Annotated in this window: 54 protein-coding genes (2 of these 54 only partly in view); 21 read left to right on the plus strand and 33 right to left on the minus strand. The window is 63.2% G+C overall.

The window, feature by feature from the left end:
- Positions 1-107 carry the final stretch of a Nudix family hydrolase gene (locus ACN0X6_RS17190; RefSeq protein ID WP_417705763.1) on the plus strand. 832 nt of this gene lie to the left of the window's left edge, so only the last 107 of its 939 coding nucleotides appear in the window; the start codon falls outside the window, past its left edge; its stop codon occupies positions 105-107.
- A 195-nt stretch (positions 108-302) separates the two neighbouring features.
- On the opposite strand, the gene ACN0X6_RS17195 is transcribed toward ACN0X6_RS17190, so the two are convergent.
- The 4 genes from ACN0X6_RS17195 to ACN0X6_RS17210 all read right to left on the minus strand — a co-directional run bounded on the left by ACN0X6_RS17195 (position 303) and on the right by ACN0X6_RS17210 (position 4895).
- Positions 303-878 (minus strand): cob(I)yrinic acid a,c-diamide adenosyltransferase, encoded by a 576-nt coding sequence (locus ACN0X6_RS17195; protein WP_280066202.1) that lies wholly within the window; start codon positions 876-878, stop codon positions 303-305.
- A gap of 3 nt (positions 879-881) precedes the next feature.
- Positions 882-2900: an ATP-binding protein gene (locus ACN0X6_RS17200; RefSeq protein ID WP_417705765.1), complete on the minus strand. Its 2019-nt coding sequence runs from the start codon at positions 2898-2900 to the stop codon at positions 882-884.
- 124 nt (positions 2901-3024) lie between these two features.
- Entirely contained in the window at positions 3025-3936 is a 912-nt protein-coding gene (locus ACN0X6_RS17205; protein ID WP_417705766.1) for a putative 2-dehydropantoate 2-reductase, read from the minus strand.
- Positions 3933-4895, minus strand: a complete 963-nt coding sequence (locus ACN0X6_RS17210) for a response regulator (protein WP_280066208.1) — start codon at positions 4893-4895, stop codon at positions 3933-3935. The genes ACN0X6_RS17205 and ACN0X6_RS17210 overlap by 4 nt, the downstream gene beginning before the upstream one ends.
- 138 nt (positions 4896-5033) lie before the next feature.
- Between ACN0X6_RS17210 and ACN0X6_RS17215 the strand changes: the two genes are divergently transcribed.
- Positions 5034-5513 (plus strand): YajQ family cyclic di-GMP-binding protein, encoded by a 480-nt coding sequence (locus ACN0X6_RS17215; protein ID WP_125836020.1) that lies wholly within the window; start codon positions 5034-5036, stop codon positions 5511-5513.
- Positions 5514-5617: 104 nt separating this feature from the next.
- Positions 5618-6445 (plus strand): mechanosensitive ion channel family protein, encoded by an 828-nt coding sequence (locus tag ACN0X6_RS17220; RefSeq protein ID WP_417705769.1) that lies wholly within the window; start codon positions 5618-5620, stop codon positions 6443-6445.
- 51 nt (positions 6446-6496) lie between these two features.
- Here the strand turns inward: ACN0X6_RS17220 and ACN0X6_RS17225 are convergent, their stop codons facing one another.
- Together ACN0X6_RS17225 and ACN0X6_RS17230 are read right to left on the minus strand one after the other, a co-directional pair.
- A complete protein-coding gene (locus tag ACN0X6_RS17225) occupies positions 6497-8293 on the minus strand; it encodes an AmpG family muropeptide MFS transporter (RefSeq protein ID WP_417705771.1) in 1797 nt (598 codons plus the stop codon).
- 39 nt (positions 8294-8332) lie between these two features.
- Positions 8333-8707, minus strand: a complete 375-nt coding sequence (locus tag ACN0X6_RS17230) for an MGMT family protein (RefSeq protein ID WP_417705773.1) — start codon at positions 8705-8707, stop codon at positions 8333-8335.
- 16 nt (positions 8708-8723) lie between these two features.
- Here ACN0X6_RS17230 and ACN0X6_RS17235 point away from each other — a divergent pair, with 16 nt between their 5' ends.
- Together ACN0X6_RS17235 and ACN0X6_RS17240 are read left to right on the plus strand one after the other, a co-directional pair.
- Positions 8724-9716: a DUF481 domain-containing protein gene (locus tag ACN0X6_RS17235; RefSeq protein ID WP_417705775.1), complete on the plus strand. Its 993-nt coding sequence runs from the start codon at positions 8724-8726 to the stop codon at positions 9714-9716.
- Between the two features lie 159 nt (positions 9717-9875).
- Positions 9876-10889 carry a DUF481 domain-containing protein gene (locus ACN0X6_RS17240; protein WP_417705777.1) on the plus strand — a complete coding sequence of 338 codons (1014 nt, stop codon included), beginning with the start codon at positions 9876-9878 and terminating at the stop codon, positions 10887-10889.
- 62 nt (positions 10890-10951) lie between these two features.
- Here the strand turns inward: ACN0X6_RS17240 and ACN0X6_RS17245 are convergent, their stop codons facing one another.
- Positions 10952-12214 (minus strand): uracil-xanthine permease family protein, encoded by a 1263-nt coding sequence (locus tag ACN0X6_RS17245; protein WP_417705779.1) that lies wholly within the window; start codon positions 12212-12214, stop codon positions 10952-10954.
- A 1-nt stretch (position 12215) separates the two neighbouring features.
- The gene (upp, locus tag ACN0X6_RS17250; RefSeq protein ID WP_417705781.1) at positions 12216-12854 is read right to left on the minus strand and encodes a uracil phosphoribosyltransferase; all 639 of its coding nucleotides are present in this window, start codon (positions 12852-12854) and stop codon (positions 12216-12218) included.
- A gap of 239 nt (positions 12855-13093) precedes the next feature.
- Here upp and ACN0X6_RS17255 point away from each other — a divergent pair, with 239 nt between their 5' ends.
- The gene (locus ACN0X6_RS17255; protein ID WP_417705783.1) at positions 13094-13651 is read left to right on the plus strand and encodes a hypoxanthine-guanine phosphoribosyltransferase; all 558 of its coding nucleotides are present in this window, start codon (positions 13094-13096) and stop codon (positions 13649-13651) included.
- Positions 13652-13748: 97 nt separating this feature from the next.
- On the opposite strand, the gene dauA is transcribed toward ACN0X6_RS17255, so the two are convergent.
- A complete protein-coding gene (gene dauA / locus ACN0X6_RS17260; protein WP_417705785.1) occupies positions 13749-15488 on the minus strand; it encodes a C4-dicarboxylic acid transporter DauA in 1740 nt (579 codons plus the stop codon).
- A gap of 172 nt (positions 15489-15660) precedes the next feature.
- On the opposite strand from dauA, the gene ACN0X6_RS17265 reads away from it, so the two are divergent.
- Entirely contained in the window at positions 15661-15948 is a 288-nt protein-coding gene (locus ACN0X6_RS17265) for a PA4642 family protein (RefSeq protein ID WP_417705787.1), read from the plus strand.
- A 128-nt stretch (positions 15949-16076) separates the two neighbouring features.
- Here the strand turns inward: ACN0X6_RS17265 and rpsT are convergent, their stop codons facing one another.
- A complete protein-coding gene (gene rpsT / locus ACN0X6_RS17270; protein ID WP_003243036.1) occupies positions 16077-16355 on the minus strand; it encodes a 30S ribosomal protein S20 in 279 nt (92 codons plus the stop codon).
- A gap of 191 nt (positions 16356-16546) precedes the next feature.
- On the opposite strand from rpsT, the gene murJ reads away from it, so the two are divergent.
- From murJ to ispH, 8 genes are all read left to right on the plus strand, one after another.
- On the plus strand, positions 16547-18088 hold the full coding sequence (gene murJ / locus ACN0X6_RS17275; RefSeq protein WP_417705789.1) for a murein biosynthesis integral membrane protein MurJ: 1542 nt from the start codon (positions 16547-16549) through the stop codon (positions 18086-18088).
- A gap of 144 nt (positions 18089-18232) precedes the next feature.
- Complete coding sequence (gene ribF, locus ACN0X6_RS17280; RefSeq protein WP_417705791.1) at positions 18233-19183, plus strand: bifunctional riboflavin kinase/FAD synthetase; 951 nt, start codon at positions 18233-18235, stop codon at positions 19181-19183.
- Entirely contained in the window at positions 19180-22014 is a 2835-nt protein-coding gene (gene ileS / locus ACN0X6_RS17285; RefSeq protein ID WP_417705793.1) for an isoleucine--tRNA ligase, read from the plus strand. The genes ribF and ileS overlap by 4 nt, the downstream gene beginning before the upstream one ends.
- The gene (gene lspA / locus ACN0X6_RS17290; RefSeq protein ID WP_059390538.1) at positions 22007-22516 is read left to right on the plus strand and encodes a signal peptidase II; all 510 of its coding nucleotides are present in this window, start codon (positions 22007-22009) and stop codon (positions 22514-22516) included. The genes ileS and lspA overlap by 8 nt, the downstream gene beginning before the upstream one ends.
- The gene (locus ACN0X6_RS17295) at positions 22513-22959 is read left to right on the plus strand and encodes an FKBP-type peptidyl-prolyl cis-trans isomerase (protein WP_417705796.1); all 447 of its coding nucleotides are present in this window, start codon (positions 22513-22515) and stop codon (positions 22957-22959) included. The genes lspA and ACN0X6_RS17295 overlap by 4 nt, the downstream gene beginning before the upstream one ends.
- A gap of 29 nt (positions 22960-22988) precedes the next feature.
- Positions 22989-23183, plus strand: a complete 195-nt coding sequence (locus tag ACN0X6_RS17300) for a stability determinant (RefSeq protein WP_417705798.1) — start codon at positions 22989-22991, stop codon at positions 23181-23183.
- On the plus strand, positions 23183-23458 hold the full coding sequence (locus tag ACN0X6_RS17305; RefSeq protein ID WP_417705800.1) for a type II toxin-antitoxin system RelE/ParE family toxin: 276 nt from the start codon (positions 23183-23185) through the stop codon (positions 23456-23458). The genes ACN0X6_RS17300 and ACN0X6_RS17305 overlap by 1 nt, the downstream gene beginning before the upstream one ends.
- Positions 23459-23509: 51 nt before the next feature.
- Entirely contained in the window at positions 23510-24454 is a 945-nt protein-coding gene (gene ispH / locus ACN0X6_RS17310; protein ID WP_417705802.1) for a 4-hydroxy-3-methylbut-2-enyl diphosphate reductase, read from the plus strand.
- 93 nt (positions 24455-24547) lie between these two features.
- Here the strand turns inward: ispH and ACN0X6_RS17315 are convergent, their stop codons facing one another.
- From ACN0X6_RS17315 to ACN0X6_RS17345, 7 genes are all read right to left on the minus strand, one after another.
- The gene (locus ACN0X6_RS17315) at positions 24548-24973 is read right to left on the minus strand and encodes a type IV pilin protein (RefSeq protein WP_417705804.1); all 426 of its coding nucleotides are present in this window, start codon (positions 24971-24973) and stop codon (positions 24548-24550) included.
- A gap of 2 nt (positions 24974-24975) precedes the next feature.
- Entirely contained in the window at positions 24976-28554 is a 3579-nt protein-coding gene (locus ACN0X6_RS17320; protein ID WP_417705806.1) for a pilus assembly protein, read from the minus strand.
- 146 nt (positions 28555-28700) lie between these two features.
- Positions 28701-29348, minus strand: coding sequence for a PilX N-terminal domain-containing pilus assembly protein (locus ACN0X6_RS17325; RefSeq protein WP_417705808.1), 648 nt, complete (start codon positions 29346-29348; stop codon positions 28701-28703).
- Positions 29345-30193, minus strand: a complete 849-nt coding sequence (locus ACN0X6_RS17330) for a PilW family protein (protein WP_417705809.1) — start codon at positions 30191-30193, stop codon at positions 29345-29347. The genes ACN0X6_RS17325 and ACN0X6_RS17330 overlap by 4 nt, the downstream gene beginning before the upstream one ends.
- Positions 30190-30750: a type IV pilus modification protein PilV gene (gene pilV, locus ACN0X6_RS17335; protein WP_417705811.1), complete on the minus strand. Its 561-nt coding sequence runs from the start codon at positions 30748-30750 to the stop codon at positions 30190-30192. The genes ACN0X6_RS17330 and pilV overlap by 4 nt, the downstream gene beginning before the upstream one ends.
- Positions 30751-30758: 8 nt before the next feature.
- Positions 30759-31247 carry a GspH/FimT family pseudopilin gene (locus tag ACN0X6_RS17340; RefSeq protein ID WP_417705813.1) on the minus strand — a complete coding sequence of 163 codons (489 nt, stop codon included), beginning with the start codon at positions 31245-31247 and terminating at the stop codon, positions 30759-30761.
- Positions 31248-31388: 141 nt separating this feature from the next.
- Complete coding sequence (locus ACN0X6_RS17345; protein ID WP_417705815.1) at positions 31389-31898, minus strand: GspH/FimT family protein; 510 nt, start codon at positions 31896-31898, stop codon at positions 31389-31391.
- 89 nt (positions 31899-31987) lie between these two features.
- On the opposite strand from ACN0X6_RS17345, the gene thiO reads away from it, so the two are divergent.
- The gene (thiO, locus tag ACN0X6_RS17350; RefSeq protein WP_417705817.1) at positions 31988-33082 is read left to right on the plus strand and encodes a glycine oxidase ThiO; all 1095 of its coding nucleotides are present in this window, start codon (positions 31988-31990) and stop codon (positions 33080-33082) included.
- Between the two features lie 93 nt (positions 33083-33175).
- Here the strand turns inward: thiO and ACN0X6_RS17355 are convergent, their stop codons facing one another.
- From ACN0X6_RS17355 to ACN0X6_RS17370, 4 genes are all read right to left on the minus strand, one after another.
- The gene (locus ACN0X6_RS17355; protein ID WP_417705819.1) at positions 33176-34516 is read right to left on the minus strand and encodes a sigma-54-dependent transcriptional regulator; all 1341 of its coding nucleotides are present in this window, start codon (positions 34514-34516) and stop codon (positions 33176-33178) included.
- 2 nt (positions 34517-34518) lie between these two features.
- The gene (locus tag ACN0X6_RS17360; protein ID WP_417705821.1) at positions 34519-36111 is read right to left on the minus strand and encodes a sensor histidine kinase; all 1593 of its coding nucleotides are present in this window, start codon (positions 36109-36111) and stop codon (positions 34519-34521) included.
- Entirely contained in the window at positions 36101-36337 is a 237-nt protein-coding gene (locus ACN0X6_RS17365) for a PP0621 family protein (RefSeq protein ID WP_417705823.1), read from the minus strand. Before ACN0X6_RS17365 ends, ACN0X6_RS17360 begins: the two co-directional genes overlap by 11 nt.
- Positions 36338-36528: 191 nt before the next feature.
- Positions 36529-37521 carry an outer membrane protein assembly factor BamD gene (locus ACN0X6_RS17370; RefSeq protein ID WP_417705825.1) on the minus strand — a complete coding sequence of 331 codons (993 nt, stop codon included), beginning with the start codon at positions 37519-37521 and terminating at the stop codon, positions 36529-36531.
- 138 nt (positions 37522-37659) lie between these two features.
- On the opposite strand from ACN0X6_RS17370, the gene rluD reads away from it, so the two are divergent.
- From rluD to ACN0X6_RS17390, 4 genes are all read left to right on the plus strand, one after another.
- Positions 37660-38634, plus strand: coding sequence for a 23S rRNA pseudouridine(1911/1915/1917) synthase RluD (rluD, locus tag ACN0X6_RS17375; protein WP_417705827.1), 975 nt, complete (start codon positions 37660-37662; stop codon positions 38632-38634).
- Positions 38631-39362, plus strand: a complete 732-nt coding sequence (pgeF, locus tag ACN0X6_RS17380) for a peptidoglycan editing factor PgeF (protein WP_417705829.1) — start codon at positions 38631-38633, stop codon at positions 39360-39362. Before rluD ends, pgeF begins: the two co-directional genes overlap by 4 nt.
- A 303-nt stretch (positions 39363-39665) precedes the next feature.
- Entirely contained in the window at positions 39666-40268 is a 603-nt protein-coding gene (locus ACN0X6_RS17385; protein WP_417705831.1) for a TetR/AcrR family transcriptional regulator, read from the plus strand.
- A gap of 27 nt (positions 40269-40295) precedes the next feature.
- Positions 40296-41405, plus strand: coding sequence for an NADH:flavin oxidoreductase (locus tag ACN0X6_RS17390; protein ID WP_417705832.1), 1110 nt, complete (start codon positions 40296-40298; stop codon positions 41403-41405).
- 116 nt (positions 41406-41521) lie between these two features.
- Here ACN0X6_RS17390 and ACN0X6_RS17395 read toward each other — a convergent pair whose 3' ends face one another.
- Positions 41522-42721, minus strand: a complete 1200-nt coding sequence (locus ACN0X6_RS17395; RefSeq protein WP_417705834.1) for a glycosyltransferase family 4 protein — start codon at positions 42719-42721, stop codon at positions 41522-41524.
- Positions 42722-42785: 64 nt separating this feature from the next.
- A complete protein-coding gene (gene cysZ, locus ACN0X6_RS17400; RefSeq protein WP_417705836.1) occupies positions 42786-43517 on the minus strand; it encodes a sulfate transporter CysZ in 732 nt (243 codons plus the stop codon).
- A 400-nt stretch (positions 43518-43917) separates the two neighbouring features.
- Here cysZ and trxB point away from each other — a divergent pair, with 400 nt between their 5' ends.
- A complete protein-coding gene (gene trxB, locus ACN0X6_RS17405; RefSeq protein ID WP_417705838.1) occupies positions 43918-44865 on the plus strand; it encodes a thioredoxin-disulfide reductase in 948 nt (315 codons plus the stop codon).
- Positions 44866-45066: 201 nt separating this feature from the next.
- Here trxB and ACN0X6_RS17410 read toward each other — a convergent pair whose 3' ends face one another.
- The 10 genes from ACN0X6_RS17410 to ACN0X6_RS17455 form a co-directional block, all read right to left on the minus strand.
- On the minus strand, positions 45067-46227 hold the full coding sequence (locus ACN0X6_RS17410; RefSeq protein WP_417705840.1) for an AAA family ATPase: 1161 nt from the start codon (positions 46225-46227) through the stop codon (positions 45067-45069).
- 24 nt (positions 46228-46251) lie between these two features.
- Positions 46252-46620 carry a hypothetical protein gene (locus ACN0X6_RS17415; protein ID WP_417705841.1) on the minus strand — a complete coding sequence of 123 codons (369 nt, stop codon included), beginning with the start codon at positions 46618-46620 and terminating at the stop codon, positions 46252-46254.
- Positions 46617-47447, minus strand: coding sequence for an SDR family oxidoreductase (locus tag ACN0X6_RS17420; RefSeq protein ID WP_417705843.1), 831 nt, complete (start codon positions 47445-47447; stop codon positions 46617-46619). The genes ACN0X6_RS17415 and ACN0X6_RS17420 overlap by 4 nt, the downstream gene beginning before the upstream one ends.
- A gap of 186 nt (positions 47448-47633) precedes the next feature.
- The gene (locus ACN0X6_RS17425) at positions 47634-48098 is read right to left on the minus strand and encodes a multidrug transporter (RefSeq protein WP_417705844.1); all 465 of its coding nucleotides are present in this window, start codon (positions 48096-48098) and stop codon (positions 47634-47636) included.
- Positions 48099-48379: 281 nt separating this feature from the next.
- On the minus strand, positions 48380-49816 hold the full coding sequence (locus ACN0X6_RS17430) for a mannose-1-phosphate guanylyltransferase/mannose-6-phosphate isomerase (RefSeq protein ID WP_417705845.1): 1437 nt from the start codon (positions 49814-49816) through the stop codon (positions 48380-48382).
- Between the two features lie 97 nt (positions 49817-49913).
- Positions 49914-50567 carry an alginate O-acetyltransferase AlgF gene (locus ACN0X6_RS17435; RefSeq protein ID WP_417705846.1) on the minus strand — a complete coding sequence of 218 codons (654 nt, stop codon included), beginning with the start codon at positions 50565-50567 and terminating at the stop codon, positions 49914-49916.
- Between the two features lie 26 nt (positions 50568-50593).
- A complete protein-coding gene (locus ACN0X6_RS17440) occupies positions 50594-51727 on the minus strand; it encodes an alginate O-acetyltransferase (protein WP_417705848.1) in 1134 nt (377 codons plus the stop codon).
- A 13-nt stretch (positions 51728-51740) separates the two neighbouring features.
- Positions 51741-53192: an MBOAT family O-acyltransferase gene (locus tag ACN0X6_RS17445; protein ID WP_417705849.1), complete on the minus strand. Its 1452-nt coding sequence runs from the start codon at positions 53190-53192 to the stop codon at positions 51741-51743.
- Between the two features lie 153 nt (positions 53193-53345).
- Positions 53346-54422: a mannuronate-specific alginate lyase gene (locus tag ACN0X6_RS17450; RefSeq protein ID WP_417705851.1), complete on the minus strand. Its 1077-nt coding sequence runs from the start codon at positions 54420-54422 to the stop codon at positions 53346-53348.
- A 10-nt stretch (positions 54423-54432) separates the two neighbouring features.
- A protein-coding gene (locus tag ACN0X6_RS17455) for an alginate O-acetyltransferase (RefSeq protein ID WP_417705852.1) crosses the window boundary here: on the minus strand, positions 54433-55844 show its 3' portion. 19 nt of this gene lie beyond the right edge of the window; the window shows 1412 of its 1431 coding nt (coding positions 20-1431); its start codon lies off the right edge, out of view — the gene reads right to left on this strand; its stop codon occupies positions 54433-54435.

The following is a 55844-nucleotide window of genomic DNA, read 5'->3' on the forward strand; positions in this document are numbered from 1 at the left end:
TCAATCTGCCGGCTTATCTGCTGGGCGGTGTAGGTCCGGCCGATATCGAGCGCGCCTGGCAGGCTGGCGCCCAGGGTGTGGCCGGTATCCGCGCGTTCTGGCCGTAGGGCGGACTCAGGAGCATAGGCGAACAGTCCGCAGGTTCGTACCTGGCCTGGCTCCGCAACCCATCATCGTACCCAAGAATGGCGTACTGCTCCGCGAGTACGCCCTACTACCCTGTATGCACGGTCGGTAGGAGCGGATGGCACCGAGGCTGCTATGATCGCGAATGAATTCGCTCCTACAGGTCTGGCGTACTTCTACGGCTTGTCTGCCGCCTTCCACAGCACTTCAGCGATGCCCTGGCGCTTGGCGATCAGGCGGGCAGCGACGAACAGCAGGTCGGAGAGGCGGTTGACATAGGCCAGACCTGCACCGCGCAATGGCTCGACGGCATTGAGGTGCTGACAGCGACGTTCGCTGCTGCGCGCGAAGCTGCGGCAGACATGGGCCTGGGCGATCAGCCTGGAGCCGCCGGGCAGAATGAAGTTTTCCAGTGGCCCGACCTCTTCGTTCCAACGGTCGATGGCCGCCTCCAGACGCTGCACTTCCACCTCTTGCAAGGCCTGATACTCGGGCATCGCCAGTTCGCCACCCAGGTCGAACAGGCGGTGCTGGCAGGGGCTCAGTACCTCGCTGATCTCCTTGAGTGCGGGCCAGGTCGTGGCGGCCTCGTCGAGCTCGGCCAGTAGCAGGCCGAGCTGGCTGTTGAGCGTGTCCAGCTCGCCGATGGCCTCGATACGTGGGTGGTCCTTGCCGACCCGGCGGCCGTCGGCCAGGCCGGTTTCCCCCTTGTCGCCGGTGCGGGTATAGATCTTCGAGAGGCGAAAGCCCATGGCTCAGAGTCCTGTGTGCTCGGGCAGGGAGGCCAGCGGCAGGCGCAGGGTGAAACAGGTGCCCTGGCCTGGCGTCGAGTGCACCTCCATCTGCCCTTTGTGATTGTTGGTGATGATGAAGTAGGAGACCGCCAGGCCGAGTCCGGTGCCCTGGCCGACCTCCTTGGTGGTGAAGAAGGGCTCGAAGATGCGTTTGCGCACCACCTCGCTCATGCCGGTGCCGTTGTCCTCCACCTGGACTTCCGCCCAACCGCCGGCCTGCCGAGTGCGCAGGATGATGCGGCCGGGCTCGGTGTCCTGGTCGCGTTGGTGAATGGCCTGGGCGGCGTTCTTCAGCAGGTTGAGCAGCACCTGCTCCAGTTCGTTGGCGGTGCCGGCCACCGGGCCCAGCAGCGGATCGAACTGGCGCACGATCTCCAGGGCCTTGAAGTCGAAACTGTCGGTCAGATCGAAGTCGTTGCCGGCGATCTCCAGGGCCTGGTCGATCAGCGCCGGCAGATCGCAGGGCGATAGCTGGCGGTCGCTACGCCGGCTGAAACTGAGCATGTGGCTGACGATCTTGGCGGCGCGCTGGCCGGCCTGCTGGATGCCGTCGAGCAGGCGCGGTACCTCGCGTGCCTCCATGTAATGCTCAATGGCAGGCAGGCTGACGCCGGCCTGCTCGGCCTGTTCGACGTTCTTTTCCAGGCCGGGCGACAGGCGCCGGCGGATGTTCTGCACGTTGTGCAGGATGGCGCCGAGCGGGTTGTTGATTTCATGTGCCATGCCTGCCGCCAGGCCTCCGACCGAGAGCATCTTCTCCGACTGCACCATCATTTCTTCCAGAGCCAGGCGCTGGGTGATGTCGTCGATGCGGATCACCACGCCCCGGCCGGCGCTGCCCATCAGCGGGTAGAAGGTCAGGGCGTAGTGGTGGGGTTCTTCGTCCTTGTGCCAGGTGACGCGCTCGATCTTCTCCACCCGATGCTGCTCGGCGGTGCGCTTGAGCTGCGCGAGAAAGGGTTTGAGTGGCGGGAAAGCAAGAAATACTGGCTGATTCAGCGCCTCTTCCAGGCGCGTGCCGGACAGGGCGCTGGCCTCCTGGTTCCACTGCGTGACGTAGAGCTGTTCGTCGAGGGCGATCAGCGCCGAGGGCATGGAGTCGATGATGCTGTTGAGGTAGTTCTGAAAACCGGTGAGTTTTTTCTCGATCTTGCTGCGCACCTGCACTTCCAGCTCCAGCTTGCGGTTGGAGTGGCGGGTTTCCTCGGCCAGGCTCTGCGCCTGATCGAAGGCCTGCTGGGCGTCGTCGCGGGCGCGCTTGAGCTGCTGTTCGCGGGCTTCCATGCGCATCAGCATGGTGTTGAACGCATCGGCCAGGCTGCCGATCTCGTCCTGATTGCCGCGATTGGCGCGCAGCGCATAGTTCTCTTCGCGGGTGACCTGACGTGAAAGCTCCTCCAGGCGGCGAATGGGCTTGGTCACCAGGCGTTTGATCTGCCTGGCCACCAGCATCCACAGCAGCACGCTGAACGCCAGAATGACCAGGCTTGCGGTCAGGGTTCCGGTATAGAAAGCGCCAGGCAATTCGCTGGAAGCCACCAGCAGCAAGGCGCCGGGACGACCACTGGGATGCGGCAGGTCGACCAGCAGGTTGGTGCGAAAGGCCGTTTCGCGCCAGTTCTGCAGCTGGCTGAGCTGCTGCGGCAGCTGCAATTTTTCCCCTCGCTGCAGTTGTGCCAGGCTGTTGCCATTGCTGTCGTAGATGACCGCTGCACGCAGGGGCGCGTAATCATCCAGGCGCTTGAGCACGGCCTCGGCCGAGGCTGAGGAATGCAAGGCCTCCTTGCTCAGCGTCGGGCTGGCGATCAGGCGACCAAGGGTGTGCAGGGCCTGCGGTGCCATGCTCTCCTGGGTGATCCAGTAGGCAGCGCTGATGAAAGCCAGGTTGGCCACCAGCATTACAGCGGCGAGCAACACCAGCAGCGCGGCGAGCAGCTTGCGGCCCACTGGCAGATTTTCGAGGCGCTGACGCAGTCTCATGAGGGTATCGTTGTGGCGAGTGAAGACGGCAGGTTAGCGCAGCTGTCAGGCCATTGCCTACTGCCTGTGCAGGCGGGTGCAACCCGCCAGGCTGCGAGTGATGGGTTACACCCGCCCAGCGTACTCAATCGAGAGGCAAACCCCGTTCACGCAGGTGGCTCAGCAGGCGCTGCTGCAGATGCCCCAGATGCGGCACATGCAGTTGATGACGCTGCGCCGAGGCGCAGGCGTAGCCAAGCAGATAGCTGATCTCGGTGCGACGTCCCTGTGCAACGTCCTGATGCATGGAGGAGTAGTTCGCCGCAGTGGCGCTTATCACGCGCTGTACCTCTTCATGCAGATTCTCTGCGGCTGCGGGCTGACCGCAGCGCTGCAGCAGCTCGCCGAGTTCTGCGCACAGCGTGGCGACCTCGGCCGGGTGCTCGGCCAGGCCACCATTGCGGCAGTCGTGCAATACGGTGAGCGGGTTGATCGCGCAGTTCAGCGCCAGCTTGCGCCAAAGACGCGCGAGGATATCCGGACTCCACTGGTGAGCGATGCCCGCGCGCTGCAGTTCGCCCAGCCAGGCTGGCGGCCGGGGATCGTGCGGGTCGCCCAGCCAGTTGTGACCGTGGCCGGCGAACACCACCTGAAAGTCGCTGGGGCGAAAAGCGCCTTCGGTGCTGGAGACGAACAGGCAGCGCTGCCTGGGCAGGCGTTGGGCGACTTCATCCTGGCTGCCCAGGCCATTTTGCAACAGCAGCAGCTCGGCACCCGGGGCCAGGCGTCCGGCGATGGTCGCCACCGCGCCTTGTGCGTCATAGGCCTTGCAGGCGAGCAGCAGGCGATGGATGGGCGTATCCGCTTGCGGCAACTCTGCGGCAATGGCGTATTGCTGAGGCTGGCCGGCCTCGACCAGCGTTATCCCACCGGCCTGTCGATAGGCTTCGAGGCGTTGCGGGTTGCGCAGGATCAGCCTGACTGGCAGGCCGGCACGGGCCAGGCGCGCAGCCCAGAGGCTGCCGAGGCTGCCGGCGCCGAGGATGTGCCAGGTCACGGCAGAGGCAGGCGCATGGCTGCGACCCGGCCGCTGGCGTAAGACTCTGGCAGCAGATTCTGCGCATGCTGAATCAGTTGTTCGGTATCGGTGGGTAGCGCCTTGGCATCCAGACCGACCAGGCTGATGCCGGCTTTCAGCGTAATGAAACCTTCGCTGGTCTTGAACGCCTTGAAGTTGAGGCCTTCGTGCAGGCGCTTGAAGCTGCTCGGCGAGCACTCGTGCAGGTCTTCGAGCAGGGTGATAAGGCCGAAGTGGTTGTCATCCAGGCGCGTCAGCACGTCCAGTGGCCTGACAAGCTGCTGCAGACGTCGCGCGACGCCATGCAGCAGTTCGTTGAAGAAGCGGTCACCGTACTGGTTGCGCAGTTGACCGGCGTCCTGCAGGCCGATCAGCAGGTAGCACACGGCGCCGCCGCGCGATTCGATCTGGCGCAGGCTGTCGGTGAGCTTCTGGCGCAGATAGCGCGGGTTGCCCAGGCCGGTGAGTGGATCGACCAGATTGCGCCGTTCCAGGCTGGCGATGTTCTGCGTCAGCATGCGGTTTTCGTGAAGCAGGCGTTGCAGGGTGTTGCACAGGCGATCAGCGGCGTACACGCGTGGCACCAGCTGTTCGTTCATCGCCGCCTTGCTGATGAAGTCATCGACGCCGCGGTCGAAGGCTTCGCCCAGGACGTTTTCGCCTTCCTTGCCGGTCAGCAGGATGATGTAGGTGTAATGGTCGGCGGTCTCATCCAGCTGGCGTACCCGTGCGGTCAGTTCCAGGCCGTCGATCTCGGGCATCAGCCAGTCGGCCAGAAGCACGCTGGCGGGACGCTGTTCGAGCAGCTGCAGCGCTTCGCTGGCGCTGCTGGCGAAGCGCACGTCCTGATAGCCGGCCTGGCTCAGTGCGCGACCGATCATGGCGCTGGAGAACTTGGCGTCGTCCACCACCAGGATGCTGAGATGGGGGTTGGGCATGGGGCAGACTCGCAGGCAGAGAGGAAGGACGCCAAACGGCGCGTATCAGTCTGGATATAATGGGCCCGCCATAGTTATCGTCAAGTCAGGCGCGTTCACTCCGTGAAGAGGATCGCGCCGTCCATCAGGAGCCCGCTCATGCCTTCGTTCGACATCGTGTCTGAACTGGACAAACACGAACTGACCAATGCGGTCGACAACGCCATCAAGGAGCTCGACCGCCGTTTCGACCTGCGTGGCAAATGCAGCATCGAGAGCAAGGACAAGGCGCTGACCTTGACCGCCGAAGCCGAGTTCATGCTCGAGCAGATGCTCGACATCGTGCGCAGCAGCCTGGTCAAGCGCAAGATCGACTGCCAGTGCCTGGAAACCAAGGAGCCCTATGCCTCGGGCAAGGTGATGAAGCAGGAAGTCACTTTCCGTGAAGGTATCGACAAGGAGCTGGCGAAGAAGATCGTCGCCCATATCAAGGATGCCAAGCTCAAGGTGCAGGCCGCCATCCAGGGTGAGCAGGTGCGTGTCACCGGCAAGAAGCGTGACGACCTGCAGGAAGCCATCGCGCTGCTGCGTGGTCACGAATTCGGCATGCCGCTGCAGTACAACAACTTTCGCGATTGAACCTTTGTGGCGCTGAGGCGTCGCAGGCTAGGTTGATAGCATTTTGACCGCCATGGCATGCCATGGCGGTTTCGTTTCATGCACAGGAAAACGGGAGTACCCCTATGGAGATGAACGTCGACGAACTGGTCAAGCTGTCCGAGGCCTGGCTGCCTGTGGTGCTTGAGTACAGCGGCAAGCTGACCCTGGCACTGATCACGCTGCTGATCGGTTGGTGGCTGATCAGCAGGCTCACCTCCAGCGTCGGGCGCATGCTCGAGGCGCGCAAGGTCGATCGCGCGCTGAGCAGTTTTATCAGCAGCCTGGTCAGCATCGTGCTGCGCATTCTGCTGCTGATCAGCGTGGCGTCGATGATCGGTGTGGAGACCACTTCGTTCATTGCCATGATCGGTGCGGCGGGTCTGGCCATCGGCCTGGCGCTGCAGGGCAGCCTGGCCAACTTCGCGGGTGGCGTGCTGATCATGCTGTTTCGCCCGTTCCGCTCGGGCGACTGGATCGAGGGGCAGGGCGTCTCCGGTAGCGTCGACAGCATCCAGATCTTCCACACCACGCTGAAAACGGCGGATAACAAGGTGGTGATCGTGCCCAATGGCGCGCTGTCCAACGGCCATATCACCAACTACTCGCGTGAGTCCCGTCGGCGCGCCGACATCAATATCGGCATCGACTACTCCAGCGATATCAAGCGTGCCCGTGAAGTGCTGCTTGATATCGCCAAGGACCCGCGTGTGCAGCTCGACCCCGCGCCCGTGGTATTCGTGACCGGGCTGGGTGAAAGCGCCGTGAACATCTCGCTGCGCGTATGGGTGGCGACCGGTGATTTCTGGCCGGTGACCTTCGAGTTCACCGAGCTGGCCAAGGAGCGTCTGACCGAGGCGGGTATTGGCATTCCGTTCCCGCAGCGGGTGGTGCATCTGGCCAAGGCCGATTGACACTCACCACAAAAAAGCCCCGGTCGATCCGGGGCTTTTTTGTGCCTGTGATCAGGCATTTTCGACTGCAGGTGGCGTCGTCTCAGGCACCGCTTGGCGTTTGTCGCGACGCCACTGGATAGCGATGAGCAGCAGTGTCGGTATACCCATCAGCGCCGTGGCGAGGAAGAAGTGGGCGTAGCCGAGGCTTTCCACCATCACGCCGGAATAGCCGCCGATCAGGCGCGGCAGCAACAGCATGATGGAACTGAGCAGGGCGTACTGGGTGGCCGAGAATTTCAGGTTGGTCAGGCTCGACAGGTAGGCCACGAAGGCCGAGGTGGCCAGGCCGGCGCTGAAGTTGTCGCAACTGATGGTGACGATCAGCATGTTCAGGTGTGGGCCCATGCCCACCAGCAGCATGAACATCAGGTTGGTGGCCGCCGATGCGGTCGCGCCGATCAGCAGAATCGGCATGATGCCGAAGCGCACGATCAACAGGCCGCCGACCCCGGCGCCGAGCAAGGTCATCACCAGACCGAAGACCTTGCTGACACTGGCGATCTGTTCTTTGGTGAAGCCCTGGTCGATGTAGAAGACGTTGGCCATCACCCCCATCACGGTATCCGACAGACGATAGGTAGCGATCAGGCTCAGCAGCAGCAGGGCCTGCCAGCGGTAGCGCACGATGAAGTCGTTGATCGGCGTGAGCACCGGTGCCATGCCGCCCCAGAACAGGCTGGAGATCGACAGGCTGGTGAGCAGGGTATAGAGCAGTGCACGCAGGAAGGCGCGGTCGTAGTAGAGCAACTCCTGCAGGCTTATCTGGCCCTGGAACAGCAGCATCAGGTCACTTTCGTAGAACTGGGTGACCATGGCCGGGATGGCGATCAGTAGGATGATCAGCAGCAGCACGGACAGCAGCTGGTGGAAGAATCCGTACCTCGCCGCAGCCGTTTTCAGGACCGGTGCCAGCCCGCCCCAGAACAGCCCGGATGCACAGAGGCAGGCCAGGGTGCTGTAAAGCATGGCGCGCAGGAAGGCACGGTCGTTGTAGAGCAGCTCCTGCATGCTGATGTCGCCGAGCAGCATCGGTACCAGATCGCTCTGGTAGAACTGGATGAACATGGTTGGCACGGCGATGATCAGCATGATGACCGCGCTGATCGCCAGTAACTGGTGGAAGAAACCGTGCTTGGGTGGCGCGACATTGATGTGCGGCGGTGCCGGTGGCTCGCGCATCCAGATGGAGGTGAGCAGGCCCGGCAGCATCAGCAGGGCGAAGAGCATGTAGGTACCGGTCCAGGCGCCGAACTGGTAGTCCTTGGCGGTCGAGCCGAAGCCTTCGGCGAAATACAGCGCGCCAGCGGTGGCCAGCAGCGCGGCAACCCGGTAGCCGGTCATGTAGGCGGCAGCCAGCGCAGCCTGATGCTCGTCGCCGAGAATTTCCAGGCGGTAGGCATCGACGGCGATGTCCTGAGTGGCCGAGGCGAAGGCCACCAGCACGGCGAGGGCGATCAAGGAGGACAGGTGCGTCTGCGGGTCGTAATTGGCCATGCCGATCAGGCCGATGGCAACCAGACCCTGCGACAGCACCAGCCAGGAGCGGCGCCGACCAAGCTTGCCCAGCAGTGGCAGGCGCCACTGGTCGAGCATGGGTGCCCACACCCATTTGAAGGCGTAGGCCAGGCCGATGAGGCTGGCGAAGCCGATGGTCTCGCGCGCCACACCGGCTTCGCGCAGCCATACCGACAGGGTCGAGAACACCAGCATGTAGGGCAGGCCGGCAGCGAAGCCCAGAAGTAACAAAGCTAGTGTGGCGGGGTTGGCGTAGGTCGCGAGGGCTTCTCGCCAGGATTTGCGTGGCATCAGGCTCGAATCTGGGGTGGAAAATGAATAGCGCGCACTCTAACTGCTGTACTCCATCGGGCGCCAGCCGTGACGACGCATATCCACACGTTCATTCAGGATACTGATGCCTTCCGCACGCAGGCGCGCCCGTTGTTCATCGCCGGAGGGACTGCCGGCAATCAGACTGAGGCGCCCGCCGGCGGCGATGACGCGGTGCCAGGGCAGCGTGGTGCCATCTGGCAACTGGCTCAGCGTACGCCCGACCCAGCGCGCGGCGCGGCCAAGACCGGCCAACTGCGCCAGTTCGCCATAGCTGACGACCTTGCCTGCCGGCACCTGAGCCAGTACCAGGTACAGCGCTTCGCGGCGCGCCTGCGCGCTTGCCGGTGGTGGTGCCGGCCATGCAGACTCTGACGGTTTCGTCTTGCCCATAGGGTTCGTCCTTATCATGCGCGTACTGATCGCCTTATTCCTTTTTACCCTGGCAGCCCCGCTCTATGCCGATACCGTTTGGCTGGACAACGGCGATCGCCTCAGCGGTGAGATCATCCTGCTCGACGGCGGCAAGCTGGCGCTCAAGACCCAATATGCCGGCCAGGTGCTGATCGACTGGAAGGATATCGATACCCTCAGTTCGGACAAGCCCCTGTTGGTGCGCCGTAGCGGCTTCGACAGCGAACGCAGCGAAAGGTTGTCGGCTGCTGGTAGCGGCATGGTACGGGTGCAAGGCGAGCGCGAATACACCCTGCCGCTGGCGCAGATCAAACGCCTGGTGCCGCCGCGGCCGCTGCTGGAGGATCGTCTCTGGGAAGGCAACCTCGATGCCAAGCTGGACATGAAGCGCAACCAGAACGATGTCGACGAATGGAAGCTCAAGGGCAATACCCGTTTCGAGCACGGGCGCTGGCGGCATGTGCTCAGTGGCGAGCTGGAGCGTGAAACCAAGAACGACAGAAAGGTCGAGGACAACTGGGAACTGGAGTACGACCTCGATCGCTTTCTCACCGAACACTGGTTCTGGCGAGTCGGTGTGGAGCAGGCCGAGGATGAGTTCGAAACCGTCGACCGTCAGCGCATCGTTGGCACCGGCCCCGGTTATCGCTTCTGGGATGACGAGCTGGGGCGTTTCGACCTGATCGGCCAGTTCAATCGCGTGCGACTGGAGTCTGGCGTTGCCGACCTGGCGTTCAACACCACGTCACTGGAGATGGATTACAAGCGCCTGCTGTGGGGCACGCGGCTGGAGTTCTATGCCAACGCCCAGTTGCAGATCCCGCATATCGACGAGATCGACTACGTGCTCGATAGCGAATTCGGCCTGCGCTACCGCCTCAATCAGTGGGCGCGCTTGTCGCTCCTGTACGAGCTGGATCAGCTGCGTGCCCCGGGGCAGACGGTTTCGGATCGGCATTATCTGATCGGTGTCGGCGTGGGCTGGTGATGCCGTCGGGCGGAGTGCGGCCCCGCAGCACGCCGCCCGACGGAACGCCGCCCGACGGAAAAAGCTGAACTCTGCGCAGTCGGCCCGGTCAGCTGTTGCTCTGGCGCCGGGGTTGCGGATAATGCCCGGCTTTCGCCCACCAACGCCATTACCCAACTTATGTCGCGCCCTATATCGCTGTCCCTGCTTGGCCTGAGCATCGCTCTGTGCAGTTGCGCCACCTTCGCCGATACCGTCTGGTTGAAGAACGGTGATCGTCTCTCCGGCACCATCCGCTTCTTCGACGGTAGCAAACTGCTGCTGGAAACCGACTACGGCGGCTCCATCCCGCTGGACTGGAAGAAAATCGCCACCCTGGAAAGTGACCACGAGCTGCTGGTCAAGCTCGGGCCGGTAGATGGCGAGCGTGCCAAGTCGCTGCTGGCCGCTGAGCCGGGCAAGGTCACGCTGGCCAATGGCGAGTCGCCGAAGACCATCGAACTGGCGCAGATCGAACAGATCATGAAGCCCAAGCCCCTGGTGGAAGACTTCACCTGGAAGGGCAACATCGACCTCGGTCTGGACTACAAGCGCGGTGAGCGCGACTCCGACGACTACGATGTCGGCATCAAGACCCAGGCCCGCCACGGTCTCTGGCGGCACAATGCGCTCGCCGACTACAACCGCGAGCTGAAAGACGACGTCGTCAGCACCGACAACTGGAGCGCCGAGTACGCGCTCGACCGCTTCCTCACGGAAAAATGGTTCTGGCAGGGGCGCTTCGAGTACAAGCGCGACCGTATCGAGGAGGTGGAGCGTCAGCGCACTCTCGGTACCGGTCCTGGTTACCAGTTCTGGGATGACGAGCTGGGCGCGTTCTCCATCGCTACCCTGGCCAACCGCAGCGATTACCGCTACAGCAACGGTGAGCAGGATCGCTTCTACGCCATGAGCGTGAAGTGGGACTACAACCGCTATCTGGTCGGCAAGACTGTCGAGCTGTTCAGTGTCGGAGAGCTAGGTCGTCCGCTGAGTGGGGCGGCGGATTACAGCCTGGATGCCGAGGTCGGGCTGCGCTACAAGGTCACCGACTGGGCGTCGCTGAACATGAAGGCCGAGAAGGATATGGTCAGTGGTGCCGAGGGCGATCTGGACGAAACCCGTTATACCCTTGGCTTCGGAGTCGGCTGGTAAGTCCCGGCATCGCAAACGAAAAGCCCGCGATCTGCTCGCGGGCTTTTTATTGGGCGCCGGAATCAGGCTTGTTCCTGTTCCCGTTGTTTCCAGCCGGCGCCACCTGGCAGCACCAGATTGAGGAGCAGGGCAGTGATCGCGCACAGGGAGATCCCTGACAGGGCGAATTCCTTGCCGCCGATGACCATGCCGCCGATGCCGAACACCAGGGTCACCGAAACGATGATCAGGTTGCGTGCTTCGGACAGGTCGACCTGGTGGCGGATCAGGGTGTTGAGGCCGACCACGGCGATGGAACCGAACAGCAGGCAGAGAATGCCGCCCATCACCGGTACCGGAATGCTCTGCAGGGCCACGCCGAACTTGCCGATGAAGGCCAGGGCGATGGCGAAAACCGCTGCCCAGGTCATGATCTTCGGGTTGTAGCTCTTGGTCAGCATCACTGCGCCGGTGACTTCGGCGTAGGTCGTGTTGGGTGGGCCCCCGAACAGGCCGGCTGCCGAGGTGGCGAGGCCGTCACCGAGCAGGGTGCGGTGCAGGCCCGGCTTCTTGACGAAGTTCTTGCCGGTGACGTTGCCGATCGCCACCACACCGCCGATGTGCTCGATGGCTGGCGCCAGTGCCACTGGCACCATGTACAGAATGGCGCCCCAGTGCAGTTCCGGTGTGATGAAGTTGGGCACGGCGAGCCAGGCCGCTTGATCGACGGCACTGGTATCGATCACGCCGAGCCCTGCAGCGATGGCGCAGCCAACGGCGATACCGGAGAGGATCGGCACCAGGCGGAAGATGCCACGACCCAGCACGGCCACCAGCAAGGTGGTGATCAGCGCTGGCATCGAGATCATCATCGCCGTGCTGTACGGCACCAGTTCGACGCTGCCATCACCGGCCTTGCCCATGGCCATGTTCACCGCCACCGGCGACAGCGCCAGGCCGATGGAGATGATCACCGGGGCGATCACCACCGGCGGCAGCAGGCGGTCGATGAAGCTGGGGCCGCGCAGTTTCACCAGCGCCGAAAGCAGGATGTAGACCACGCCGGCAGCGATCACGCCGCCCATCACCGCAGGCAGGCCGAACTCGCCCTTGGCCGCCAGAATCGGTGCGATGAAGGCGAAGCTGGAGGCCAGGAACACCGGGATCTGGCGCTTGGTCACCAGTTGGAACAGCAGGGTCCCGATACCGGCGGTGAACAGCGCGACGTTGGGGTCCATGCCGGTGATCAGCGGCATCAGCACCAGGGCGCCGAAGGCCACGAACAGCATCTGCGCGCCGGAAATGCCCTGGCGCCACAGCGGGTCGTTGAATTCCGTCTGCGACATGTCAGGCGTCCTTCTGCTTGGTGCCGAAGATCTTGTCACCGGCATCGCCCAGGCCCGGGATGATGTAGCCATGCTCGTTCAGGCGCTGATCGATGGAGGCGGTGAAGATGGTCACGTCCGGGTGAGCCTGCTCGACCGCCTTGATGCCTTCCGGAGCAGCGACCAGGACCATGGCGCGAATGTCCTTGCAGCCGGCCTTCTTCAGCAGGTCGATGGTGGCGACCATCGAGCCGCCGGTGGCCAGCATCGGGTCGATGATCAGCGCCAGGCGCTCGTCGATTTCCGGCGCGAGCTTTTCCAGGTAGGTGTGCGCTTCCAGGGTTTCCTCGTTGCGCGCCACGCCCACGGCGCTGACCTTGGCACCGGGGATCAGGCTGAGCACGCCATCGAGCATGCCGATGCCGGCACGCAGAATGGGCACCACGGTGATTTTCTTGCCGGCGATCTTCTCGACCTGCACGGTGCCCGCCCAGCCTTCGATCTCGTAGGCTTCCAGCGGCAGGTCGTTGGTGGCTTCATAAGTCAGCAGGGCGCCCACTTCCTGGGCCAGCTCACGGAAATTCTTGGTGCTGATATCGGCGCGGCGCATCAGGCCGATCTTGTGACGGATCAGCGGGTGACGGATCTCGCGAGTGGGCATGGGCTGGGATCTCCAACGGGGCTCTGGGAAAAAATCGCGTTAGATTAAAGCATTGCTCATGCCAAGTGGTGGGTGACTGACGAGTCATGATGCGCCATGCCCTGTATCGACTACGCTGGTCAGTCGATACTTGGCAAGCGTTGCCCGGGTCTGTACCTTTGCCCGCTTTTATTTGACGGCTCGATCAGCTTTCAGGCTGTCTGCCGCCATTCATCAGCCCGATCAAGAGAGAACACACCATGTCCGCCGATCTCGCGCACATTCGCCAAATCATGGCGGAAGCCGACTGCCTGTTCACCGAAGCCGAGGTGGAAGCGGCCATCGACAAGGTCGCCAGTCAGATCAACGCCGAGCTGGCCGAGTGCAATCCGGTGGTGTTCTGCGTGATGAACGGCGGGCTGATTTTCTCTGGCAAGCTGATGACCAAGCTGAACTTCCCACTGGAGGCGTCCTACCTGCATGCCACGCGCTATCGCAACGAAACCAGTGGTGGCGAGCTGTTCTGGAAGGCCAAGCCGGAAGTTTCGTTCATCGACCGCGATGTGCTGATCATCGACGACATCCTCGATGAGGGGCACACCCTGGGCGCGATCATCGATTTCTGTCGCCACGCCGGTGCGCGCGCGGTGCATACCGCCGTGTTGATCGACAAGGAGCACGAGCGCAAGGCGCGTCCGGACCTGAAGGCCAACTACGTGGGCCTGCACTGCATCGATCGTTACATCTTCGGTTACGGCATGGACTACAAGGGTTACTGGCGCAACGCTGCCGGCATTTTTGCGGTCAAGGGGCTGTAAGTCCCTTTATCCATACGTAGCGTTAGCACCGCTCGGACAATGGCCAGGTAGTGCGCACCGGCTTTCCGGTCGCTGTCCCCGGTGCGCATGGCGCACCCTACTCGGGCGGCGCCTTTTTCGGTGTGCCATCCAGCCAGCGCAGCGCCTTTTCCCGTGCTTGTGGCAGGTTGCGCGTATACGCCAGCTCGCCTTCGCGGCGATGCACTCCGGCGCGCCGCAGCTGCAAGCGTACCTGCGCCGTCGGCCCGCTCAGAATCAGCGCCACGTTCTGCTGACGATAGTCGCGCAGCACGTTGTCCAGCGCCGCCAGGGCGGTCATGTCCAGCAGCGGCACTGCGCTGATATCGACGATCACCACGCGCACTCCCGGGGTAAAGCGGCGCAGCACGCTCAGCGCCTTTTCCGCCGCGCCGAAAAACAGCGGGCCGCGAATGGCGTAAGCCAGCACGTGCTCGGGCAGATCCTGCAGGGCCTGACGCTGCTGCCGGCTCAGCGCAGCGGTATCGGTCAGCTCGCTCATGCGCTTGATGAACAGCCCGGCCGCCAACAGCAGGCCGACGCCAACGGCCAGTACCATGTCGAACAGCACCGTCAGTACCAGGCAGGTCAGCAGCACCAGCACGTCGCTGCGCGGTGCGATGCGCAGGGTATGGGCGACATGCTGGGGCTCGCTCATGTTCCACGCCACTATCAGCAGCAGCGCCGCCAGAGCGGCCATGGGTAGATAACTGAACAGCGGCGCGAGCAGCAGAATCGCTGCCAGCACCACGCCTGCATGCACCAGTGCCGCCATCGGCGAAAAGGCGCCTGCACGCACGTTGGCGGCCGTACGGGCGATGGCGGCAGTGGCGGTGATGCCACCAAAGAACGGCGCGGCCAGATTACCCAGGCCCTGGCCGATCAGTTCGGCGTTGGGGTCATGCTTGCTGCCGGTCATGCCGTCGGCGACCACGGCGCACAGCAATGACTCGATGGCACCGAGCATGGCGATGGCAAATGCAGGTGCCAGCAGTTGGCGAATCAGTTCGAACGACAGCACCAGCGGCTGGCCGTCAGCGCCCGGCAGGTTCCAGGGCAGCGCCAGGTCCGGCAGGAAAGGCGGGATGCCGGGATGTTCGATGCCATCGAGTGAATAGCTGAAGCGCTCGCCCAGGGTCGCCACCGGCAGCCCCAGGCGTTCCAGTGCAAGCGCGAGCAGCGCGCCAACCGCGAGGGCGACCAGGTGCGCAGGAATCTTCGGCACCAGGCGTGGCCAGATCAGCAGTGTCGCCAGGCATGCGGCGCCCACCAGGCTGTCGCCGGGCTGCAGGCTGGGAAGGGCGCGGACCAGCAGAGTGACCTGTTCCAGCAGATGTTGAGGCGCTGCGGCCAGATGCAGGCCAAGCAGGTCCTTGATCTGCAGGACGGCGATGACGATGCCGATGCCGGCGGTAAAGCCCAGCGTCACCGGATAGGGCACGAACTCGATCAGGCGTCCGGCGCGCAGCAGGCCCAGGCTAATCAGAATCACGCCAGCCATCAGCGTGCACAGCAGCAAGCCGCCGAGGCCGTACTGCTGGGTGATCGGCAGCAGAATCACCACGAACGCGGCGGTGGGGCCGGAAATATTGAAGCGCGAGCCGCCACACAGGGCGATCAGTGGCGCGGCGATCAGCACGGTGTAGAGCCCGTGCTGCGGCGCCACACCCACGGCGATGGCCAGTGCCATGGCCAACGGAATGGCAATGATGCCCACCGTCAGGCCGGCGCTCAGATCTCCGCGCAGGGCCTTCCAGGAATAGCCCGCGCGCAGCGTCTGGCGCCAGGCGGCGAACAGCGGTAACGATGGACGTGACATGCTGGCTCCCTAATGGCTGGGCGCATTATAGGAGCCAGTTCGCTGGGCGCGGCATGACCTAGGTCGGCTGTCGTGTCGATTGTGCGCGTGTTAGCCTGCCCGGCTGCGCGTTGAGCCGCGCGCGGCTCGGCGGTACACTGCCGGCCCTCTGTAATGCTGGCGGGAGCGGGCGATGCGTAAAGACAAGAAGCAGGTGATTGGCGAAGAAATCAGCGATGACTCGATCAAGCTGTTCCTTGCGGTGGAGCCGGCGGACGCCACACCGCCTTCGCTGCACAAGCTGGTCAAGGCTTATCGCGGCCTGCGTGTCGATGACTTCGAGCGCTTCGTGGGTTTCTTCGTTGCCGAAGGCTACGACCTCTCGGCCACCGATGCGCAGGGCCATGATTTCATCGCACTGATTCAGGATCAGCGCAATGCCGAGCCCTATATCGACGTGATCAAGGCCGCTCGCGGCTGATTTTCGTCTGCTGGACAAGAATGCCCGCGTTCCATTGAGAAGGCGGGCATTTTTCATGAGCTGCGGATCTTGATCGCGGGCAATAAAAAACCGGCCGCTGGGGCCGGTTTTTCAAGAACCTGTCGCGATTAAGCGGCAGCAGCTTCGCCCAGCGCCTTGATGTGCGCGTTCAGGCGGCTCTTGTGACGAGCGGCTTTGTTCTTGTGGATGATGCCTTTGTCAGCCATGCGGTCGATGACCGGAACAGCTGCGGTGTAAGCGGTTTTGGCAAGCTCGAGATCTTTGGCAGCAATAGCCTTGACCACGTTCTTGATGTAGGTACGAACCATCGAGCGCAGGCTGGCGTTATGGCTACGGCGCTTCTCAGCCTGTTTGGCGCGTTTTTTGGCAGAAGGTGAGTTGGCCACCGTCAAGCTCCTCGAAAACTGGGGGGTTACGACAAATAAGGCCGCGAATCATGCCGATCCATCTGCCTGCTGTCAAGTCTGATGACGCTTTCCTGTGCTGGCCTGACCAGTGGTGGCTCGCTACACTCGACGCCTTCGTTGAGCGGCGGATTGTCCGCTACTGCACCTCTTTATGGAAGCCGAAACACCCCATGAATCTGCTCAAGTCCCTGGCTGCCGTCAGTTCACTGACCATGGTTTCGCGTGTGCTGGGGTTCGTTCGCGACACCATCATCGCCCGTACCTTCGGTGCCGGGGTGGCGTCGGATGCCTTCGTGGTGGCCTTCAAGCTGCCCAACCTGCTGCGCCGTATTTTTGCCGAAGGGGCGTTCTCGCAGGCCTTCGTGCCGATTCTGGCGGAGTACAAGATGCAGCAGGGCGAGGAGGCCACGCGCACCTTCGTGGCCTATGTCTCTGGTTTGCTGACCCTGGTGCTGGCGCTGGTCACGGCCATCGGCGTGCTCGCTGCACCCTGGATCGTCTGGGCCACGGCGCCGGGTTTTGCCGATGAGGCCGAGCGTTTCGAGCTGACCGTCGATCTGCTGCGGGTGACCTTTCCTTATATATTGCTGATCTCCCTGTCATCGCTGGCCGGGGCCGTGCTCAATACCTGGAACCGTTTTTCGGTACCGGCGTTCGTGCCGACCCTGCTCAACGTCAGCATGATCGTCTTCTCGCTGTTTCTGACGCCCTATTTCGACCCGCCGATCATGGCGCTGGGCTGGGCGGTACTGGTCGGGGGGCTGGCGCAACTGCTCTGGCAACTGCCGCATCTGAAGAAGATCGGCATGCTGGTGCTACCGCGCCTGAGTTTCGGTGATCTCGGTGTCTGGCGCGTGCTCAAGCAGATGGGGCCGGCTATCTTCGGCGTCTCGGTGAGCCAGATTTCGCTGATCATCAACACCATTTTCGCTTCCTTTCTGGTGGCTGGCTCGGTGTCCTGGATGTACTACGCCGACCGCCTGATGGAGCTGCCCTCGGGTGTGCTGGGTGTGGCGCTGGGGACCATCCTGCTGCCGGCACTCTCCAAGACCTATGCGAGCAAGAACCGCGACGAATACCGGCGTCTGCTCGATTGGGGGCTGCGTCTGTGTTTTCTGCTGGTGCTGCCCTGCACCCTGGCGCTGGCGATTCTCGCCGAGCCACTGGTGGTGTCGCTGTTCCAGTACGGCAAGTTCGGCGCAGAAGACGCGCTGATGACCCAGCGGGCGCTGGTGGCTTATTCGGTCGGTCTGCTTGCCTTGATTCTGATCAAGATCCTCGCGCCTGGCTTCTATGCCCAGCAGAACATCAAGACGCCGGTGCGCATTGCCATCGTCAGCCTGCTGGCGACCCAGGCGATGAACGCGCTGTTCGTGTTCGGCCTGGAGATGGCGCATGTCGGCCTGGCGCTGGCGATCAGCCTGGCGGCCTGCCTGAACGCCAGCCTGCTGTACTGGCAGCTGCGCCGCGCCGATATCTTCCAGCCGCTGCCGGGCTGGGGCCTGTTCCTGCTCAAGCTGGTGGTCGCGGTGGCGGTGATGGTCGCGGTGTTACTGGGGCTGCTGCAGGTCATGCCAGCCTGGGCAGAAGGGGAGATGCTGGTGCGCCTGTTGCGGTTAGGCGCGCTGGTGTTTGCCGGTCTGATCGCCTACTTCGGCATGTTGCTGGTCCTGGGTTTTCGCCTGCGCGATTTCGCCCGGCGGTCGCTGTAGCCATTGCAGGGTGCGCCGTGCGCACCGTCGGGCCGGCGCAGGAGTGGTGCGCATGGCGCACCCTGCGATTCAAGGCGTCGCGATGCCTGTTGTGCATGGCCTGCTGTGCGTATAATCGGCCACTTTGTGAACAAGAAGCGTGCTATGCAGCTGGTTCGAGGTCTTCATAACCTGCAGCCCCAGGCGCGGGGCTGTGTGGTTACCATCGGTAATTTCGACGGCGTTCATCGTGGGCACCAGGCCATCCTGGGGCGCCTGCGTGAGCGTGCCGCAGAATTGGCCGTGCCCAGTTGCGTGGTGATCTTCGAGCCGCAGCCGCGTGAATTCTTCGGCCCGGATACCGCGCCGGCACGCCTGACCCGCCTGCGTGACAAGCTCGCGTTGCTGGCTGCCGAAGGCGTCGACATGGTGCTGTGCCTGGCCTTCAATCGCCGCCTGCGCGAACTGTCGGCAGCCGAGTTCGTCCAGCGCGTGCTGGTCGATGGGCTCAAGGTGAAGGATCTGGAGATCGGTGACGATTTCCGCTTCGGTTGCGACCGCGCCGGGGATTTCGAATTTCTCAAGGCCGCCGGCCTGCGCCACGGCTTCAGCGTCGATGCCTCGACCACCGTCGAAGTGCTGGGTGGCCGGGTCAGCAGTACGCGTGTGCGCCAGGCACTGGCCGATGGCGATTTCGAACTGGCCGAAGCCTTGCTCGGTCGACCGTTCCGTATCGCCGGGCGCGTCTTGCACGGACAGAAGCTCGGCCGCCAGCTCGATGCGCCCACCGCCAACGTCCAGCTCAAGCGGCGCAAGGTGCCGCTGACCGGCGTCTATCTGGTGAGCTGCGAAGTCGATGGCGTGATTCAACCGGGCGTCGCCAATATTGGCGTGCGACCCAGCGTTGCCGGTGACGGCAGCGCCCATCTGGAAGTTCACCTTCTGGATTTTGCCGGCGATCTGTATGGCCGGCGTCTCTCGGTGGCTTTCCACCACAAGCTGCGTGATGAGCAGCGTTTCGCCTCGCTGGAGGCCTTGAAGGCGGCGATTGCCGCCGATATCGCCGCTGCCCGTGATTATTGGCAGAGCCACCCGCTGATGAAGAGCCCGAAATGACCGACTACAAAGCTACGCTGAACCTGCCCGATACCCAGTTCCCGATGAAGGCCGGCCTGCCGCAACGCGAGCCGCAGACCCTGCAGCGCTGGAACGAGATTGGTCTGTATAGCAAGCTGCGCAAGATTGGCGAAGATCGGCCGAAGTTCGTCCTGCACGACGGCCCGCCCTATGCCAACGGCAGCATCCACATCGGTCATGCGCTGAACAAGATCCTCAAGGACATCATCACCCGTTCCAAGACCATGGCCGGCTTCGATGCGCCCTATGTGCCGGGCTGGGACTGCCATGGCCTGCCGATCGAGCACAAGGTCGAAACCACCTTCGGCAAGAACCAGCCGGCGGACCTGACCCGTGAGCGCTGCCGCACCTATGCGGCCGAGCAGGTCGAAGAGCAGAAAGCCAACTTCATCCGTCTTGGTGTGCTGGGTGACTGGGACAACCCGTACCTGACCATGAACTTCGCCAACGAGGCCGGCGAGATCCGCGCGCTGGCGGAGATGGTCAAGAACGGCTTCGTGTTCAAGGGGCTCAAGCCGGTCAACTTCTGCTTCGACTGTGGCTCGGCGCTGGCTGAGGCCGAAGTCGAGTATCAGGACAAGAAATCCGAAGCCATCGACGTCGCCTTCCCGGTCGAAGATGCCGACAAGCTGGCCGCTGCCTTCGGCTTGAGCGAGTTGAGCAAACCGACCGCCATCGTCATCTGGACCACCACGCCCTGGACCATCCCGGCCAACCAGGCGCTCAACGCACACCCGGAATTTACTTACGCCCTGGTCGACACCGGCGAGCGCATCCTGCTGCTGGCCGAGGAAATGGTTGCAAGCTGCCTGCAGCGCTACGACCTGCAAGGCACGGTGATCGCCACTGCACCCGGTTCGGCGCTGGAACTGATCAACTTCCGCCACCCGTTCTATGATCGTCTGTCGCCGCTGTACCTGGCCGAGTACGTCGAGCTGGGTGCCGGTACGGGTATCGTCCACTCGGCGCCGGCCTACGGTGAGGACGACTTCCGCACCTGCAAAGCCTACGGCATGAGTAACGACGAGATCCTCAATCCGGTGCAGAGCAACGGTGTCTACGTCGACTCGCTGCCGTTCTTCGGCGGCCAGTTCATCTGGAAGGCCAACCCGGCCATCGTCGAGAAACTCGCCGAAGTCGGTGCGTTGCTCAAGCACGCCACCATCAGCCACAGCTACATGCACTGCTGGCGCCACAAGACGCCGCTGATCTACCGCGCCACCGCGCAGTGGTTCGTCGGCATGGATACCAAGCCGAAAGACGGCGCCACCTTGCGTGAGCGTTCGCTGGCCGCCATCGAAGATACCAAGTTCGTCCCGGCCTGGGGACAGGCGCGTCTGCACAGCATGATCGCCGGCCGCCCGGACTGGTGCATCTCGCGTCAGCGCAACTGGGGCGTGCCGATCCCGTTCTTCACCCATAAGGAAAGCGGCGAGCTGCATCCGCGCACCGTCGAGCTGATGGAAGAGGTCGCCAAGCGTGTCGAGCAGGAAGGCATCGAGGCCTGGTTCAAACTGGACGCCACCGAGCTGCTGGGCGCCGAGGCCGACCAGTACGACAAGAGCCGCGACACCCTGGACGTGTGGTTCGACTCCGGCACCACCCACTGGCACGTACTGCGCGGCTCCCACGCCGAGCTGGCGCATGCCGATGGTCCGGCTGCCGACCTCTATCTGGAGGGCTCCGACCAGCACCGTGGCTGGTTCCATTCATCCTTGCTGACCGGTTGCGCCATCGATGGCCATGCCCCCTACAAGGAGCTGCTGACACACGGTTTCACCGTCGACGAGCAGGGCCGCAAGCAGTCCAAGTCGCTCGGCAATGTGGTCGCACCGCAGAAGGTGATCGACAGCATGGGTGCCGACATCCTGCGCCTGTGGGTCGCCTCCACCGACTACTCCGGTGAAATGGCCGTCTCCGACCAGATCCTGCAGCGCAGCGCCGATGCCTACCGGCGTATCCGTAACACTGCGCGCTTCATGCTGGCCAACCTCAACGGCTTCGACCCGGCCAGGGACCTGCTGCAACCCGAGCAGATGCTCGACCTCGACCGTTGGGCCGTCGACGCCGCCCTGCGCCTGCAGGAAGAGATCATCGAGGCCTACGCCGACTACCGTTTCTGGAACGTCTACTCCAAGGTGCACAACTTCTGCGTGCAGGAGCTGGGCGGTTTCTACCTGGACATCATCAAGGATCGCCAGTACACCACCGCTGCTGACAGCGTGGCGCGTCGCTCCTGCCAGAGCGCGCTGTTCCATATCAGCGAGGCGCTGGTGCGCTGGATCGCGCCGATCCTGGCCTTCACCGCCGAGGAAATCTGGCAGTTCCTGCCGGGCGAGCGCAACGAATCGGTGATGCTCAATACCTGGTACGCCGGCCTTGAGCGCCTGCCGGAAGGTTTCGCTCTGGATCGTGCCTATTGGGACCGCGTCATGCAGGTCAAGGCTGCGGTCAACAAGGAACTGGAGAACCTGCGCACGGCCAAGGCCATCGGTGCCAGCCTGCAGGCGGAAGTGACCCTGTTCTGCGACGAGGCCAAGCAGGCCGACCTGGCCAAGCTCGGTGACGAGCTGCGTTTCGCCCTGATCACCTCGGCGGCGCAGACCGCGCCGCTGGCCGATGCGCCGAGTGATGCGGTGGTGACCGAGGTCGAAGGCCTGAAGCTGAAGATCCTCAAGTCCGCCCATGCCAAGTGCGGTCGTTGCTGGCACTTCCGCGCCGACGTCGGCAGCCATGCCGCGCACCCGGAGCTGTGCGGTCGTTGCGTGAGCAACATCGAAGGCATCGGTGAGGTGCGCAAGCATGCCTGAGTCCTCGCGTTTCGGGCATCTGCCCTGGCTGCTGCTGAGCGTGCTGATCCTGGTCGCCGACCGGGTGACCAAGGACATCTTCGAGGGCACGCTGAGCATGTATCAGCGCATCGAAGTCATTCCGGGCTACTTCGACTGGACCCTGGCCTACAACACCGGTGCGGCATTCAGCTTCCTGGCCGATGCCGCCGGCTGGCAGCGCTGGTTCTTCGCGGCCATCGCCATCGTCGTCAGCGTCGTGCTGGTGATCTGGCTCAAGCGCCTCAAGCGTCATGAGACCCTGCTGGCGGTAGCGCTGGCCATGGTCCTGGGCGGCGCGCTGGGCAACCTGTATGACCGCGTGGTGCTTGGTCACGTGGTCGACTTCATTCTGGTGCACTGGCAGAGCCGCTGGTTCTTCCCGGCGTTCAACCTGGCCGACACCTTCATCACCATCGGTGCCATCCTGCTGGCGCTGGATATGTTCAAGAGCGACAAGTCCGCGAAGGAGGCTGCGCAATGACAGACGTACGCATCGGGCCGGACAGGGAAGTGACCCTGCATTTTGCCCTCAAGCTGGAAAACGGCGATGTGGTCGACAGCACGTTCGACAAGCAGCCGGCGACCTTCAAGGTCGGCGACGGCAACCTGCTGCCAGGCTTCGAGCAAGCGCTATATGGCTTCAAGGCCGGCGACAAACGCAGCGTGCAGGTGCAGCCGGAGCAGGGCTTCGGCCAACCGAATCCGCAGAACGTGCAGATCATGCCGCGTAGCCAGTTCGACGGCATGGAGCTCTCCGAAGGGCTGCTGGTGATCTTCAATGACGCCGCCAATACCGAGTTGCCGGGCGTGGTCAAGGCGTTCGATGACAAGCAGGTCACCATCGACTTCAATCATCCGCTGGCCGGCAAGGTGCTCGACTTCGATGTGGAGATCATCGAGGTCAAGGCGCTAAATGCGGTGTAGACTGGATTTCTCACACGGAGGCCACCCTTATGAGTGTGCAACTTTCCCCCATCGTGTCGGAGTTCGAGACGCAGGAGCAGGCAGATCGTCATGATCGCTGGTTCCGCCGCAAGGTACAGGAGTCCCTGGATGACTCGCGCCCTGGCGTTCCGCATGACCAGGTAATGGCTGAGATGGAAGCCATCATCACCCAGGCCGAAGCTCGGCGGCGGGGTCTTGGCTAATGCTGCCGATCATCTGGCGCGATAGCGCCAGAGCCGACTTGGCGGAAATCATCCGCTATATCGCTGACGAAGCTCCTCAGGCTGCCAGGCAGCTAAAGAGCTACTTGGAGTCTGCCGTCCTGCCGTTGGCCGATCACCCCTATCTGTATCGTCCCGGTCGGATTCCTGGCACTCGCGAGCTGGTCGCCCACCCCAATTATGTCCTGGTCTACAGAGTGGCGGCCGATTGCATAGAAGTGGTCAGCGTCCTTCATTCTCGCCAAGAATATCCCTGAGCGTTTCTACCGCACCGCATTCAATGCGCGGCGTTAATCGAGACAGTCAATATGCATATCAAACTCGCCAACCCCCGCGGCTTCTGCGCCGGTGTCGATCGCGCCATCGAAATCGTCAACCGCGCGCTGGAAGTCTTCGGCCCACCGATCTACGTGCGCCATGAAGTGGTGCACAACAAGTTCGTGGTCGAAGACCTGCGTGCCCGTGGCGCGGTGTTCGTCGAAGAGCTGGATCAGGTGCCGGACGACGTCATCGTCATCTTCAGCGCTCATGGCGTCTCCAAGGCCGTGCGCGACGAAGCGGCGCGTCGTGGCCTCAAGGTGTTCGACGCCACCTGCCCGCTGGTGACCAAGGTGCATATGGAAGTGGTGCGCTACAGCCGTGAAGGCCGCGAGTGCATCCTCATTGGCCACGAAGGCCATCCGGAAGTCGAAGGCACCATGGGCCAGTACGACGCGAGCAACGGCGGTACCATCTACCTGGTGGAAGACGAGGCGGATGTCGCTGAGCTGCAGGTGCGCAACCCCGAAAACCTGGCGTTCGTGACCCAGACCACCCTGTCGATGGACGACACCAGCAAGGTGATCGACGCCCTGCGCACCAGGTTTCCCGCCATTGGCGGCCCGCGCAAGGACGACATCTGCTACGCCACACAGAACCGCCAGGACGCGGTCAAGCAGCTGGCCAGCGACTGCGATGTGCTGCTGGTCGTCGGCAGCCCGAACAGCTCCAACTCCAACCGCCTGCGCGAACTGGCCGAGCGCATGGGGACTCCGGCCTACCTGATCGACGGCGCCGAAGATCTCAAGCGTGAGTGGTTCGATGGCGTGAGTGGCATCGGCATCACCGCGGGCGCTTCCGCGCCGGAAGTACTGGTACGTGGCGTGGTCGAGCAACTGCGCACCTGGGGCGCGGCAGGGGAGACCGAACTGGATGGCCGGCCGGAGAACATTACCTTTTCGATGCCGAAGGAGTTGAGGGTGAAAGCGCTCTGAGCGCTGCTCGTTCCTGCTTCGATAAAGTCAGCGATTCAAAATAAAAAATGCCCCGGTTTCCACAGAAACCGGGGCATTTTTTTCCAGCTTATGTCAACGCCAGCAGTCGGCTGTACTCATGCCGCTCCCGCTGCTGCCCCTGACTCCGCGGGCGTTCAGGGTCAGGTTCCCGCACTTGGTATCGTCGAACTGCTGATTGGCGGTCAGCGTATAGCCACCATCATCGTCGACTTTGCTGAGCGCCAATTCGTATTTGCCGGTCTCTGAGGTATTTCCATTCTTCAGCGCGAGTTTGCCAACGTCGGCGTCACTGGTGACGTAAGCATTGTTCTGCGAAAAATAGCGTTCCTGGCGTGCCGAGACGTCATTGAGGAATGCCTGGCCCTCGCTGCGGTTACCGCGTTTGACGTACTCGCTGTAGTTTGGGTACGCGATGGCGGCCAATATGCCGATGATCAGTACCACGATCATCACTTCTATCAGGGTGAAACCCTGCTGTCGGTTCAACTGCTTGCTCATGTTTAGTCCTCAGTCTCCACGCGCCGCCAGGTCTGGCGACCGATGCTGGACGGATCGGGATAGATATTCGTGCAGGTCTGGCCAGTGCAGTACTGGAAGCCACCGTCGGAGTTCTGCGATATGGTACCGCCACCTTCGCCGTCCTGACGAACTGCAGAAATATTGGTGCTCTCGGCCTCACCCGTCGGCGTGTAACCGAACGAGTTCTGAGGGGTTCGTCCGCCGGTGAATGGGTTGAGCGCATACGTCCAGTTGGCTGCACCATCGCCGCACGGATCGTCATTGGGGACCAGAGACTGCATGAAAATGGTCCGGCCCAGCTGAGACATGTTCTCCACGACCATCTCACCATCGTTTTGCACCAGGTTCAGGTACCAGCCGTTCTGCGTACTCCAGTCCATGGCGTTGTTACTGATAACGCGGCCCTGACGAGTGCTGCCGTCCGCGGCGCTTACAGTGGTCTGCTCGCTGATGCTCTGCTGTTGCAGGCTGCTGCGGTTGATTCCCGGGTTGCTGGAGGGCTGGCCCCGGGTTTGTTTGTCCCAGATGCCATAGACCGTCTGGGCAATGTTCTTGTTGCCTTCCTTGTCACCCGTTTCGAAGAACTTGCCAGTGCCGAAGACCACCAGATAGCCCGTGCCGGTGGGGTGCAATACCAGGCTCGGTGCCGAGGTAATGGGCTGTGGAGTGCTGTTGAAGGTGGCACTGAACAGTGGATTGCCGCCATAAGCGACCTTGAAGTCGGAGATCGCCGTCTCGCTGTCATCTTCACGGGTAAAGGGTGTGTCTTCGCTACGGCCGCTGCGCAGAAGATCGAAACGCCATACATTGCCCTGCAGGTCGCCGGCATAGGCATAGTCGGCTACGCCGTCAGCGTTGAAGTCGCCGAGTTTGGCTGACGACAGGCCGTTGGCGACACCGTCGGTGCCTTGCACCTCGAGGCTCTTGAGCAGGTTGCCCTCCAAGGCATCGATGACGAACAGTGCGGCTTTGCCGCTGGTATTGCCCGCGCTGTCGTAACCGTTGCCGATCACCACCGCCCACTTGCCAGTGTGCAGGCGTGCGATCGTCGGCTGTGCGAAGCTGTAGCCCATCTTCACCGTCGCTTCGCTGAGCTTGCTGTCGTCAAATTCCCACAGCAGTTTTTCTTCGCCGGGCGTCGTGATGTCGAGGGCGAAAATGGACTTTCCCCCTGCCTTGAGCGTGCCGACCAGAATGGTGCGCCATTCGGTGCCGGTAAAGACATCGCCTACCACCGGGGTGCCATCTACATAGAATTCATGGCTGTAGTTGCTACCCGTGAGTTTATTCAGTTTGTTGAACACACTGCTGGGAATGAAGGCGAACTCTTCCGCGCCGGTTTTGGCATTGAAGGCATGCAGCATGCCGTCGTTGCCGCCGACATAGAGTCGGGGAGTGCGCTTGGCTGCTTCTGTGGCGAACTCGCTGTAAGTATTGGTGTTTTCGAGGGCATTGGTCACGTTGACCAGGTAGCGCGCCCCGCTGACCACGGCAGGCGTGGAGGAAAAGAAGTCGCCCAGCACACCGCTGCGCTGACGGAAGGTGGTGCCTTCGCCACTGCGGTTGCCACGCAGGTATTCCAGACGCTGCTCTGCCCGGTCGTCGACGACGTTGCTGTTTTCCGGGTCGCGACTGAGCCAGTAGGCGAGCGTGCCTACGGTGCTGGCAGAGCCTGCGTTGGCCCAGGTGAAATTCACCATGCCATTGTTGCTGTCGCCAGCGATCTTGATATTGCGGCTGGCCCACGCCGGGACCTGGGACTCAGCGCTCCAGATTTGAGCGGTTTCGAAGGCATTGTTTTGTGCGTTCCAGGACTTCTCGAAACGCTTCACATCACCCGACCAGTTGTCGTCGCTGGCGTAGGAGGTCTGGTACGACACGGTGATGACCTTGCCCTCATCGTTTTCGTCTGCACTGACCTGGCCGGAGTTGATCGCCGGGCGGGCCGCAGTGGATTTGCGATCGGCAATTCGTTTGAGGATGTCATCGAAGGCCTGCACCATGGCCTCGGGGCTGTCCACGCTGAAGAACTCGCCGCGTGAGTTGATCGCGGCATGCCACAGGTCATAGACGTTGTTGGCGCTGCTGCTGGAGGCCGCCGGCCAGTCCGCTGTGCCGGACACGAGGCTGCTGTAACCCGTACCGGCGAAGGTGCTGCCAGCCCAGGGCACGTTGGCGTTGTTGAGCGACTGGGTCAGGCCCAGGCCCATGACGAAGTTGGTCATGTGTTGCCAGGTGGCTGGGTCGTTACGCGGGTCCCAGTAATCGGTGGTCGCATCGCCGCTCTTGAAAGGAATGTAGGCGGGGATGCGATTACCCAGGTTGGGGTTGAGGTCAGTGGCCCAGTAATGCATGGCCAGGTCGGCCAGTGTTTCGGCAGTCGTGTCGTAGTAGGGGCGACGTTGACTATAGGCGCGACTGTCCGGCAGGTTGAAGGTTGACGCGTCGTCACGGAAATTGCTGGGCATGCTGGTGGTGGCGTTCCACATGCCGTCGGTCATCAGAATGTGGTAACTGGCGCGGCAGGAATAAGTATTTTGCGTGGTATTACCGCTGCCGTTGGGGTTCTTCTGCCAGGGGGTGTCAGTGGTGAGGAACTCGCCGGCACGTTTCAGCGCAGCTGGCAGCGGAGTGCTCTGGTTGAAGTTGATATCCTGCAGCCAGGCATAGAGTTGGCCTCTGTGAGCGGGCGAGTATTCTTTAAAGGCATTGTTGTAGCAGCTGCTGGTATCGCTACCATCGAATGAGGTGCAGCCAGCTCCAGTGGACTCGTTACCCAGGCCCTGCCAACTCATACGTACCGAAGACGACAGGTCATAGAAGGCAAGCGCTGCTGCGGAAACCGTCACCAGGGCGCGGTTACGATAGAAGGAATACCAGTTGGCGAAATTCTGCTGCTGCTCAGCGCTGACGAAGTTCAGTCTGTAGCAGTCGTCGTTGGCCGTGGTGCAGTTACTGGCCAGCGTGGCATCGTAGGTGTAGTAGTAGGCTGGTACTCCAGCTCTCAACCAGCCGCCGGTATATCTTCCGTTGTTACTATTATATGAACAGGTTCCATTCGCCCAGCCGCTGGTAGTGGCCGTGCAGTTTATTGTCGGGTTCCAAGAATTTCCGGTATTGGCTGTGCGCGTTATGGTTACTACTCGACCTGCGCTTGTACAATCTTTGCTTTGTCCTACATTCAGGGACGTTACTGAGCAGGATGGAAAGTCAGCGGAGGGGTTTTCACCCAGACGGTTGGATGTATTGCTGTAACCATAGGTGGTGGCCTGGGTGCTTCGCAGGTCGTAACTCCAGGTGAACCGGTAGTTGTTGCTCAGGTCGATGCCGCCGTATGTGCTCTTGAAGCCATTCAATAGCGCGTTGCTGTAACTGGTGGACAACTGCTGCTCGACGCCAGCAGTGGTGAACACGGTCGGGGCGCGATAGGTGATAGTGGGGTTGAAGTACAGCGGGTTGAAGGCGCTCGACTTGGCCCGACGGGTTGCATGAGTATCGTTGACGTTATCGGGTGCGAAAGCCCAGCGCATACTGCCCGAGTCATCCAGCGTCACCAGCATGTTCGGCGGCACGCCGACGGTAAGACTGAGCGGTGTCTGGGATACATCGGCATAGCTGTTTGCCGCACTGAGCAGGGCGATGCCGAACAGGGTGCTGGCCAATGTCTTGGCGCGAATGTCACGAATGGCGTTCATGTTGGCTGATCTCAGTTATTGAGGCCGAGGTAGATATTGGCGTGGCTCGACTGTACGTAAGAAACGCCGCCGCTCTGGCCCTCTTTCGGAGTGGCCTTGGCGTTGTTCAGGTAGAAGTAGGTGCCCTGCCCTTCGAGGGCCATGCCATATTCGGCATTGACTGCCGCTGTCTCGCTTTGGCCTGCCAACATGCTGTTCCATTGGGCCGTATGGCTGCCGCTGGGGGCGGTGGTATTGGCTGGGTCGGTACCCCGATAAGGCATCCAGGCCAGGCCGCCATTTGAATTGGCGTCCAGGAAGCTGTCGTTTATTTCCTGAGGCGCTTCCACGAAGTCCTGCAACTTGGCGCCCAGAATTTCCAGCAGGCAGGGTTTGTTCAGGCCGTTGCTCTTCAAGGTGTTGTTGGTGTTGCAGTTGTCGGGGTTGGCGTTGAGCTTGTCGGCCAGGTTGCCTGGACCGTAAAAACGGAATTCCGCTTCACGCAGGCCCGCCTCGGCGACATTGACCAGTTGCACGCTTTGCGCGCGATTGGCGGTGATGCGCGTTTCCAGGGTGACGCTGCGCATGCTGCTGACTGCCAGCAGCGTCAGCACCAGAAGCATGACCAGAGCGACGAGCAGAACGGCGCCGTTTTGGCGGTGACGAGGGAAAGCTGTCATGGCATGAGATTCCTGAGGTTTTGCGTGCTACTGGCGATCTGGTAGATGCGGCGGTTGTCAGCGCTCTGCAGGCGCGTCTTGCTCGCTTCGGGGGCGCCTTCCAGCCATTTGTCCAGTACCAACGAATCATCGTTGTCGCGCAGTTTTGCGCCACTGCTCAGCAGCAGGTTGTAGCGAATGCTGCGAATGGCGCCGGAGTCGGCGGTCCAGTCTTTCTGCGAAATGAAGGTGCTCACTTCCTTATCCAGCGCGTCGTTGTTGCCGACACCAAACTCCAGGCGGATATCGGCAATGCCACTCAAGAGCTCACTGTATTGGGGGGTAGTGGCGTTGAGGTTCTTGCACAGCAATCGTCCCTTTTGCAGGTCGGTGTTACCGCCAGACTCATACTTGAAGGCAAGAATGACCTGGTCGGCGCTGGGGAAGTTACCGGGGAAAGCTTCGGTGTAATTGACACCGCTGCTGCTTCCCTGGCAATCCAGCTCACCGCTTACCTGAGGTTGATAACGGATGCAGAACCCCTCCCCGACGTCAGGGTCCAGGCCTGTTGCCGAGTGTCCAAGCTTGAACTCAAGGCAGTCGCCTCCGGCCGGCCGGCTAGGGAAGCTGGTCTCGATCAGGGCGGCGGGGTTGCGCCGATAACCGGCCTTGCCCAGGTACTGGTCAATGACCAGCGCTGCAAAACGACTGCCTTCGAGGTTGCCCATCTGGTTCAGTTGGAAAACCTGGTTGCGCTTGTTGTCGATGTAGACCTGAGTGATACCGAGAATCAGGAAACTGCTGATAGCGAGGCTGATCAGCAGCTCGATCATTGACAGGCCGTTCTGGCGTTGGCTGCTCTTCATGGCTGAACCCGCACGGTGTAGGTACAAATGGTGGCCTGGGGATCACTGGCGTCCAGGCAGGCGCCCTCACGAACTTGCCAGGCCAGGCGAATTTCAAGCATCGAGCCCTGGTTGTTGTTGCATTGCCCCGGTGTGGCACTGCGGCAGACGTACATATCGCTGGTAAACAGTTCGCTGCCGCCAGGAAGCATTTGCTCGACACGATCAGCCCAGCAATCGCGTTGCTCCATGGCTGTTTTTGCGAGTTCGGTGGCGCTGACGACGCAATCTTCGCGATTGCTGAAATCCTCGGTCTTGGTCTTGTAGAAGGCTGAGGAGCTGCGCATGCCGCTGTTCATGGGGAACGTCGGCGGTACGTTGTTGAACATCAGTTGAGGGTTGGCGCGGACGATCTCGATCAGGTCGTTGGCCAGTTCCACTGCAGTGTTACGTTGTACCGAGTCCTGGGTGTACTGAATGCTGCGGCCCTGCAGTGCGACCATGCCAAGCACGCCGATGGTGGTGAGCAGCAGCGCCACAAGTACTTCGATCAGGCTGAAGCCTTTTGCAGTTGTCATCGTCTTCCTCACAGAGTGCAGCTGTTCAGGTCGTTGCCGTCGGTATTCTTGCCCGCCTGGCTCAGCGTAATAGCGCCACTGGCCTGAATTTGCAGGGAAAACCCTCGCTCGGTATCACCGTCCTTGCAGACGACAAAACTGGCCAGGGTAGCGGTACCGTTGCTTCTGAAACGTACTTCGTCGACGCTGGAATCTATCTGCACCAGCTCGGGGTTCTGGGTGAGCTGGCGGATGACTTCGCCCGAGTTGCGCTTGGCTACCCACAGGTCATCGTCGTCTTCGTCCAGGGCCACCGTGATGCTGGTGTTGCGGCTCACCGCTTCGCCGCGGGCATACAGAAGGAAGGCTTGCAGCTCTTGTGCCTGCGTCTGTATGCGGTTGCGCTCGATGAAGTCCATGAAGTTCGGTACCGCGATAAAGGAGACGATGGCCAGCAGTGCCAGAACGATCATCAGCTCTATCAGGGTAAAACCACGGCTTGTCACTGGGCCTGACATGGTGAACTCCACTATGAATGTCAGGCCAATGCTCGCCTAAATGAGTGCCCGGGTCGCCTGTCGCGGGATAACTGGCGCAAGTGACGGGACGACCGGCGGGCGGTGCACGGAATATTTGCGTCAGTTCACGATTCACAGCGGCTAAATACAGCGGCGGGCCTCGTCAAGGTTTTCTCTGGCGGTGCCTTGGCGGATCCGCCCCTGTCGGCTGATGATCAGTTGCCAGAGCAGTTTGCCGTCGTCCTCACAGAGGATGAAACGACCGTTGCTCAGGGGTGTTTGGCCGTTATCGCGAAACACAATCCGGTCTCTGGAGCCCTTCCAGCGCAGGGGCAAGTCGACTTGATGCAATTGTTCGACTGCGAGGATTTCTTTGCTGGCAGCAACACGTAGAATCCAGCCTTTGTGCCAGTTACCGTCACAGTCGAGGGCATCCGTCGATCCGCATAACTCCATGGAACGACTCTTCAGCACGGCCTGGGTTCTTGCCATCTGCAGGCTGTGGAAGAGTTTCTCGCGCAGCATTCTTTGTTTGTTGCTGGTAACCCACTTGGCGAAGCCTGGTACCGCGTAGGTGCTGAGCAGCGCCAGCAATGCGAGGGTGACGAGGAGTTCGGGGAGGGTTGTGGCTCGTTGCAGCGAGTTGCGCATGGTGAGTATCCCTGCAGTGGTGAGTGCCTTCCTGGCATCGAACAGGTGTAGACCGCTGCTATTAATCTGGCAAGTGTGGAGGCGATAGGGTGAAAAATGTGGTGGTAGTTGGCGGTGGTGCTATCGGCCTGCTGACCAGCCTGTTGTTGGCGCGTGTGGGTGTTGCGGTGGTGCTGACCGAGTCATCCGGTGTCGGCCGCGAATCCTCCTGGGCCGGCGGCGGCATCGTTTCCCCGCTCTATCCCTGGCGTTACAGCGCGGCGGTGACGGCGCTGGCGCATTGGTCGCAGGATTTCTATCCGGGTTTTGCGCGGCAGTTGCTGGAAGGCACCGGTATCGATCCCGAGGTGCATGCCACCGGGTTGTACTGGCTGGATCTCGATGATGAGGCCGAGGCGCTGGCCTGGGCTGCACGCGAGGGGCGTGCGCTTTTTCCAGTGGATATCGCCGAGGCGTATCGACAGGTGCCTGTTCTGGGTGGCGGTTTCAAGCACGCCATCCATATGCCGGGCGTGGCCAATGTGCGTAATCCTCGGTTGGTCAAAGCGTTGCGAGCGGCTTTGGCGGCCATGCCGAACGTGCAGTTGCGTGAGCATTGCCCGGTCACGGGCTTTATCCAGGAGGCGGGTCGGATCTGCGGCGTGACTACGGCCGATGGCGAGATTCGTGCCGAGCGCGTGGTGCTGGCTGCCGGGGCCTGGAGTGGCGAACTGCTCAAAACGCTTGGTCTGGCGTTACCGGTCGAGCCGGTGAAGGGGCAGATGATTCTCTACCAGTGCGCCGAGGACTTTCTGCCCAGCATGGTGTTGGCCAGGGGCCGCTATGCGATCCCGCGGCGTGACGGGCATATCCTGATTGGCAGCACGCTGGAATACGCCGGCTTCGACAAGACGCCGACCGATAATGCGCTGGAAAGCCTGAAAGCCTCGGCCGAAGAACTGTTGCCGGCACTCAAGGGGGCCGAGGTGGTGGGGCATTGGGCCGGTTTGCGCCCCGGCTCGCCCGAAGGCATTCCCTTCATTGGCGAGCTGCCTGCGCATCCCGGTTTGTGGCTCAATTGCGGACATTTCCGCAACGGGCTGGTGTTGGCGCCAGCCTCCTGCCGGCTGTTGGCTGATCTGCTGCTGGGGCGCGAGCCGATCATCGATCCGGCGCCTTATGCGCCAGCGGGGCGGCTGCACTAATACCTTGTTATCCCCGCATCAAGGAGCTTCAGGACTCGGCGCAGGTTGTCTTGATCGCCGGCAAGCCGGCTCCTCCACGCGCGTGCTCCGTGGTCAGTCGATACCCAGTTTCTTCAGACGATAGCGCATCGAACGGAAGGTCAGGCCCAGGCGCTGAGCCGCCGCCGTGCGGTTCCAGCGCGTCTCTTCGAGGGCCTGCATGATCAGCTTGCGCTCGATGTCTTCGAGGTAGTCCTCGAGGTTGTCGATTTGCGCCAGGCTGGCTTCGCCGCCTTCGCTACTCGGGCCGCTGGCATCGGCCAGGCGCAGGTCGCTGGGCGTGATCTGGTCGTCTTCGCAGAGTGTGTAGGCGCGTTCGAGCATGTTTTCCAGCTCGCGCACGTTGCCGGGGAAGCGGTAGTTCTTCAGTTTTTCCAGGGCATCGGGGTGCAGTTTGGCGGCGGCCAGGCCGGTGCCATCGGCCAGGCGCGCGAGCATCACGTCGGCCAGCTGGGCGATGTCTTCGCGACGCTCACGCAGCGGCGGCACGCGCAGTTCGATGACGTTGAGGCGGTAGTAGAGGTCCTGGCGGAAACGGCCGGCCGCGACTTCGGCTGCCAGATCCTTGTGGGTGGCGCAGAGGATGCGCACATCGACCACCACTTCCTGCTGACCACCGACGGCACGCACGGCCTTTTCCTGGATCGCTCGCAGCAGTTTGACCTGCATCGGCAGCGGTAAGTCGGCGACCTCGTCGAGGAACAGGGTGCCGCCATTGGCCGCCTGGAACAGCCCCTGCTTGTCTTCGATGGCGCCGGTGAAACTGCCTTTCTTGTGGCCGAAGAATTCGCTCTCCATCAGCTCCGAGGGAATCGCGCCGCAGTTGACCGGTACGAACGGCTGTTCGACGCGCGGGCCTTGCTCATGGATCAGGCGGGCGACCAGCTCCTTGCCGCTGCCCGATTCGCCGCTGATGTAGACCGGCGCCTGGCTGCGCGAGAGTTTCTGGATCTGCTTGCGCAGCGACTTCATCGGGGGCGATTCGCCGAGCAGACGGCTGTCGACCGGGGTTTCCTCACCCTCGGGAGAGCGAATGCGCAGGGCGGTGGCCACCAGTTCGCGCAGGCGACCGAGGTCGACCGGTTTGGTGAGGAAGTCGAAGGCGCCAGCCTTGAGCGAGTTGATGGCGGTGTCCAGGCTGCCGTAGGCGGTGATCATCGCCACGGGAACCTGTGGGTGGCGCTGCTGGATGTGCTGCACCAGATCCAGGCCGGTGCCATCGGGCAGGCGCATGTCGGTCAGGCACAGGTCGAACGGCTCGCGCGCCAGCCACTCGCGCGCTTCCTTGACGTTGCGGGCGCTGCGGGTGTCCAGCTTCATGCGTCCGAGGGTGATTTCCAGCAGCTCGCGGATATCGGGTTCGTCGTCGACGATCAGGGCTCTCTGACGGTTCATGCTCAGCTCAGTTTGCGCGGATGGGCGAAGGTGATACGGAAGCAGCTGCCGCCACCTTCACGAGGTTTATAGTCGAGGCGGGCCTGGTTGCCCTGGCACAGCTCGCGAGAAATATACAGGCCCAGACCGGTGCCCTTGTTCTCGGTGGTGTAGAAGGGCTCGAAGATGTGCTGCTCCTGCTCGGGCGGCACGCCGGGGCCATCGTCGAGGATTTCCAGCACCGGCAGGTCGCTGTTCTCGTCACGGAACAGGCGCAGCCAGACCTGGCCGATCTTGTGCTGCTTGGCGCTGTAGCGCAGGCCGTTCTGTACCAGATTGGTCAGCACCTGGGTCAGTTGGTGTGGGTCCATGCGCGTTTGCAGACTGCCACCCTGGGTCTCCAGGTGGATCTGTCGATCAGCCGGTGCCGAGCTGCGAAACTCGCTGGCGAAGCGGTGCAGCCAGTACTTCAGGTCAAGCAGTTGCGGTTCGGCCTGGCGCCTGCGTGACAGCTGCAGGACGTTCTCGATCACCAGGTTCATGCGCTTGGAGTGATCCTGAATGATCTGCGCCAGTCGCTGATCCGGGCCGTGCAGGTCCTCCGACTCCTGTAGCAACTGCGCGGCATGGCTGATGGCACCGAGCGGGTTGCGAATTTCGTGGGCGATACCGGCGGTCAGGCGGCCGAGCGAGGCCAGTTTCAGCTGCTGCGCCTGCTGCGCGATCTGCGAGATGTCGTCGAGAAACACGAGAATGTGCTGCTGGTCGCCGCGTTGCAGGGAAATGAAGCTGGGCTGCAGCACCGGGCCATCGACCTGTGCTTGCAGGCTGTCTGGACGCAGGGTCGGGTTGTGCAGCCACTGTTGCAGGCGCTTGACCAGCTCGGGGCAATGGGGGTCGATGATCTTGCCGGTCAGTTCGCCGCGCCCGAGCAGTTGCGTCGCGCCCTGGTTGGCCAGCAGCACACGATGCTGGGTGTCGAGCACCAGGATGCCGGTGCGCATGCGCTGCAGGATCTGCGCGTTGAGTTCCTCCAGGTTGGCCACGTCGGCCGCGCGCTGTTCGGCCAGGTTTTCGCTGACCTGCAGGCGGCGGGTGATGCCTTGAATGAACAGTGCCCCGGCGAAGCACAGCGCGCCGAGGGCACCGGCCTGCACGTACTGGGCGGCGGCGGCCGGGCGACTGAGGCTGAGGTAGAAGGTCAGGTAGATCAGCGCCATGGCGGCGACGGCGGCGATCAGCAGACCAACGCGTCCGCGCAGGAGGATATTGGCGATGGCCACCGCCACCACCAGCAGGTTGCCGATGCCGCTGGGCGTGCCGCCGGCTGCGTAGAACAGCGCCGAGAGAAAGATCACGTCGACCAGCGCCAGGCTGAACAGCTGCATCAGGTGCTTGGGTTTCTGCACCAGAACGGCGATGAAGATGTTGAGGATCAGGTAAACCCAGCTGCCGGTGCGAAACAGCTCGATATGCACGACATCCAGCAACTGCTCGTCGAGGTTGCTGGAAATCATCAGGATCAGCGCCAGGCCGATGCTCAGGCGATAGAAGTGATAGAGCCTGAGGATGCGTCGTCCCTGAGTGTTGCCGGGCGCGCTGATATCAGCGGTCACCGGTGTCTGAGCCTTGTTCGAGGTGGGCCTGACTGCAATACCACTGCTGATCCTGGCTCAGCGCCTGGGTCTTGGGAATGTGCACGCCGCAGTGCGCGCAACGCACCATCGGGGCGGCGGCGTCCTCGGTGGGGCGAATGCTTTTGGCTTTGCTGATGAAGCGACGCCAGATCCAGATTGCGGCGAAGATCACTGCAACCCAGAACAGCAGGCGGAACAGGCCCATGGTGTGCTCTTTTATCCGGTTAAAGCCGGCAGTTTAGCCAAGCTGAGAGCATCGGCACAGGGGGGCGGTAGCAGGCTGTGAGCTGATTCCGAGGGGCGGGCTGCAAGTTGGAGATGGGCCCGCAGCCACGGATGAAATCTGCGGGCAGAAAAAAGGGAGGCCGTGGCCTCCCTTCTGCGCTGACGCGTCGATCAGTCGAACAGACCGAAGGTCATGTAGCTCCAGATCGAGCGCTTCTTGGCGGTTTCGCCGGTCTTGGCGTCCTGTTGCAGTTCGCGCGGTATCTGCTGCTCGGCTTCCTCGTACTGACGAACCACGTCCTGACTGGCGCGGGTTTCGCCCGGCGGCAGCGGCGTATCGGTTTCGATCAGGCCCAGGGTGGCCTTGGCCAGCCAGGAGCGGTTGTCGGCTTCCTCTTCGAGCGGGACGAACTCGCCGCTTTCCAGGCTCGGGTGATCCGGGTAGTTGAGCTTGAGGGTTTCCAGGCTGGTGGCAGCCAGGTCGTCCAGGGACAGACGCTGATAGGCCTCGGTCATGATCGCCAGGCCGTCACCGACCGACGGGGTTTCCTGGAAGTTTTCCACCACGTAGCGGCCACGGTTGGCGGCGGCGACATAGGCCTGGCGGGTCAGGTAGTAGTGGGCGACATGCACTTCATAGGCCGCCAGCAGGTTGCGCAGGTAGATCATGCGCTGTTTGGCATCCGGGGCGTAGCGGCTGGTCGGGTAACGGCTGGTGAGCTGAGCGAACTCGTTGTAGGAGTCGCGCGCAGCGCCCGGGTCACGCTTGGTCATGTCCAGCGGCAGGAAGCGTGCCAGCAGGCCACGGTCCTGGTCGAATGAGGCCAGGCCCTTGAGGTAGTAGGCGTAGTCGACGTTGGCGTGCTGCGGGTGCAGACGGATGAAGCGCTCGGCGGACGACTTGGCAGCTTCCGGCTCGGCATTCTTGTAGTAGGCGTAGATCAGTTCCAGCTGCGCCTGCTCGGCATAGCGCCCGAACGGATAGCGCGATTCCAGCGCCTTCAGTTTGGCGGTGGCCTGGGTGTAGCTGCGGTTGTCCAGGTCGGCCTGGGCCTGCTGGTACAGCTCCACCTCGCTGAGGTTTTCATCGACCTCCGGCTGCTTGGAGGAGCAGGCGGCGGTAAGGGCGAGGATGGCGATCAGCAGCAGGTGTTTCACTTGCATGGCGGCTTGCGTCCCTGTGACGGCCGCGCGGCCGTCCTGTTATGATGAGCGCCCCCGGAAACCCCTGGGGCAAAGACGCCGTATTTAACCACAAGCCTGTCGCCGAAACCAAAGGCCTGGCCCCCGCCGTTGCCGAAGATGACTTCTATAAACAAGCAGCTGATCCAACTCCAAGCCATTGTCCCCTTCGAACAGGGCGGTCAACGCCTCGACCAGGTGGCTGCGCAGCTGTTTGGCGAGTTCTCCCGTTCGCGCCTCTCCAGCTGGATCAAGGAAGGTCGCCTGACCGTCGACGGCGCCGTGGCGCGCCCGCGCGACACCGTGCATGCCGGCTCGACCCTGGTGCTCGATGCCGAGCAGGAAGCACAGGGCGAGTGGATCGCCCAGGACATCGAACTGAACATCGTCTATGAAGACGAACACCTGCTGGTGATCGACAAACCGGCCGGTCTGGTCGTCCACCCGGCCGCCGGACATGCCGACGGCACGCTGCTCAACGCCCTGCTGCACCACGTACCGGACATCATCAACGTGCCGCGCGCCGGCATCGTCCATCGTCTGGACAAGGACACCACCGGCCTGATGGTGGTGGCCAAGACCCTGCAGGCGCAGACCAATCTGGTCGAGCAACTGCAGAAGCGCAGCGTCAGCCGCATCTATGAATGCATCTGCATTGGCGTGATCACCGCCGGCGGCACCATCGATGCACCGATCGGGCGCAGCTCCAGCCAGCGTCAGCGCATGGCAGTGACCGACGGCGGCAAGCCGGCGATCAGTCACTACCGCGTGCTCGAACGCTACCGCTCGCACACCCATGTGCGGGTCAAGCTGGAAACTGGGCGTACCCACCAGATTCGTGTGCACATGACCCACGTTGGCTACCCGCTGGTGGGCGATCCGGTCTACGCCGGCCGTTTCCGCATTCCGCCTGCCGCCAGCCCGACCCTGGTGCAGAGCCTCAAGGAATTCCCGCGTCAGGCGTTGCATGCGCGTTTCCTCGAACTGGATCACCCGGCTACCGGCAAGCGCATGAAGTGGGAGTCGGAGCTGCCGGACGATCTGGTCTGGCTGCTGACCCTGCTGCGTCAGGATCGCGAGGCCTTCGTCGGGTGAGTGCCCACGACTGGCTGATTCCCGATTGGCCTGCGCCGGCCAGCGTGCGCGCCTGCGTCACCACGCGTAGCGGCGGCGTCAGCGCGGCGCCGTTCGAGAGCTTCAACCTGGGCGATCATGTCGAGGACGAGCCGATTGCAGTGGCCAGCAACCGCCGGCATCTGGTCGATGCCCTGGGTTGCCAGCCTGCCTGGCTGCGTCAGGTGCATGGCACCGTTGTGGTCGAAGCTGAACCGGCAACAGTCATCGAAGCCGATGGCAACTGGACGGCTACAGCCGGTATCGCCTGCACGGCGATGACCGCCGACTGCCTGCCGGCATTGTTCTGCGACCGCGCCGGTACGCGTGTGGCGGCGGCCCATGCCGGCTGGCGCGGTTTGGCCGGTGGCGTGCTGGAGGCGACTGTGCAGGCGCTGCACGTCGCACCGCAGGAATTGCTGGTCTGGCTCGGCCCGGCCATCGGCCCGGCCGCGTTCGAGGTGGGGGCTGAAGTGCGCGAGGCCTTCGTGCAGCAACATGCCGAGGCGGCCGGCGCCTTCGTGCCCAGCGCCAATGCCGGCAAGTTCATGGCCGATATCTACCAGCTGGCGCGCATCCGCCTGGCCGCCATCGGCGTGACCGCCGTCAGCGGCGGTGGCCTGTGTACCTACAATGATCCGCGTTTCTACTCCTATCGCCGCAGTGCCCGCACCGGGCGTTTCGCTTCGCTGATCTGGCTGCAGTCCTGAGCGTGGGGTGGATCACGCTCTGTCGATCCACCAGATCAGCGTCCGTCCAGCCGCCTATGTACATCCGAAAAATAGCTGGCACAGCGATCTGTATGGGCTGTAGGAGCGGCTTTAGCCGCGAAATGTATCGCGGCTGAAGCCGCTCCCACAGGTTCGCGGTTGTTCCATGGCCTGCGGCCAGCGGATCACGCTTCATCGATTCACCGTGGCGTAGGGCTCGAAGGGTCTATCCATCCGGGGGCTGCGTTCTAGAGCTCAATCACCAATATCAATAGTGCTGTCGCAAGCGAGACGACCGGTCATATGCTCGGCGTCATGAACAGCATTCGACTCGACAAGCGCGACCTGATCCTGAGCAAAGGCTCGGCGGTGATGACGCGCCGTGGCTACCACGGCACCGGCGTGCTGGAGATCGTCCAGGCTGCCGGGATTCCGAAGGGCAGCTTCTATCACTATTTCGCCAGCAAGGAAGACTTCGCCCTGCAGGCGCTGGCCTTCATCTACAGGCCGCGCCTGGCACGTTATGCCCAGGCGCTGAACGACCCGGCGTTGAGCCCGCGTGCACGCATCCTCGCTTACTACCGAGATCTGCTGGCGCATTTCGCCCGCCAGGAGACGCCGCAATATCATTGCTTCATCGGCAGCCTGAGTTTCGAGATGAGCGAGATGCTGCCGGCCATCGGCGCCGAGGTCGCGGCCATCCAGCAGGCCTCGGTGGACATCCTGCGTGACTGCCTGGAGCAGGCGCAGGCCGCCGCTGAACTGCCAGTCGACGAGGACTGCAGCAACCTCGCCACCTTCATCAGCGACGCCTGGCAGGGCGTGCTCGCTCGCCTCAAGGTGGGCCGCAACCTGCAGCCGCTGGAAGCTTTCGTCACCCGCCTGGAGCGTTTGCTGCAGGCCTGATTACCCTTCGACCCCAGAGGAAAGATGATGAGCGCTCCCGTTCAAGCCCTGTTCGCCCCGTTCCGTCTCGGTAACCTGGAGCTGCCGACCCGCGTGGTCATGGCGCCGATGACCCGTTCCTTCTCGCCCGGCGGCGTGCCCAACGCCAAGGTCATCGAGTACTACCGTCGCCGCGCAGCGGCGGGCGTGGGCCTGATCGTTACCGAAGGCACCACCGTCGGCCACAAGGCCGCCAACGGTTACCCGAACGTGCCGCGTTTCTATGGCGAAGATGCCCTGGCCGGCTGGAAGCAGGTGGTCGACGCCGTGCATGCCGAAGGCGGCAAGATCGTTCCGCAGCTCTGGCACGTGGGTAACGTGCGCCGTCTGGGCACCGAACCGGATGCCAGCGTGCCGGGCTACGGCCCGATGGAAAAGCTCAAGGACGGTGACGTGCTCGTGCATGGCATGACCCAGGCCGATATCGATGAGGTGATCGCCGCCTTCGCCCAGGCCGCACGCGATGCCAAGGCCATCGGCATGGACGGCGTGGAGATCCACGGCGCCCACGGCTACCTGATCGACCAGTTCTTCTGGGAGGGCAGCAACCAGCGCACCGACCAATACGGCGGTGACCTGGCAGCGCGCTCGCGTTTCGCCATCGAGCTGATCCAGGCGGTGCGTGCGGCAGTCGGCCCGGACTTCCCGATCATCCTGCGCTTCTCGCAGTGGAAGCAGCAGGACTACAGCGCGCGTCTGGTGCAGACCCCGGAGCAGCTGGAGGCCTTCCTCAAGCCGCTGTCCGATGCCGGCGTGGACATCTTCCATTGCTCGACGCGTCGCTTCTGGGAACCGGAGTTCGAAGGCAGCGACCTCAACCTGGCCGGCTGGACGCGCAAGCTCACCGGCAAGCCGACCATCACCGTCGGCAGCGTCGGCCTGGATGGCGAGTTTCTGCAGTTCATGGTCAAGACCGACAAGGTGGCCGAGCCTGCCAGCCTGGAGAACCTGCTCGAGCGCCTGAACAAGCAGGAGTTCGACCTGGTGGCCGTGGGCCGTGCGTTGCTGGTCGACCCGGACTGGGCGCTGAAGGTGCGTGAAGGGCGCGAGCAGGACATCCTGCCCTTCAGTCGCGATGCGCTGACCACGCTGGTCTGACTCTGTTTCTAGCGGGCGTCGCGATCCGGCGCCCCGTTTCGGCCCCGGCACATCGGGGCTTTTTTACGTCTGCTGCTACGTGGCCCCGTAGGGCGGGTGCAACCCGCCAGATTGTCTCAGTGGCGGGTTTCACCCGCTCTACTGGGAAGCTCCGTGCTGACGCAGAGGTGCGTTGGCTGCATGGCGCTGCGCAGGTGCTGCTCGAACAGCGCGACGATGCCGTCCCAGCTCAGGTGGCTGGCATGCCGGCGCGCATTGAGACGGATGCGCCGCAGCACTTCGGCATCTTCCAGCAACTCACAGGCGGCTTCGCAGAAACCGGCTTCGTCGCCGGGGCGAGCGAGCATGCCATTGTGGCCGTGATGGATATGCTGGGCGGCCGCCGCCTGGTCGAATGCCACCACGGCAAGGCTCGATGCCAGGGCTTCCAGCACCACGTTGCCGAAGGTTTCCGAGAGGCTGGGAAACAGGAACAGATCGCCCGAAGCGTAGTGCGTGGCCAGCGCTTCACCGCGTTGCAGGCCGCAGAACAGCGCCTCTGGTAATTGCGTCTGGAGGCTGGCGCGCAGCGGTCCGTCGCCGACCATAATCAGGCGCATGCGTCGTTGTGGGTGTGCCTTCTGCAGGGCGCGGAAGGCCTTGACCAGCAAGCCGAGGTTCTTCTCTGCCGCCAGGCGACCGACATGCAGCACCGCCAGATCATCCGGCCCCAGCCCCCAGCTTTCACGCAGGGCGTCGCTGCGCCTGCGGGGGTGAAACAACTGGCTGTCGACGCCACGGGCAAGCAAGGCCAGGCGTTCGAAGTCACGGCGTTCGAGGTCGACCTTCTGGCCGATGCTCGGCACCAGCGTCAGCTGCGTGCGGTTGTGGAACCAGCGCAGGTAGTTGGTCATCGCCCGCGTCAGCAGGCCGACGCCGTAGTGCCCCGTGTACTGCTGGAAGTTGGTGTGGAAACCGCTGACCACCGGAATCGCCAGGCGCCTGGCCGCGCGCAAGGCGGACAGGCCCAGCGGGCCCTCGGTAGCGATATAGAGCACATCCGGTCGCTGCCGTTGCCAGCGCCTGAGCAGCTTGTGCAGGGATGACTGACCCCATTGCAGGCCGGGGTAGCCGGGTAGCGGCCAGCCGCGCGTGAGCAGCAGATCATTGCCGGCGTCCTGTTCCTGATCGACCTCCTGGCGCGGCCGTATCAGTTGCACGCGATGGCCACGGCTGCGCAGGCCGTCGACCAGGCGGCCGAGGGTATTGGCCACGCCGTTGATTTCCGGCGGGAAGGTTTCGCTGATCAGGGCGACATGCAGAGACGGTGCGTTCATGTACGCAGTCTCTGCCTGTGCCATGTAATGACTGTGACAGGTGTGTTGCGATTATGTGACGTCGCTAGCCGCGCTCGCGCACCCAGAACAGCGTCGCGCCGGCCACGGCCGCCGGCATCATCAGGATATTCAGCCCCGGCACCAGCAGTGCGGCGTAGGTGATGCCGCCGAAGCTCAGGCTCTGCCAGCGCTTCTCGCGCAGCCAGGCGAGCATGTCCTGCCAGCTCATCTTGTTGTTGTCCGCCGGGTAGTCGATGTACTGCACAGCCATCATCCACACGCCGAACAGCAGCCACAGCGGCGCAGCGATCAGGTTCACCACCGGGATGAAACTGAGGATCAGCAGGCCGATGGCACGCGGCAGGAAGTACGCCAGCTTGCGCATCTCGCGACCCATGGTGCGCGGCACCATGGCTGCCAGTTCGGCCCAGCTGAATGGCGGGAAATGATCTTCACCGCGCGCGACCACTTCGACCTTCTCCGCGAGAAAACCGTTGAACGGCGCGGCGATGATGTTGGCCAGCATGGTGAAGGTGAAGAACACCATCAGCAGCACCAGCACCACGAACAGTGGCCAGAGGATGTACTGCAGGAAGCTCAGCCAGTTCGGCAGGGAAGGCATGAAGGTATCGACCCAGCCGCTGAATTGCTGCACGGCAAAGCTGATCAGGGTGACGAACAGGAGCAGGTTGATCGCCAGCGGCAGCAATACGAACAGGCGCAGGCCGGGGCTGAGTATCAGCCTCAGACCTTCTCGCAGGTATTGCGGGCCGGACAGAACGGGAGCAGCGGGCATGGCGGTCTCCAGGGTGGTTGATGCGCGCGACCATACCGACTTTGCCTGCGCGGTGAAAGTTCAGCCATGGGGCAGGGCTCAACCCCAGTGGCCATAGGCGGATTCTATTCGCGGAATTGGTAATGGATATTTCCGCTTCGCAGGTCGCCCCGATAGGCTTGCGTCCAGTTTCCCTTCAGGGATTTCCTGAAAAAAGCCATTCATCGTCACTCCCGCGAAGGCGGGAGCCCAGGTGATTCGTGGGTTCTGGATGTCCGCCTGCGCGGGCATGACGGCCTTTTCAGTGTTTCCGTAGGGCTTTCCTTTTGCGGGGCTCTCACCCTTCCAAGCCTTCCCCTAGTGCTTCGAGAGTCCCTTTTTATCTGGCCTGCCGGCCCTGTGGGCCAGCGAGGAGTTAGCGATGTCTGCCATCCGTCATGCCCGCGTCATCATCCTGGGTTCCGGCCCTGCCGGTTACAGCGCAGCGGTGTATGCCGCGCGCGCCAACCTGAAACCGCTGCTGATCACCGGCATCCAGGCCGGTGGCCAACTGACCACCACCACCGAGGTGGACAACTGGCCGGGCGATCCCCACGGTCTGACTGGGCCGGCGCTGATGCAGCGCATGCAGGAACACGCCGAGCGCTTCGAGACCGAGATCGTCTTCGATCACATCAATGCCGTGGACCTGGCCGGCAAGCCCTTCACCCTGGTTGGCGACAGTGCGACCTATCACTGCGACGCGCTGATCATCGCCACCGGCGCCAGTGCGCGTTACCTGGGCTTGCCCAGTGAGGAAGCGTTCATGGGGCGCGGCGTTTCGGCATGCGCAACCTGCGATGGCTTCTTCTATCGTGGGCGCGAGGTGGCAGTGGTCGGTGGCGGCAATACCGCTGTAGAGGAGGCGCTGTACCTGGCCAATATCGCCAGCAAGGTGACTCTGATTCACCGCCGCGAGACTTTCCGTGCCGAGAAGATCCTGCAGAACAAGCTGCAGGAGCGCGTGGCCGAGGGCAAGATCGAGCTGCAGCTCAATGCCGAGGTGGACGAGGTGCTGGGCGATGCCAGCGGCGTCACGGGCGTGCGCCTGAAGCAGTATGGTGGCGCTTACCGCGAACTGAAGGTCGATGGTCTGTTCGTCGCCATCGGCCATACCCCCAATACCAGCCTGTTCGAAGGCCAACTGGCGCTGAAGGATGGCTACCTGGTGGTCAACGGCGGGCGCGAGGGCAATGCCACCGCGACCAGCATTCCCGGCGTGTTTGCTGCGGGCGACGTGGCCGATTCGATTTATCGCCAGGCGATCACCTCGGCCGGTGCCGGCTGCATGGCGGCGCTGGATGTCGAGCGTTACCTCGACGGACATTGAGTCCGATTGCGCCTGTAGGAGCGGCTTCAGCCGCGAGAACGCTGACAATTGTCCCCGGATTTCATCCGGGCTACGCAACTGTGAGAACGCGTAGGGTGCGCTGTGCGCACCGCGCTTTGCTGGACCGTAGCGGATAGCGATTAGAAGCCGGTGCGCACAGCCTAGGCGGCCCCGCGACACCCTACGGGCGATGCGGACGTCTCAATCCGGCCAGTGCCAGGGCGGCTCGTCGAGCATGCCCTGGCCGCGTATGCAGGTCTGGCCGAGCTGCTTGTCTAGCTCCAGGGTGTTGCAGTCGGGGCTTTCCTTGAGCGTGGCGATCAGTCGGCTGGCGTGAGAGACGACCCACACCTGCGTGTGCTTCGATGCGGCGATGATCAGCCGGCCAAGTGCAGGTAACAGATCCGGGTGCAGGCTGGTTTCCGGCTCGTTGAGCACCATCAGTGAAGGCGGCCGAGGCGTGAGCAGGGCGGCGACCAGCAGCAGGTAGCGCAACGTGCCGTCGGACAGCTCGGCTGCGCTCAAGGGGCGCAGCAAACCCTCCTGGCGCAGTTCCACGGCGAAGCGCCCGCCGGCCTGAAAATCGATATGCAGGCGGCTGCCGGGGAAGGCATCGTCGATGGCGGCGTCCAGCGCCGCGCGGTCGCCGATTTCGCGGATGGTCTGCAGCGCGGCGGCCAGGTCGCGGCCATCGTGATGCAGCACCGGTGTACGCGTCCCCAATTGCGGCTGGCGCGCCGGTGCGTCGGCATCACTGCGAAAGTGATCGTAGAAGCGCCAGCGGCGAATGGTTTCGCGCAGTTGGAAGACTTCCGGGCAATTCGGGTCGTTGCCGATCTGGTCGAACAGGCTGTCGTAGTTCGGCACGTGCTGGGCCAGTACCTGCCAGCTGCGACCTTCACGCATGCGCACCATGGGCCCGGCGCGATCCACCAGCAGCGAGGCAGGGCGGTAGCTGGCGCCAGCCCAGATGCACTCGCGCTTGATCTGTGGGTCGAGAGCGAAGGCCGAGCTGCTTGGCTCGGGCAGGCCGAGGGCGATGGCGTAGCCGAAATCCTCGCCGGCAAAGCCCAGGCGCAGGCGCATCACGTTCTGCCGCGGGCCACCCTGCACGGGCACCTCGCCGCCCAGCATGCGTCGGGAAATCTTCTCCGGTCCGGCCCAGAAACTCGATTCCAGCCCGCCTTCGCGTGCCAGCGCGTTGACCACGCCACCTTGCGCGGTTTCCGCCAGCAGGCGCAGCGCGCGGTAGAGGTTGGACTTGCCGCTGCCATTGGCGCCGGTGATCAGGTTGAGGCGGCCCAATGGCAGGATCAGGCTGTTGATCGAGCGGTAGTTGGCGACGGCGAGGGTGTGCAGCATGGCGGAGTCATCCTGACAAAACGATCAGCGACCATGGCGTGGCGAAAACGCCAGCCAGGCCAGCACCGGGTAGCACAGATAATGCAGGCTGAAGAGAAACAGGCCCATGGGGCTGGGTGTGTCCTGCAGATACATCATGCCCAGCAGGCCGAGATAGAGCAGCCCGAGCACGCCGCCATAGAGCAGGGTGAAACGCCAGCGTTCGGCGCTGCTTGGCGCGCGCCCCTGGCGCCAGTGAAACACCAGCGCCAGGCCAGCGGCGATGGCGGCGGCGATCAGCAATGTGGTGAACACGCCGCCCAGGCGCACGAAGGTGCGCAGCAGCAGGTTCAGCACGATGGCCGCGACTATTCCCGCAGCCGCGTAGTAGCGCAGTTGCAGGCTCTGGCTCACAGGCTTTGCACCAGGCCGAAGCGTTTGCTCAGTACCCGTTGCAGTAGGGCCTTGGGCAGCAGCATGGCGAGCAGTGGCAGGGCGCGGCTGCCATTGCCCAGGCGCAGCAGGCGCGGGCGCTTGTCGCGTTGCACGGCGGCCAGCAGCTGCGCAGCGAAGTCGCTGGCCGGGGTCGGGTTGTCCTGCGAGGCGTTGGCGCGGGCGCGGATGCCATCGCGCAGCGGCCACCAGGGCGAATCCTCATGGATCAGCGCTTCGGCCTGTTGGCTGGCGTTGGCGCCGAAGCTGGAGGCGATGGCGCCGGGCTGCACTTCCATCACCTCGATGGAGAAGGGCGCCAGCTCCATGCGCAGCGCGTCGCTCAATGCATGCACGGCAGCCTTGGAGGCACAGTAGGCACCGGCGAAGGGCGTCACCAGTACCGAGGAAACGCTGCCGATATTGACCACCAGACCACGGCTGCGGCGCAGCAGCGGGAAGAGCGCGCGAGTGACGCCGACGATGGAAAATACATTGGTTTCGAACTGCCGCTGCATCGCTTCCACGCCGCCGTCGAGCAGTGGGCCCATGGCGCCGTAACCCGCGTTGTTGATCAGCACATCGAGGCCGCCAATTTCCTCGTTCAGGCGTGCGGCCAGTTGCTGCAACGCCTCGCCATCATTGACGTCGAGCAGCACCGCGTTGAAACCGGCCTGCTCGAGCGCTGTGAGGTCGTTCTCCTTGCGCGCCGTGGCCCAGACGGCGTAGCCACCCGCCTTGAAGGCCTCGGCCAGGGCGCGGCCGATGCCGCTGGAGCAGCCGGTGATAAGGACGCTGGGTTGAGGCATGCGCGGGACTCCCTGAGACGCGAACGGGGCTGCAGCTTAGCAGGCTGGGGATGTTGGGGGACTGCTCGAGGTGGTGGCGCGCGTGTTTCGTAGCCCGGATGCAATCCGGGAACCGCCATAGGCAGCATCCCCGGATTGCATCCGGGCTACGGAGTTGGCGCTCCTGCGTCAGGCATGTAGCAGGTATCAGCGAATGAACTTGCCTTGCAGACGTTCGGCGCGAAACTCCAGCGTAGCCGGGCGATAGCCGCTGCGAAGGTCGGGCAGGGGCATGCAGTCGCTCCAGCTGGCGCCCGGCAACAGTTCACCCGGGCCGCTGTAGCGCGGCGATTCGTAGAGGCGCTGGGCCAGGTTGGTGGCATTGCCGGGACGGTAGGCGGCGACTTCCCAGCGTAGCTCCAGCAGGGCGGCGTCGCTGCCGTTCTTCAGGTCGATGGCCAGGGGGCGATCGGCAGGGCAGCGCTGCGGGTCGTAGTGCAGGCGCAGTTCGAGGTGGGCGAGGTAGCGTTCGTCGCGGGTTTCCTGCCAGAGCACCCAGGTGGCCACCAGGCCGAGACCGACCAGCGCCGCCATGGACACCGGCAGCGCCTTGGTCGGGTAGCGGATCAGCAGGATCAGCCAGGTGATGACGAGTACGATACCGAACAGCATGAGGGCAGCCTTTTGCGAAGTCTGTGCTCATCCTACACAAGGTGTCAGGTCAGGGTAATCGCGTGGGCTGTCGCAGGGTGTGACAGCTTCCTTCACCTGGCTGGAATGGGGCAGGGAAAGGCTGAACCTGCAACGGCATGGCGTCTTCTGCCCTCTCCCCCAACCCCTCTCCCATGAATGGGAGAGGGGAGTTCGTTGCGCATGCCTTGGATGAACTGGGGCGTAGCCCGGATGCAATCCGGGGCCGAGATCGACCCGCATTGCATCCGGCTACGAACAGCTCAGTGGGCGGCGCCAGCGGCTAGCGCATCGCTGCGGCCGTACACGTCTTCCAGGCGCTCGATATCGTCCTCGCCCAGGTAGGTGCCGGACTGCACCTCGATGATCTCCAGCGGGATCTTGCCCGGGTTGGAGAGGCGGTGCACCGAGGTCATCGGGATGTAGGTGGACTGGTTTTCGGTGAGCAGGAACTCACGGTCGTCGCAGGTCACCTTGGCCGTACCGGACACCACGATCCAGTGCTCGGCACGGTGGTGGTGCATCTGCAGCGACAGCTGTGCGCCCGGCTTGACGGTGATGTGCTTGACCTGGAAACGACCGCCCATGTCCACCGAGTCGTACGAGCCCCACGGGCGATACACCTCGCAGTGGTTCTGGGTCTCGCAGCGGCCCTGCGCGTCGAGCTTGCCGACCAGTTTCTTGACGTCCTGCACGCGATCCTTGTGCGCCACCATCATGGCGTCCTTGGTTTCCACGACGACGATATCGTCCAGGCCCAGCACCGAGACCAGCTTGCCGTTGCCGTGGATCAGGCAGTTGCGGCTGTCCTCGAGCACCACGTCGCCCTTGGTCACGTTGCCGGCGTCGTCCTTGTCGTGCACCTCCCAGATCGACGACCAACTGCCCACGTCGTTCCAGCCGGCGGCCAGCGGCACCACGCAGGCGCGGCTGGTCTTCTCCATCACCGCGTAGTCGATGGAGTTGTCCGGGCAGCAGGCGAAGGTGGCTGGGTCGATGGCGATCTGCGTACCGTCGCGCTGGCTGCGTTCCAGGGCCAGCAGGCAGGTGTCGTAGATGTCCACGTCGTGATGCTTGAGCTCTTCGAGGAAGCGGCTGGCGCGGAACAGGAACATGCCGCTGTTCCAGTAATAGTCGCCGCTGTTCACATACTCGGTGGCGCGTTGGGCGTCGGGTTTTTCGACGAAGCTGGCGACGCGCGCCACGCCGTCGGGCAGGGTGCCGTCGGCCTGGCCGCGGATGTAGCCGTAGCCGGTTTCCGGACGGTCGGCCGGTACGCCGAACAGCACCATCTCGCCTTTTTCGGCGGCCACGGTGGCCAGTGCCAGGGCCTGGCGGAAGGCTTGCTGGTCGTCCAGTACGTGATCGGCCGGCAGCACCAGCATCAGTTCGTCACGACCTTCGGCGACCAGCTGCAGGGCGGCCATGGCCACGGCGGGGGCGGTGTTGCGGCCGAACGGCTCGAGCAGCAGCATCTGCGTCTGCTGACCGATCTGCTCCAGTTGCTCGAGCACGATGAAGCGGTGCTCCTGGTTGGCCACCAGCACTGGCGGTTGCATGCCGTCGAAGGAGAGGCGCTGCAGGGTCTGCTGGAACAGCGTCTGCTCACCGGTCAGGGCGAGGAACTGCTTGGGATACAGCTTGCGCGAAAGAGGCCAGAGTCGCGAGCCGCTGCCACCGGATAGGATGATGGGGGTCATGGTTGTGTCTCTCCTGAACGATTGATCAAGTGGTTTGCCCGTGTCGTGTCGGTGCGGCGTGTACCCGCCGTTTTCCTTGTTCTAGAAACTCACTGCATCAACCGTCGATGGGGCGCTTGACCCATACCGGCGACAACTTGCCCTGACCACCGGTGACGAACAGGCTGACCACTTCGCCGCGTTCCAGCGTTACCGGTTTCAGGTCGGCGACCTTGCGTTCGCCGTCGAACAGCGCCAGGCCGACCTTGACCGGGTTGATCTCGCGGTCGCCACGGCCGTCCGGCTTCACATCGGCGACCACGTCGGTCTTGCCGTCGGCGGTTTTCAGGCTGAGGGTGCTGTCAGTCAGGTTCTGCACGCGCAGCAGGGCTTTCTGCCGGCTGGTGAAGGGCGGCTCCTCGACCAGGCGCGGCTTGGCGCCGGTCTGGCTGACCAGGGTGTAGTAACGCGCGGCCTGCAGATCCACCGGCATCTGCGCGTTGCCCACCTGGGCCTGATAGCTGCCGGCCGGGAGGAACTTGAAGTCGCTCGAACCCAGCGGCGAGATCTGCTTGAGTTGGGTCTGGCCGACGCTGACATCGAGTTCGGCGCTGCTGGCGTTGTAGGCACGGACGAAGGCCGAACCCTTGGGTGCCTTGGGCCCGTAGAGGGCGCCGTCATCGGCATGCGCCTGAAGCATGCCGAGGCCCAGGCCCAGGGCCAGGGCGCAGGCGCTCAGAGTGAAACGACGCAGGGTGGTGTGAGTGTTCATCGGATAGTCCTCCTTGGGGGGATGAATCAGTGACTGGCAGCAGCCAGCCCCTGGCGCTCGCCGCCGTCTTTGAGTGCGGTGAGCCATTGCGGGTCGAAATCGGTGAAATCGCTGGCCATCGGCAGGTAGCGCTCGGGGAATTCCCAGATCACCAGCTGTGGTGGGTTGTTCTTCAGCTCGTCGCTTTGCAGGTACTTGAGCATCGGTACCAGCGGGCCGCCGCCTTCCTCGGCGTGGTTGGCCAGGTCGCGTTGCAGGTGCTGGCGCAGGGCACCCGCGAAGTTCCAGGCCGGGTTGGCGCTGTAGCTGGTGCCGACCAGCGTCACCGGCAGGTCGCTGTCGCCGAACAGGTCGTCGCCGCTGCCGTCGGCGGCGTGGGTTTCGCGCTGCTGCAGGCGGTCGGCCTGCGGCATCAGGCTTTCGAACAGCGGCGCCAGCGGCAGGAAGCGGGTCAGGTCGCCCTGGTGCGAGCGGGTTTGCACGGTCTCGGTGACGAACTGCTGTGGCTCACCGCGCAGCTGCATGGCGCTGTGCACCACCTCGCTCAGGGCGCGGGCCGTGATGTCGGCCCCTTCCGGGGTCCAGTGGGTGTCGGTGCGCAGGAACATCGGCGCCTCGCGCTTGGCTGCCTGCAGCGGGCCGAGCAGGTCCGGCGCGGCGATCCCGGCGTTACGCACCGCGCGGTGAAAACGCGGGTACAGGCTGCGCTGCAGCGCGCTGGGGCGATGGCTGCCGGTGTGCTCCGGGTACAGGCGTGTCTTGGCCGGGACGATGGCCAGCAGCAGCTGGATATCGCGTTTCTCCAGCTGGCGCTGTACACCACGGATCAGCGCCAGGTTGTCGCGCAGCTGGCGCTGACCGTCGGCCAGCGGATCGAACTCCTCGTCCGAGTACAGCCAGCCGTCTTCGCCGACCACCAGGCCGCTGCGGCCTTCGCCGAACGCCAGGTATTCGAGGGCGGCCCAGAGGTTGATGCCAGCCTGCTTGAGCGGGAAGTTCTCGTCGTAGTGACGCTCGATGCTCTTGGCCAGGCGGCCGTCGAGCACGCTCGGCTGCGCCGGCATGCGGTAGGCGCCGAGCTTGCTCAGAGCCAGCAGGCTGACTGGCAACAGCAGCAGGGCGAACAGCGCGACATACAGGGTCTTGATGGGGCGGTTCATGCTCGGCCTCCGCTCAGAACTGGAAGTACAGGAAGGGGGAGTAGCTCTGCGCCGAGAGCTTGAGCAGCGAGGCGCAGAACAACAGCAGCAGGGCGCCGCGCACGGCCACCAGGCGCAGGTCGATGGCCTGCAGGGCGACGCCGGCGCTGGCCAGGGTCAGGCCCGGTTCATGGCTACGACTGGCAAGGAACTGGCGGGCGCCGTTGACGGCGATCACCACCCAGGCCAGCACCAGAGTGACCATCTGCAGCCCGGTGATGTGCGCCTGGGTCAGCTCGCTCAGGTGCCAATCAGCGAAACTGAACAGGGCGGCGTACATGCGCCCGGCCACCTCCAGGTTCTCGGCACGGAAGATCACCCAACCGAGCATCACCAGCAGCAGGGTGAAGGCCCATTTCAGCGGGTTGAACACAGTCGCTGCGGCTTTCACGCCGAGCGCTCGTTCGATGGCCAGCCACATGCCGTGCCAGGCGCCCCAGATCAGGAAGGTCCAGTTGGCGCCGTGCCAGAAACCGCCCAGCAGCATGGTCAGAAACAGGTTGCGGTAGGTGTTGAAGGTGCCGTGACGGTTGCCGCCCAGCGGTACGTAGAGGTAGTCACGCAGCCAGGTGGACAGGCTGATGTGCCAGCGCCGCCAGAACTCGGTGATCGACTGGCTGATATAGGGCTGGTTGAAGTTCTCCATGAAGCGAAAACCCATCATCAGACCCAGGCCGATGGCCATGTCGCTGTAGCCGGAGAAGTCGAAGTACAGCTGCGCGGTGTAGGCGATCATGCCCAGCCAGGCGTCGCCGGTGCTGGGGTTTTCCAGGGCGAAACAATGGTCTACCAGCGGCGCCAGGCTGTCGGCGATGAACACCTTCTTGACGAAACCCTGCATGAAGCGCGTGGCGCCTTCGCTGAACTTGTCGAGGCTGTGGGTGCGGTCGGTGAACTGGTCGGCCAGGTCCTTGTAGCGCAGTACCGGGCCGGCGATCAGCTGGGGGAACAGGGCGATGAACGCGGCGAAGTTGATCAGGTTGCGCGTCGGTTCGGTGTCCTTGCGGTACACGTCGATCAGGTAGCTGATCGACTGGAAGATGTAGAAGGAAATACCGATCGGCAGGATGACCGACGTCAGCACGAAGGGCTCGAGACCGAAGGATTCGAGCACGGCATTGATGTTGGCCACGCCGAAGTTGGCGTACTTGAAGTAGCCCAGCGTGGCCAGGTTGCCGACCACCCCGGCCACCACCCAGCGGCGCGCCGCCTCGGTGCCGGCATGCGCCTGGATGCGCAGGCCGAAGACGTAGTTCCACAGCGTCACCGCAGCGAACAGCAGGAGGAAATCCACCCGCCACCAGGCATAGAAGGCGTAACTGCCGATCAGGATCAGCAGGTTGCGCCCGCGATTCGGGCACAGGTAGTACAGGCCGAGGAAGATCGGCAGGAACAGGAACAAAAAGACGTTGGATGAAAAAACCATCCGTGCTTCTCCGTGAACAGCCGGGGCAGCGCCCCCCTTTCCCCCCGCGAGCGGAGGGGTTGTTTTGTTGCGTCCTGTAAGAGCGGCTGGGCGGCATTCCGCTTTAGCCGCGAAAAAAATCGCGGCTGAAGCCGCTCCTACAAGTGCAGTGCATCAGCGCCCGTCACCGAAGACCTGGGTCACCTCGCCACCGAGGCGGAAGCTGTTGAACGGCCCCATCTCCTGGTTCAGTTCGCGGGTCTCTTCGCTGCAGGCGTAGAGGCTGCAGTAGGGCGCCAGCCAGGCGTACTTGTAGTCCTTGCGCAGCTCGCTCATGTCCTGCTTGGAGCCGGTGCGCTGGGCGAACGCAGCCGGGTCGCGCGCGCCTTGCAGCACACGTTCTGCCAGGCGCTGCAGGGCGCCGTGGTTCTCGCCACGCAGGTCGACTTCATTGGCCTCGGCAAATGCCGCGATCATCGCCAGCGGTGGCAAGGCGTAGTTGTGGTAGGCGAGGGCGCGATGGCTGCGGCGCATCTCGTTGGCCAGGTAGCCCTCGTCGTCGACCTGATTGGCGGCGATGCGGAACTGGCCCACGGACCAGTCGAACAGGTCGCGGCGATCATCGATCACCGCCACCGCCATCACCGACCAGGCAGCCCAGTAGCTGTGGTTGTTGATCTTCTTCAGCGGCAGGTCGCTCCACTCGCGCACCGTGTGCTCGGCCAGGCGGGTGAACCAGGCCTCGATGCGTGCGCTCTGTTGCGGGTAGGCGGCCAGCGGCTGCGACTCGGAAAATTTCAGGCGTAGCCAGGCGCCGGCCAGGCTGCCGAGCGCCCATTTGCGCATCGACTTGCCGGTGTGGTTGAACTGCTCGGACTCCAGCGCATCGGCGCTGGCCCACTGGTCCAGCCATTCGATGGCACATTCCAGGCGCTCGCGCTGACCGGTACGCATGTAGCCGGTGATCATCCGCCCGGCCTCCTTTTCCAGGCGGGTGATGTGCGCGGTCTGCTTGCGGAAGTTCTTCTCCGCCTGGCGATTGAGCGTGGCGCGCGCGCTGTCGGAGCCCTCGTACTTGCTGGTGAACTGCAATTCACCGGTGTAGGGCTGCGGTACCGCCGGGCAGGCGGGCGCCTTGCCGTCGCGCTGGTCAACGGCGGCGTAGTAGCCCGCCGGCGGTTGCAGTTCGGCAAAGGCCGGGCCGCTGAGCAGCAACGCCATGAGAGTGAGTGGAGCGAGTCGTTTGGGCATGGGAGCCTCCTCAGTCGTTCGCGCGGTGCTGCGCGACCTGCTGGCCGGGCCCGCTAGGGCGTTGGCACAGGCTGGCCTGGACTTTCAGGTCGTCGGCGCTGTCCTCGGGCTTCTGGATTTCCAGGGCGAAGAAGTTCTGCTCACCCCAGCCCGGTTCGTCACGCAGTTCGACGGCGAAGCGGCCGTCGGTGTCGACGGTGTTGGGTTTCTCCAGCTTGAGCTGTTCGCGGCGGCCGTTGAGGTACCAGATGGTGGCGTCGACGCGCTTGACCGACGGATCGCTGAAACGCAGGTCGAGTTGGTGGCGATTGCCGGCCAGGGTCAGCAGCTTGTTCTGGCCGTTGACGAGAATTTCGTTGCTGCCCGGATGCAGGCGTTTCTCGCTGGCGAGCAGCTCGGTCTGGCCGCTGCAGCCGTTGTTCAGGCTGGCCATCAGTTGGCGGTGGATCTTGTCCGAGGCCAGGTCGTAGAGCGGCGAAAATTCCCAGATCAGGACCTTCGGCGGGTCGTTCTGGAAGGCATCGCTGGCCAGGTACTCGAGCATCGCGCCCTCCAGGCCACCGCCGGGGAAGGCGGCGTTGAGCACGTCGGTGCCCAGGTACTGTTCCAGGAAGCCGCCGAAGTTGTAGTTCTTGCCGCTGTGGCTGGTGCCGACCAGGGTGATCTGCGGGCTGCTGTCGTCGCCGAACAGCGCGTCGCCATCGCTGGCGTCCTTGGGCTCGGTGATGAACTGGTCGACGTACTGCACGGCGTAGCCGGTGCCGCACAGCTGGCTGGCGACGTTCTGCATGGTGCCGGTCTTGCCCATCAGGCCGACGCGCTCGGTAACGAACTCCTTGCGCGGAATGTCTTCGAAGCCGGGGATGCGCTTGACCGTCTCGGCCACCAGACGCGCGGTGCGCTCGGCACCGTAGGGTGTCCAGTGCTGGTCGCGGCGGAAGTAGAACTCTTTGTCGCTGTCCTCGTCGGTCAGCGGGACCAGATCCGGCACCCAGATACCCAGCTGTTCGAAGCGGGTCAGCGCCTGGCGATAGTTGCGCAGCGCCTTGTCGTAGTCGAAGCGCTGATAGTCGGCCGGGCGCAGCTTGCTGCGATTGACCAGGCCGCGGGTCGGTTGATAGACCACCACCAGTTCCACGCCGCGCTGCTTGAGGCCGTCACGCAGTTCCTTCAGCCGCTGGTAGCCGACTTCGCTGGTGCCGAATTCGGTGCGCAGGTCTTCGACACTGCGAAACAGCCAGCCCTCGTCGGCATCCATCAGGGTGACGAAGTTCTTCATGTAGTTGGTGGTGTAACGGCTGGCGTCGTGCGCAGCCGGGCACAGCGAGCAGCAATCTTCCACCTGGTAGTGCGGCGCCTGGCGCTCTTCGGCCTGCAGGGTGCTGCCGAAGGCGGCGCAGGTCACTGCCAGGGCCAGGGTCT

Origin of the sequence: Pseudomonas sp. (assembly GCF_048269965.1) — a bacterium.
Classification (GTDB): Bacteria; Pseudomonadota; Gammaproteobacteria; order Pseudomonadales; family Pseudomonadaceae; genus Aquipseudomonas.

What these genes read in the sequence shown, in the direction of transcription:
- ACN0X6_RS17390 (WP_417705832.1), top strand. Translation starts at nt 40,296, where the DNA reads ATGAGCGCTCCCGTTCAAGCCCTGTTCGCCCCGTTCCGTCTCGGTAAC.
- ACN0X6_RS17385 (WP_417705831.1), top strand. Translation starts at nt 39,666, where the DNA reads ATGCTCGGCGTCATGAACAGCATTCGACTCGACAAGCGCGACCTGATC.
- ACN0X6_RS17440 (WP_417705848.1), bottom strand. Translation starts at nt 51,727, where the DNA reads ATGAACCGCCCCATCAAGACCCTGTATGTCGCGCTGTTCGCCCTGCTG.
- cysZ (WP_417705836.1), bottom strand. Translation starts at nt 43,517, where the DNA reads ATGCCCGCTGCTCCCGTTCTGTCCGGCCCGCAATACCTGCGAGAAGGT.
- ACN0X6_RS17240 (WP_417705777.1), top strand. Translation starts at nt 9,876, where the DNA reads ATGTCGCGCCCTATATCGCTGTCCCTGCTTGGCCTGAGCATCGCTCTG.
- rluD (WP_417705827.1), top strand. Translation starts at nt 37,660, where the DNA reads ATGACTTCTATAAACAAGCAGCTGATCCAACTCCAAGCCATTGTCCCC.
- dauA (WP_417705785.1), bottom strand. Translation starts at nt 15,488, where the DNA reads ATGTCACGTCCATCGTTACCGCTGTTCGCCGCCTGGCGCCAGACGCTG.
- ACN0X6_RS17420 (WP_417705843.1), bottom strand. Translation starts at nt 47,447, where the DNA reads ATGCCTCAACCCAGCGTCCTTATCACCGGCTGCTCCAGCGGCATCGGC.
- ACN0X6_RS17430 (WP_417705845.1), bottom strand. Translation starts at nt 49,816, where the DNA reads ATGACCCCCATCATCCTATCCGGTGGCAGCGGCTCGCGACTCTGGCCT.
- ribF (WP_417705791.1), top strand. Translation starts at nt 18,233, where the DNA reads ATGCAGCTGGTTCGAGGTCTTCATAACCTGCAGCCCCAGGCGCGGGGC.
- ACN0X6_RS17320 (WP_417705806.1), bottom strand. Translation starts at nt 28,554, where the DNA reads ATGCTGGTGACGCTGGATGACTCGGGCAGTATGCGCTGGGCTTTCGCA.
- murJ (WP_417705789.1), top strand. Translation starts at nt 16,547, where the DNA reads ATGAATCTGCTCAAGTCCCTGGCTGCCGTCAGTTCACTGACCATGGTT.
- ACN0X6_RS17450 (WP_417705851.1), bottom strand. Translation starts at nt 54,422, where the DNA reads ATGCCCAAACGACTCGCTCCACTCACTCTCATGGCGTTGCTGCTCAGC.
- ACN0X6_RS17340 (WP_417705813.1), bottom strand. Translation starts at nt 31,247, where the DNA reads ATGTCAGGCCCAGTGACAAGCCGTGGTTTTACCCTGATAGAGCTGATG.
- ACN0X6_RS17245 (WP_417705779.1), bottom strand. Translation starts at nt 12,214, where the DNA reads ATGTCGCAGACGGAATTCAACGACCCGCTGTGGCGCCAGGGCATTTCC.
- ACN0X6_RS17370 (WP_417705825.1), bottom strand. Translation starts at nt 37,521, where the DNA reads ATGCAAGTGAAACACCTGCTGCTGATCGCCATCCTCGCCCTTACCGCC.
- ACN0X6_RS17195 (WP_280066202.1), bottom strand. Translation starts at nt 878, where the DNA reads ATGGGCTTTCGCCTCTCGAAGATCTATACCCGCACCGGCGACAAGGGG.
- ACN0X6_RS17395 (WP_417705834.1), bottom strand. Translation starts at nt 42,721, where the DNA reads ATGAACGCACCGTCTCTGCATGTCGCCCTGATCAGCGAAACCTTCCCG.
- ispH (WP_417705802.1), top strand. Translation starts at nt 23,510, where the DNA reads ATGCATATCAAACTCGCCAACCCCCGCGGCTTCTGCGCCGGTGTCGAT.
- ACN0X6_RS17365 (WP_417705823.1), bottom strand. Translation starts at nt 36,337, where the DNA reads ATGGGCCTGTTCCGCCTGCTGTTCTGGGTTGCAGTGATCTTCGCCGCA.
- ACN0X6_RS17210 (WP_280066208.1), bottom strand. Translation starts at nt 4,895, where the DNA reads ATGCCCAACCCCCATCTCAGCATCCTGGTGGTGGACGACGCCAAGTTC.
- ACN0X6_RS17305 (WP_417705800.1), top strand. Translation starts at nt 23,183, where the DNA reads ATGCTGCCGATCATCTGGCGCGATAGCGCCAGAGCCGACTTGGCGGAA.
- lspA (WP_059390538.1), top strand. Translation starts at nt 22,007, where the DNA reads ATGCCTGAGTCCTCGCGTTTCGGGCATCTGCCCTGGCTGCTGCTGAGC.
- trxB (WP_417705838.1), top strand. Translation starts at nt 43,918, where the DNA reads ATGTCTGCCATCCGTCATGCCCGCGTCATCATCCTGGGTTCCGGCCCT.
- ACN0X6_RS17265 (WP_417705787.1), top strand. Translation starts at nt 15,661, where the DNA reads ATGCGTAAAGACAAGAAGCAGGTGATTGGCGAAGAAATCAGCGATGAC.
- pilV (WP_417705811.1), bottom strand. Translation starts at nt 30,750, where the DNA reads ATGACAACTGCAAAAGGCTTCAGCCTGATCGAAGTACTTGTGGCGCTG.
- ACN0X6_RS17355 (WP_417705819.1), bottom strand. Translation starts at nt 34,516, where the DNA reads ATGAACCGTCAGAGAGCCCTGATCGTCGACGACGAACCCGATATCCGC.
- ACN0X6_RS17230 (WP_417705773.1), bottom strand. Translation starts at nt 8,707, where the DNA reads ATGGGCAAGACGAAACCGTCAGAGTCTGCATGGCCGGCACCACCACCG.
- ACN0X6_RS17295 (WP_417705796.1), top strand. Translation starts at nt 22,513, where the DNA reads ATGACAGACGTACGCATCGGGCCGGACAGGGAAGTGACCCTGCATTTT.
- ACN0X6_RS17220 (WP_417705769.1), top strand. Translation starts at nt 5,618, where the DNA reads ATGGAGATGAACGTCGACGAACTGGTCAAGCTGTCCGAGGCCTGGCTG.
- ACN0X6_RS17225 (WP_417705771.1), bottom strand. Translation starts at nt 8,293, where the DNA reads ATGCCACGCAAATCCTGGCGAGAAGCCCTCGCGACCTACGCCAACCCC.
- ileS (WP_417705793.1), top strand. Translation starts at nt 19,180, where the DNA reads ATGACCGACTACAAAGCTACGCTGAACCTGCCCGATACCCAGTTCCCG.
- ACN0X6_RS17330 (WP_417705809.1), bottom strand. Translation starts at nt 30,193, where the DNA reads ATGAAGAGCAGCCAACGCCAGAACGGCCTGTCAATGATCGAGCTGCTG.
- ACN0X6_RS17410 (WP_417705840.1), bottom strand. Translation starts at nt 46,227, where the DNA reads ATGCTGCACACCCTCGCCGTCGCCAACTACCGCTCGATCAACAGCCTG.
- ACN0X6_RS17215 (WP_125836020.1), top strand. Translation starts at nt 5,034, where the DNA reads ATGCCTTCGTTCGACATCGTGTCTGAACTGGACAAACACGAACTGACC.
- ACN0X6_RS17315 (WP_417705804.1), bottom strand. Translation starts at nt 24,973, where the DNA reads ATGAGCAAGCAGTTGAACCGACAGCAGGGTTTCACCCTGATAGAAGTG.
- ACN0X6_RS17300 (WP_417705798.1), top strand. Translation starts at nt 22,989, where the DNA reads ATGAGTGTGCAACTTTCCCCCATCGTGTCGGAGTTCGAGACGCAGGAG.
- upp (WP_417705781.1), bottom strand. Translation starts at nt 12,854, where the DNA reads ATGCCCACTCGCGAGATCCGTCACCCGCTGATCCGTCACAAGATCGGC.
- ACN0X6_RS17445 (WP_417705849.1), bottom strand. Translation starts at nt 53,192, where the DNA reads ATGGTTTTTTCATCCAACGTCTTTTTGTTCCTGTTCCTGCCGATCTTC.
- ACN0X6_RS17235 (WP_417705775.1), top strand. Translation starts at nt 8,724, where the DNA reads ATGCGCGTACTGATCGCCTTATTCCTTTTTACCCTGGCAGCCCCGCTC.
- ACN0X6_RS17255 (WP_417705783.1), top strand. Translation starts at nt 13,094, where the DNA reads ATGTCCGCCGATCTCGCGCACATTCGCCAAATCATGGCGGAAGCCGAC.
- ACN0X6_RS17345 (WP_417705815.1), bottom strand. Translation starts at nt 31,898, where the DNA reads ATGCGCAACTCGCTGCAACGAGCCACAACCCTCCCCGAACTCCTCGTC.
- ACN0X6_RS17435 (WP_417705846.1), bottom strand. Translation starts at nt 50,567, where the DNA reads ATGAACACTCACACCACCCTGCGTCGTTTCACTCTGAGCGCCTGCGCC.
- ACN0X6_RS17325 (WP_417705808.1), bottom strand. Translation starts at nt 29,348, where the DNA reads ATGACAGCTTTCCCTCGTCACCGCCAAAACGGCGCCGTTCTGCTCGTC.
- ACN0X6_RS17425 (WP_417705844.1), bottom strand. Translation starts at nt 48,098, where the DNA reads ATGCTGTTCGGTATCGTACTCGTCATCACCTGGCTGATCCTGCTGATC.
- ACN0X6_RS17200 (WP_417705765.1), bottom strand. Translation starts at nt 2,900, where the DNA reads ATGAGACTGCGTCAGCGCCTCGAAAATCTGCCAGTGGGCCGCAAGCTG.